The following is a 56588-nucleotide window of genomic DNA, read 5'->3' as shown; positions in this document are numbered from 1 at the left end:
GGCAGCGGGATTTGAGGTGATTGCCTACGATCGACGAGGCTTTGGCCGCTCTGAGCAACCATGGACAGGCTATGACTACGATACCTTTGCCGACGATCTCGCCGATGTGCTTACTGCGACCAATGCAACCCAAGCAACGCTGGTTGGGTTTTCGATGGGCGGCGGCGAAGTGGCCCGCTATTTTCAACGCCACAAGGGTGCACATGTTGCGCAAGCGGCCCTGATTGGCTCGGTTGTACCGTATCTTTTGCGCAGCGATGATAATCCCGACGGCGTTGCAGCAAGCGTGTTTGAAACCATGCAAGCCCAAATCACCAAAGATCGGGCCGCCTTTTATGCTACCTTCTTCAAAGATTTTTATGGAGTCGGTGTGATTAGTCGGCCTGTCAGCCCTGAAGTGATTGCTTGGTCGCAACAATTGGCCATGCAGGCTGGCCTTAAAGCAACTCTCGAGTGTATTACGGCGTTTTCACAAACCGATTTTCGGCCAGATCTGGCGGCAATCAGCGTGCCGACCTTGGTGATTCATGGAACTGGCGATGCGATTGTGCCAATTGAGCCAACCGCCCGCGCGGTTGCCGCAGCCCTACCCAACGCCCAAGTTCATGAGTACGACGATGCGCCGCATGGCCTTTTAGCCAGCCACAAAACCCAAGTCACCAGCGACTTGCTGGCTTTTTTACAAAGCTACAAGTAAACCCAAATTATCGTTATGTTGAGTAGCAAGCAGCGTCAGCAATCGAATAGTTGCTGGCGCTGCTTCGTATTTTAGTGCTATTTAAACCATTACCATGCAACTGGCAAGCTTTGCAAGCCACGCACAACAGCGGTTGAGCGCCAGCGCAATTGCGCAGCGGGCACTGCCAAACGCAAATTTGGCCGCAGATCAAACAGCAATCGCAGCCCAATTTGGGCTTCCATACGGGCTAATGGCGCTCCTAAACAGTAGTGAATGCCCAGCCCAAAGCCAACATGACGATTTTTTTCACGTGTTATGTCTAGTTCATCAGGATGAGAAAATTGCTGCTCATCACGATTGGCCGAGGCCAACGCAACCAATAGCAGATCGCCTTTGGCAATTTTGGTATCGGCAACGATTACATCTTCGGCGGCATAGCGCTCGGTGGCGGTTTCAACCGGAGCCGTAAACCGCACTAACTCCTCAACTGCCGATTTGATCAGCTCTGGCGAACGGCGCAATAAGGCCAATTGCTCAGGATTTTGCAACAAGGCCAACGTGCCCGATGAAAGCAAATTGACGGTTGTTTCATGGCCAGCCAGCATCAACAAAAAGACCATCGCCACCAATTCGTCTTCGCTGAACCGATCGCCATCAGCTTCGGCCTGCACCAAGGCGGTCAGCAAATCAGCTTGCGGTTCGTTGCGGCGTTGGGCAAATAACAGTTTCAGATATTTCATCTGCGCCATAATCGCGGGAATTGCCAACAGCACATTGCCAATCGTTGGCGTGCTCAAAACATATTTTGACCAGCGATGAAATTTCTGGCGATCTTCGCTGGGAATACCCAATAATTCAACGATGACTGTGAGCGGCAATGGCAAGGCAAAATCGGCAATCAAATCGCCTCGGCCACGTTGTTGGGTGCTCATTAATAAGGCTTCGGCAATCTGTTGAATGCGCGGGCGCATTTCCTCGACCCGTTGGGGTGTGAAGGCTTTATGCACTAATGCGCGCAAGCGGCCATGGTCAGGGCTATCTTGATCGAGCATATTCGATTCAAGCGCCTCAAAGAGTTTGGGCATCCAAGGCCGTTTGCGTTGCTGCTCCAACGATTGGGCGTTTTTATAGTTTTTGACAAAGAGCCGATCATTTTTCAGAATCTCAACCACATCAGCGTAGCGGGTCACGATCCAGGTTTGCAGCGAGCCAAGTCTGGCTTTGGCCACTGGCTGATCGCGGCGCAAACGGGCATACACCGTAAATGGATCAGCCTTAAACTGGCGATCAGTTAAGTTGATAATTGCAGGAATTGGTTTTTGTTCTTGCGCTAAATGCTGCATCCAAATTCTCCTTGACACAACCAAAAGCATCTCGGCTTCATAGTAGTTGATTCTGGAGCGTTTGTATACGATTATCGGCCTGCCACCATCACTCGGTACTTCGGCGATATTCTTCCTGAGTTTCGCTAATCAAGCGGCTAATGTTAGGAGCATAGCTTACGCCGAGGCTTTCGCCATTCTTAAAGATTCCGTTTATTTTCAAGGCGGTCGATGTAATAATCTGATTGTCGCGCAATTCCAGATTGTCCGCCGTCAACGGACTGTTTAGGCCTGCACTCAAGACGATCGCTTGCACATCAACCCCAACAATCATAGTTTCACGTTCATAGCGTGTTCGTAGCCACTCCAGATCAATCAGATTGAGTGCTTCTGCATCAAGATAGAGGATGCTCAATGGATAGGTTGGTAGCGGATCGCTCGTTGATTGCACCGTCACGCCTGCCTTCGTAAATGCATCGCCCCGCAATGCAATACTTGCCGCTGAGCCGCGATACACCGCGCGCCGAGGTTCCGCCGCAGCAAACCCGTTAATTACAAACCAGCCAATCCCAACCAGCACAATCAATCCGATTCCAATACCTAGCCAGCGTCGCATGATGTTGCCTCAATTCAAAAATCTCTATTCTATGGCGTGGCTATAATCCTATGTTTAGTTCGAAAAATCAATTTATCAATTTGTACAACAGACTATTCTTCCGATAAACGCAACGCTTTAGCTGCAAGTTGCTGCATAATCGTGCGTAGCTCGGCGGGCTGACGAATGTTCACAGGAAAATCAAATTGGAGTAGAAGATGGGCGGTGGGCCATAAATCAGCGACCTCACGCCGCCAAATAATGCCTGCTGGGGTTGCTTCGAAGCTGCCAGCAGCGGGCGGCAGCACCTGCTGCACGTGGCTCATACTAGCCTCAAGCACAATCTCAATCGGATATTGGCCAGGCATGGTAGCAAATGAAGTGTGCACATATTGGATAGGATCAAAACCCACAGGCTTGGCGAATGTTTGATCTGTTGCTTGTAGCTCGCTGATTCGATCAAGCCGAAAGGTGCGCAAATCGCGGCGCGTATGGCAATAGCCCACCGCATACCAAAACCCCTGATAATACACAACTCCATATGGATCAAACAGTCTGGTTGATTCAGCTCCGTTGAGTGACATATAGCGCATGCTCAGCGACTGACATGTATGCACCGCCAAACTCAAGCGCCCAACCACGTTTGGCTGCAATGCGGTTGGTGAGGCCTTAACATTAAAACTCAACGCTGCTTGCAAGGCGCGCACTTGCTCTAAGAGCGCTTCGGGCATAACCCGCTCAAGCTTGGCCAACGCACCCTCAATTGCCACCAACTCGACTGGAAAATGAAAGGCCTGAAGCACGAGTAAGCCCAGCACCAAGGCGCTTGCCTCTTGATTGGTGATCATCAGCGGCGGCAGTTTAACCCCTCGCCCGAGATAGTAGGCTCCATCTGGGCCACGCTCAGCCTCGATTGGAATCCCCATATCCTGCAACATCACAATATAGCGCCGGATTGAGCGCGAGCTAATTTCAAGCCGACTGGCCAGTTGCGAACCGCTCAACTGGCGATGCGATTGCAATAATTCGAGGATCGTCAATAAACGGGTGGTTGGACTATACATACACGTATCTTTCATTAATTAGGACTGATTCTGACCTAATCATACTCTATACTCATTGGTAGATAGCAGTTGTTGTGCTGTCGCTGCTCATTTCAGCAATCATCAAGCAAGGAGCCATTCGATGTCGATCACCGCAATTACCCATTTGAACTTTCATGGCAATGCTCGCCAAGCGCTCGAATTTTATCAGGCCGTATTTGGCGGTACACTAACAGTGCGAACCTACGGCGATTTTGGTGCACCTCAAACAACGCCACTTGCCAATCAGATTGTGTGGGGCCAAGTTATTGCCGATAGCGGCTTTCAACTCATGGCCTACGATGTGCCAACTCCAGCAGCGCCAACAGCGCAACCGACAACCTACCGCGAACATGGCATGACGATCACCCAAGCACCATTTTTTATTGCCTTGCGCGGCGAGCAGCCCAACGAATTGTTGGAACTGTGGGAGCAACTAGCAGTTGAGGCAACAATCATCGAGCCAATCGCCCAATCGCCATGGGCACAGCTCTTTGGGATGCTGACCGATCGCTTTGGGGTTACATGGAGCTTTGATGTCGCCTAAACAGTAATCATCAAAAGCCCCTAAATTAAAGGCTCCTCGTTATAGACGAGGAGCCTTTGGCATACCGCCTACAACAAACGACCGATATTCAAATCATTGCACTCTGCTAAATTAGATTAATAATAGAATTGGAGAAGGAAAAAGTTTTATGGATAGCCTCACACCTGACCACTATGCGCTGATTGAAACCTTGCAAGCGGCTCCTGATGAAGTGTTACTAGCAATTCTGCAACGAGTTTTTGCCGATCGAACATTAACCGGAACCGATGTTCCGATTGTCCAATCGCATTTTTTCCTAGGAAGCGCGACCCGGCTCTATGAGCAAATGCCCGATGGAACCCTTGCTTGGGAGCCATGGGAAATCCACGCGATTGCCTATCCTGATTTCGCCACCTATAACGAAACATATAACACACAGGTAGATCCAGCATGGGTTGGCCCTGATCATGGGTTTTGTCAATTCGCAATCTGCCGCACCTGTGGCACGCAACTCTACTGTAATCTCAAGCAGGGAATCTGTCCAATTTGCAAAACCAGTGTCTATCTGACTTAACCATGCAGAGTGAGCGCTGAAACCTATGCAAATCTCATTCACCAAATCACTCAATCGTGCTCAGATAAATACCAAGATTACACAACTAAGCAGTATCAGCACAAGAACAAGATTAAATAGAGCAATGCCTCGGAGTAATGCGTAATGGGCTGGAGTTGCCTGGCTGGGGTCGCGAAAAAAAGTCAGTTGAAAAAATAGCTTAGGATAGCGAAGTTGCAGTATTGCTACCACGCTAAAAATCAGAATCAGCACTATATCACGCATGGAAAAATACTCCTATTCAGATCAAGATTGGGTATTTCAGGATTTTTTAATTATTCTATTGACAAAAATATGATCATGCTGGTAGTATGTTTTTGAGAGACTCCAGCCTTACATCCTCCACTTTCTCAAATCAATCGCTTCATGTTGATTAAGGAGAGGTTTGATGTTGTTTCAACTATTTAAATTTTGAGCATTAATTGGCCCAAATAAGCATGCTTCTGCTCATCATTGGCGTTTGCTGCTGATTATCATACTTGTTGCAACGAGCATGATAACTGCGCCATCTTCTGCTATGGCTGCATGTTCAGGAGTTATCGCTCCCCGATTTCGTTATCATTGCGATGTTATCTTGGCGAATAACGCGATTGTCACAGGCTTTTCGTATAAAAAGTACAACGAAATCTACGAAGGAAATGGTTCTTCGGTTGCCATATACTTTAAGGATAGCAACAATAATAATTTATACATAACCTATGGTTCTAGTTATGCCTTCAAGGTAATTTCGCCAGGAACATTGAAAGCTGCCTGCTGGAATACAAGTTCAAATTCTATAACCGCAAAATGTGATTATTTTGATGCCGAAACTCGATAAAAGGATGGGTTTATGCTACGTTCACGCAAACGCGAAAGCTTTCAAATTACTACCATTTTTAGTCTTTCTATCGTTGTGATTGGAATTATAGGTGTCCTTGCGCTAATCCCAACAAATGGTAGTTCTGCAACTTCGGGTAAAGAGCTGCCACAGCCTCATATAGCTATTTTGCAACGCCCTATGACCAATCGCGATAAACTTCCTGAGGGGTTTCAGCAACTCCCTGTCAATGATCGGCTTCAAGATGTGTCGCGGGTACGGCTGGCGATCGCAGATGCTGAGCGCCACTATTATATAGCCCCAGCAATCAACGATGAGCTATGCCTATTATCTACATCTGGGTCGGGGGAGCAACTTATGGCTTCCGGAACATGTGAGAAATCAGCTCGACTGGCCACTTCGGGCATCTATCTTGGTGAAACCGATGCTTCTGGGTTGGTCAAGGTAGCAATGATTGTACCTGACGGGGTTACAGCTATCCGTACCGATCAAGGGAATATATACGATGTCAAGAATAATGTTGCCCTGATTCCAGCGAGTAGTCCAAAGACGCTGCAATTTGTCGGTGGCGCATTCGATGGCGTTATGTTCAAAACCAATTTCGGCGGCGTGCCAATCGAATCAAAATGAGCACTTAACCAAAAACGCACTGCTCACTTAATCACATGAGCAGTGCGTTGCTTGATAGATCTGCTTAGGCTATTGGCAGATTAGAACTCATGGTTGGAATCCGAATCGTAAAGCAACTGCCGATGCCCTCGTGCGACTCGACCTCGATGCTACCACCGTGAGCCGCCACAATTTCCTTCACCACATACAAGCCAATCCCAGAGCCAGAAATCATATGCATGCGTTCTGAGGGCACGCGATAAAAGCGTTTAAACACGTGTGGCAAGGCTGTTTTAGGAATCCCAATTCCTTGATCGTGAATTTGGATGCGAACCTCGTGGGCTTGCATCGTTGCTTCGACGGTAATTGTGCCACCGTCGGGGCTATATTTAACCGCGTTTTGCAATAAGTTAACCAATACCTGCTCTAAGCGCCGTGCATCGCCATACACCATCATTGAGCCAGGCGCTGAGACTTGGACAATGTGATGGCGGGTGGACATTGCCTGCATCGCAATCAGCACATCATCAAGCAACGAACCAAGGTCGACTGGCTGACGCTGAATTTCGAGTTGGCCTTCAGTCAGGCGCGAAATATCAAGCAACTCGCTCAGCAAGGTATTCAGCCGATTGCCTTGTTCGAGAATCATCGTCAGATCGGCTTGCATCTGGGCGAGCGGCGCTGAGCGTGCCATGCGGCGTTGTAACAATTGGGTGCGCCCGAGCAACCCAGCCAACGGATTTTTGAGTTCATGCGAAGCGATCGATAAAAAGGCTTCGCGATCGGCAATTGCGGTTTGGGCATCGCGATAAAGCGCCGCATGCTCGAATGCATTGGTCAGGCGCAAGCAAATCTCCTGCAGAAACTGCGGATCAATTGCATCAGACTCGATCGTCGCTGACTGGTAAATGCCAAAGATGCCATAGCAGTGATGAGCTGATTTCAAGGCAAACAGTTGGCTTACGCCATCAACTGGGAAGAGCGTGGCTGTGCTCACCAATTGGGCAAATTCCAGACTATCGGATGCCAGAATAATGCGCGTTAAACAGCCTTGAACATGAGGATCGCTTGCATAGGCATGCATCATTTGCGTGCCAACTGCTGCACAATCGGGCGCACTGGCCAGCGCCAGTTCAGGCAACCATTGCTCATCACGATCAAGCAGGGCAACGAAACAGATCCAGCCTTGGCCAAGCGTCTGGATAATTCGTTCTAATACGCCAGTAATGCTGGCTGGGTCGGTTTGCAACCGATACAGAAGCATGCCAATTTCGGCCAAACAGGTAGCTTGGGCTTCAGTGCGGGCTTGGATAATTAATGCTTCGCGCAATTGCTGGTTGGTTGCCTGTAACGCTGCTTGCTGGGCCACAATTTGCCGCCGCAACTGCACCCGCTCGATCGTTTTCTGTAACGTAATCACAAATGTCTGATCAAGCGCCGTCGATTTTACAACGTAATCGTAGGCCCCATGCTTCATAGCCTCCACCGCAACCTGTTCGTTACCAACGCCAGTCAGCATAATGCAGGCCACTTCATGGGCATGTGGATAAGCAAGAATCTCCATCAATACTTGCAGGCCATCGGTCGGCGGCAGCGAATAATCAAGAATCAGCACATCCAATGCAGTTGTCTGCCAAATCTGCCGCGCTTGGTCAGCAGTTTCGGCTTCGAGCACCCGATAGGTCGCGGCCTGATCACGCTGAATCAAGCGCCGATAACGATAACGATCAGCCTCCTGATCATCAAGAATCAAAATAGTCCAAGCATGTGAATCGAGCATTCGTTACCGTCCATAAGGATGACACACGACCTCAAACCAATAACGATAGAGGACGTGCATCGTCTGTTGAAAGCCTGCGACATTAAGCGACTTAACCAGGTAGCTATTGGCCCCATCCTGATAACAACGGGTGATCGCATCAGGATTGGCCGAGGTGGTGAGAATAACAACCGGAATTTGACGCAACACTGGTGAGGTTTTGATCTCAGCTAAAACCGTAAACCCATCCATTGCCGGCAAATTCAAATCCAAAAGAATCAGGTCGGGCAGCGTGCCACGCGGCAGCGCCACCGATGTTTCGTGCAAAAAATGGAGTGCCTGATCGCCATCGGCACACCGCACAATCTCCAGCGCAGTATTAAAGCGCGAAAAACTGCGCTCAATCAGAGCACAGTCTTCATCACTATCATCAATAACTAAGAGTTGGCGTTTGCGTAATGCTTGGTACATACTAGGCTCCACGGAGGGTAAAGGTGAAGGTTGTGCCCTTCCCGAGCGTTGATTGCACCGCTAATATACCACCATGGCGCTCAATGATCTTCTTTGCAATAGTCAGGCCAACGCCCGTGCCGCCGCCAAAATGATCGCGCCCGTGGAGACGTTTGAAGAGCCGAAAGATCGTTTCATAATGCGCTTCGGCAATCCCAATTCCATTATCTTGGACTGCAATTCGATACCAAGGCTGCTGCTCTGCGTCCAAGGGCAGCGCTGTGGCCGTAATTTCGACCCATTTTTGGGCTGCCTGCGAATATTTGAGCGCATTGCTCAGCAGATTTTGCATTACCTCGCTGAGATGCAGCGGATCAGCAAACAGCAGCGGTAATGGGCTAGGAATGCGAATTTCAAGCATGTCGGGCTGAATGAATAAGGTTTCAGCCACATCATGGATTAACGTGGCCAAATTAACTGGCTGAAATTGCAATTCAACCCGCCCCAGCCGCGAATGATGCAGCAGCGAATCGAGCAAAGCATCCATGCGTTGAGTCAAGCGCAACATCGTTTGGAGCTTAGCTTGGCCAGCATCATCAACTTTATCGGCATAATCTTCGAGCAGAAAATGAGCATAGGTGTGAATGCCGCGCAACGGTTCTTTTAAATCGTGCGAGGCGCTATAGGCAAAGGCATCAAGCTCGGCGTTGCTTTGCTCCAAAGCACGATTAAGCGTTGTCAAGGCGGTAGCTTGTTGCAAAAGCAGCGTCCGAATCGTATCGCGCATTGTCCGTGCAACAGACAGCTCTGCATCTGTCCACGCAACACTATGCAAGGCCCGCTGCTCTTTCCATTGGGCAAACGATTGGCGTGGGCTAATTCGAATGCCATCATCGGCGATTGTGACGGCTTTGGTTGGTTCGCCAGCCCATGTAATCGTTTGAATCTCTTCTGGGCGAAACCAGAGCAGATATTGATCAGTTGCGCCAACCAAGGGAAATGCCAGCACGCCACTTGCCACCGCAGCTAAGGCCGCAAATGGCGGATGCTTGGTTGCCAACGATGCAGTGTGATAGCCATCATCAATCGTCGCTGGCTGCGCCCGAATCCAGCTAATAATCGCTCGAATATGTTGGGTGCTGGGCGTTTGGCCAAGCACCACTAGCTCATCGTTGGTGTGAATCGCAACGCCACCAGCGGCAATTAAATCGAGCAGCGTATGTTGGCCTTCAACCAAGCCATCCATCCAGCGCTGAGCGGTCGTCATCTGTTGAAGCAAGCTGGTTTGAATGCCCACCAGTTGCTGGGTAGCTGTATGATCGTGATGGTGAACTTTACTGGTCAGCGCCAACGATACCGACTGGCCCAAAACCTCGCAGGCAGAACGCAGGGTACACGAAAGATAGTGTGGCTCGGCATGATGGCAGGCAATCAAACCCCATAACTGGCCTTCATAAACCAATGAAACCGACATCGAGGCCCGCACACCCATATTGGCGAGATATTCGCGATGCACTGGCGAGACGCTGCGCAAAACGCTATAACTCAAATCAAGCGGCTCATGGTCGGGCTTGGCTGCGGCCACAATCGCAACTGGCGTATAACGCGCATCGGGAATTAGCCGCAGCCAATTGCGCAGATACAACGCCCGCGCTTGGGGCGGAATATCCGAGGCCGGATAATGCAAACCGAGAAACGATTCTTGGTTGGAATCAACCGCTTCGGCAATCACTGTCCCATGGCCATCAGCATCAAATTGATAGATCATCACCCGATCAAAACCGGTCAGTTGGCGCACAGCACGCACAGTTTCATCGCAAAATGGCTGAAACTCAGGAATCTGTTGCAAACGGGCGACGATACTGCGCACCATGCGGTAGCCATCGTGTGGCCCCGTACCGCTGGTGAGCGTAGGCTCGAATTCAAGAATCAGCTGCCCCTGATGGCGGTGTAAAATCCCGTCACATACCTTTTGCGTGGCTTGCAACGGAACCGTCCAAAGATAGAGCGGATTTTGATCGAGCTGTTCGTGGGCCACAACCGAGCGTAAATACTCAAGTTGCTCGCTGGTAATCAGCAACTCTAACGATTGATTTAACAGCTGTTCAGGCGTATAGCCAGTAAAATCCAAACTGTTAGCGCTAATTTGCAGAATCTGAAAATCCGGCTCGCTCAGCACCAGCAATAAGCCATGCGCCTGAATCATGCCTGGAATATGAATGGGTTCGGTTGCACACTGGTCGAGATCGCTTACGGTCATGATCTATCCTTTCAGCAGAGAACCTACCCCTAATGCTAGCACTAGTTTGCGCATTAACCCAACGAATCTATGCACACAGGTGCTCGTAATCAAACAGTTAAAGCTCATTAGCCTGTGCTGGGATGAGGTCGGATTCGTCATCCTTAAGTACGACCCCAAGCGCTAACAAACTTGGGCCAGCCACGAGGGCAATTCGACGCTGCCGCCATGATGCGTCACCACGAGCTTCCCAATAACTTTGAGGAAACTGACGCTGATCGTTGAGCGTGCCATGGGCGATGCCAGCTCTGGTTATTGGATCGTAGTCAATTTAAACATCTGGTTAAACAATACGGAAGCTATCGCGCATTGGATGATATTTCGCTCTCGATTGGCGCGGGGATGTTTGGTTTGTTGGGGCCAAATGACGCTGGCAAAACCACATTCATGCGCATTCTGACCACCCAACTTGTGCCAACCTCGGGCGAGGTGGTAATTGAACCAATCGTGACTAATCTACTGGTGCTGAACCATGGGGCTGTGAGCTTTGCAGGAACCACCGCTGAGTTGGCAAGCCCAGCAGTTGGCTTGGTGCACGAAATTGTTGTGCCAATTGAGGCAATTAACGGCTGGCTGGAAAGCGGGCGAATCAGCAGCATAACCCAGCATGGCGCAACCGCAACCTTGCGCGTGCTGGGCGAGCCACCACTGGGCAGTGTCGGAGCCGAGCCAACCATGGAAGAAGGCGCATCAAGCAACGATCAGCCAGCATTAATTCAAGAATAATGCACTTATGTGCTGTCATTGGCATCTGTGCTAGATGTGCCAGGGTTTGACCAACCATCGAGCAAATCGGCCCATGGCGGCGTGCAGCCAGCTCGTTCCCATTCGGCAGCATAGCGCGCCAATTGATCTGGCCGATGCTGCTGCATCCAACGCAGATTCTCGATCATGGCGGGGGTAATTTGGTTGCGGACAGCTCGATACGCCTCCTGAACGGTCATCCCCGCCTGCATGAGGGTTTCAAGCATTGGCATATGCATTCCTTTCTGTGCAACGATTGAAGCGCTTTAGCCAGACCATAGCAAGAAAATCGCGCTGCGTCAATCACCATTTTAAGGTTAATTAATGCATATTTATTATGTAAAATAAAACCAGTTTCTGCTTCATCCCATTTCTGTCTGTCAAAGCAGGCCTAAAACCACAAACAACCCCCGTGGGAGTCGTTTGTGAGCGCACCAGGTTATGGTTTAGGCTGGGATTGCCGACGCAAATTCGGCAGGCTCCCAACTGAGTTGGTCGGCATTGGCAACAACTCGGCCAACCCCAGGAAATGGAAAATGATACGCCATCAGCATGGTATTGGCAGCGGTTGGTTCGGCAATCGTCCGCCGCGTCGCAATTGCCTGATCCGCATCAGCATCATATTTCAGAATTGCATCGACCACATTCAGTTGGAGCGGCACATGGATCGCATCGACAACGTGCAACAGGCGTTCGCCTTGTGATTCAAGCACAACACCACTATGGCCGAGGGTATGGCCGGGCAAATCCACGTAGCTGATGCCTGGCACAAGCTCCTGATTAGCAGCAAGCGGCTCCAAGCGCTGCCCATAAAACTCAACGATTTGACGCAAGAAGTGTGCATTACGCGGATTCATCTTCGCCAGCGATTCCTCGCTCATGGCCGCTTCATGTTCACGCTTGGGCACAATCAAACGGGCATTCGGAAAACACAGGTTATTGTCTGCATCGAATAATCCGCCAAGATGATCGCCGTGATAATGAGAGATGATAATTGTCTCAATTGCCGTAGCAGGAATTGCCAGCTTGGCCAGCAGCTCGCTCATGTGGCCAGGATCATTCGGATCAATTGGGCCTTGACCCGTATCAATCAGTACATACTTGCCAGCATGTTGCACCAATAAAACATTACGGCTAATCGAAAGCGGGCTGGATAGCGCCCGAAATCCGCTAATCAACTCGGCACTATTGCTCAAGAAAATCGAGCTAAGCATTGGTTCGGCGATTGGACTTGTGCCATCACAAAGCACAGTGCAGGTAAAATCGCCAAGCTTAAATTGAACACTTGCAGGAGTCATGCTTCCACCTTTCATGAACACGATTCGTCAATCAACCCGCCTGCAAAACATCGTTGGCTACACGCCAAATCAGCTCGGGCAGCGTGTTGAGTAAATAGGGCATGTAGACCCGTTCCAGCCGCTGATGGTAATCGCGGCCCCAAGGCCCAATATTGATTGTAGGCAGATTGAGCGTGCGCACAAGGTTGTAATCAAATTTCAGGCGTGAACCCCAGAGCGGCGTGTTGGCAGCAACAATCGTTTGATCGGCGTGTTCCATCGCACTGCCATAAAAGCTCATATCCGAAATTCCAGCGAAAAATGGCCGCAGCTTAATCGTGGTGGTGTGTTCGGCGGCCAGCGCTTGGGCATGGCGTTCGCAGGCGGCTCGTAGGCGGCGTTCACGCTCGTTATGCCCAGCAACCAAACTATGTGGATAATGCAGCGAGCCAAAGCAGACCACCGCTGCCGGACCACTCAGCCCAGCGCAGCGCCAGAGATAGGCAACCAGTTGGCGGCTAAAATTTGGGGCATCGAGGGTGCGATCAGCCTGCAACTGAGCAGTGAATTCTGCCAAATTGCTAGCAAATGTGGGGCCGCCATGCTGCTGCGCGCGCACCACAAGGTCGGCATAACTCAGCACCTGCGCTTGCCAACGCACTGGCGCTGCTGAGCCAACCAAGGCTGCATAGCGTTGCGCCTGCGCAAATTGGGTTGCGAGCACTGCGTCGAGGGCTTCACGAGTCACAGCCATAAATTGCTCGAGAACCATGCTCGCTGGGCGGCCATGGGTCAAATAATTAAAATAGCACCATGCAGTGCTTGGGGTTGTCACATCGTAGAATGCTTTGAGGTCGCTCTGTTTGAGGCTAATTGGTGGGGGCGCAAGCTCGCCCTCGGCCTCATCGCAGAGATCGATATTACACTCAATTGCTTGGGTTACTGCTGCCGCCATGCGATTAACATTGATTCCATCGAACGGATAGCCAGCGTGGGTTTCGCGCCCAAGTAAATAAATTAATGGCAGAAACTTGCCCACCGTGCCCAAAAATATCGCTTGGCCTTGCTCTCCAGCAGCTTGATCGCTGGTAGCATCAAGGTTAATTGCTGCTGCCAGCTCAAGGCCCCACTCCTTGGCCAGTTCATGCAAGTGAATCGCCGCTGAGCGCGCGCCATGCGAAGCTTCCTCTTCGTCGGGCGTGGCAATAAACAGCAAATTACCACGCCGCTCTGATTGGGCGGCAAAGTGCAGCAGCACCGCTAAACCAACCGCCAAGCCGCTCTTCATATCCAACGCGCCGCGCCCAGGCAGAAAATCGCCTGAACGCAAATCGTCAAGCGCCAGCTGGTCGCTTGGGCTTGAGCCATTGGCCTCTAAGCTCGCAATCAAGCGCGGCAGCAACGCCTCTGGCTCAGTCGCCCACTCGGCTAAGCTACCATAATTCTCAATACTCACCACATCGTAGTGGCCTGCCAAAACGACGGTGGTTGGGCCAGTCCCACGCACCAGTGCATACAGATTCGAGCGCTCATAGCCATCGTCGACGGTGCGCTCTAGGCGCAGCTGGCTCGGATGAGCGGCAAAATAGGGCTGTTGGCCCAACCATTCTGCCAACTGCTGCGACCACTGGCCTTCACCAGCGGTATTGGTGACACTCGGCCAACCTACGAGCTTAAGCGTAAGCTCGCGGACAATCTCAGACCATGCGTCCATTGCGATCTTCCTTTGCGTCAACGCCCAAACAACAGCGTTTGGGTTCAGGGTTTGCGCCAAGCATAGCGTGTTTTACCAAAGCTGGCTATTGGTTGGTACGAAATGTGCCAGTAACGCTGTAAGAGAATTCGGTTAGAACCACATAGGAGGAAGCGCAATGGCACACCGCCGCGTTGGACGATTGCTTGGCATCGCGAGTATCGCACTGCTGCTGAGTATGCAAGGCCACGTTTTTGCCGAAAATGCCCCCCCACCCCCGAATGGCGAAATTGTGGAGCCGACCAAACTGCCTGTTGACCCAGCCCTAGTGCAGCAACTGCGCTTGCCAGCTGGATTTTGGATTGATGTCTGGGCCAAGGATGTTGGCAATGCCCGCATGCTGGTCATGGCTCCCAATGGCATTCTCTACGTGACCCGCCGTGAACAAGGCGATATTTTGGCGCTTGAAGATAGCGACCAGAATGGCCAAGCAGACCTCATTTGGATGGTCGCAAGCAACTTGCCCCTCGCCCATGGGCTGACGATTCATGAAGGCTGGTTGTATCTTGCCACCGATAAAACCGTGCAACGAGCAACCTTGCGCGATGATGGCTCGCTTGGCGAATGGAACGTGTTAATTGATGATTTGCCTGATGCAGGTCAACATCCCAATCGCACGCTGGCGGTTGGACCCGATGGCAAACTCTACATTACGGTTGGCAGCACCTGCAATGCCTGCGCCGAACCAAATCCAGAAAGTGCGACGATTCTTGTTGCCGAACTCGACGGCAGCAATCGCCAAATTTATGCGAGTGGGCTGCGCAATACGATTGGCTTCGATTGGCATCCTGGCAGCCAACATCTCTGGAGTTTCGACCATGGTTCTGATTGGCGCGGCAATGATCAGCCCCCAGAAGAGCTGAATTTGCTCCAGCAAGGCGGCAATTATGGCTGGCCATGGTGTTTTGCCAACCAACAAATTGATCCCTATATTCCCAATGCCCCAAAAGATCAATCCAAGGCTGAGTTTTGCGCCAAAACCCAAGCACCGATTTTGACCTACACCGCCCATAGTGCCCCAATTGGCATGGCCTTTTATGATCAAACCCAGTTTCCTGCTGAGTACCATGGCGATGCCTTTGTGGCGATGCGTGGTTCGTGGAATCGCAACCCACCCACGGGCTATAAAGTGGTGCGCGTGCGCTTTCAAAATGGCTGGCCAGTGGCGGTTGATGATTTCTTGACTGGCTTTTTGCTGGAGCAAAATGGCCAATATGCCCAATTTGGGCGGGTTGCTGGCATTACGCTTGCACCGTATGGCTCGCTGTTTGTGAGCGATGACATGAATGGGGTTATTTATCGCATTTCGTGGGCTGGCACACCATAAGTTGCTATAGGCTAAATCGTGTACGCTAAATATCGGTATCAAACCACCAAAGGTTGTTGTAGATTGGTTCACATCTTAGGTGGTTTGATACAAAATTTCATCAAATAGAGGGCAAATAGCAGATCTAACGGTTACGCTAAAAGTAGCGTCTGCGGAGCCGATGGCGCAGCCTGAAAAAGTTGGCGGATATGCTCATACAGAATTGGTCTATCGTCTGCTACGAGGCTTAGTTCAATCTGGTACTGCGCTATGCCGATTTCTGCTGCTGCGCTTGGCGCTAGGTCGATAGTGCATTGGTTATCACGAATAACAAAGCTCGTAATCCCGCCATAGGTTGTAGCACCCGCTGCGGTACTGAGACAATAGGTATCCATGCCCAGCGCCAGATCCTGTTCATCAGGCTCGGCAAAGCTACGTTGCAATTCAAGATATTCGGCAGGCTCCTCAGGATCATCAGCAAAAACAATCGCTAAAATATCATCATCAATCCAATCAATGCCAACTGCACGCGCCAAAAAATGAATTTTTTCCATTAATACTATTCCTATCCACGATGATCTGGATCATCCAATAGATGCAGACAATGAGCTACTCGTTCTAGGTGGCCATAATTTTGGCGTTCCGCCAACTGCTTTTAACAATCCATTGTTTGATCGGTCTGATGAGGATACGTTGCTTGTAATGCTTGATATTGATCCCAATACGCATCCATATCGTTGGTAATTGGGAAGGGATGGAGCATATGCATCGCCTGTTGATAGATATGCTGAGCATCTTTCGCCTGTCCAGCATGCTGTAAAAGGTCAATCAGAGCAAGGTTCGCTTCAAGAATAGTGCTGATGTGTTCCGCAGGATCAAGCTGCGCTAAAATCGCTAAGGTTTGGCGATACCAGGCTTGGGCTGAATGGTACGAACCATGGGCACGCAGCATTTGGCCTACTCTAAGCGCGTGAAACATCGTGGTCTCATGAATTTCCCCAAAGAGCTGGCGATTGATCTGATAGGCGCGTTGGGCATAATCGATAGCGGCCAGAGTTTTGCCTTGGCGCACACAACTTTCGGCCAAATTATTTAAACTTGTAGCAAGCTGCTCATGCACCAAGCCCAATGAGCGTTCTTGTGCCAGCATAGCCTGTTGATACCAATACTCTGCAAGCGAATCCCAGTTCAAATCGTCTGCATAAGCAGCAAGTTGGTTGGCACAGATCGCAACCGCCCGATCGCCCCAGCCCTGCATAAGGCTAGCAAGCTGCTGCAAATGGGGAGCCGCCCAACGCATTGCGGCAAAATAAGCTGATCCATCTAAAGCATTAAGCTGGGTCTGCCACCGTTCTACAACGTGCATGGCATGGGCGTGATCGCCCACCTGTGTATGAACGATCTGGCCCACTATTTGATGAATGATGATCGCATTTGTTCCGCTCAGTAGCCCTACGTCCAGCAAGCGCTGCAAGGTCGCAACGGCGGTATCAACTGGCGTTTCAGCAGCAATAAACGTTAGCACAAGCGCACGCGGTAGCGGCACGCCATAAGCACACCATGCAACACAATCGAGCAGGCCCAAGGCCAAACTATCAAGCTGATTAATAGTCAAGCGCACGCTGGCTACGCAATCTAATGGCTGCGACACAACCACGCTTGTTTGCTGCTTGATCAAGCTTAACGCCTGTTGGTAGCGTTGCACGCTCTGTGAAGCAGCAGCTTGGAGATAGCTCGCTACCACATGTAACGTCAATGGGAAATGGCCCAAATCAGCTGCAAGCGTCGTGGCTTCTCCAGCGTTTAATCGCGGGCAGACTTGCTGCAAAAGTTCACGACTTTCGATCGACGTTAGCACGTCAAGCTGAAGCGTGCTCAGGGTTGACCACTGATCGAAGCGCGATGTCACCAAGACCCGACAGCCACCAATCAGCGGTTGCCATTGCTCTAGCAGGCGAGGATCGTCGCAGCTATCAAAGACCAGCAAGCGTGGAATGGGCAACTGCCAAGCCTTGATCACCTGCTCAATCAGTTGGTCTCCATCCAAACCAGTTCCATCAATCGATAATTCCTGCGCATAGCCTGAAAGCTGAAGCTCAATCGAATTATGGTTGGCACAATTGAGCCAAAAGATCCCACCATGAAAAGCGTATCCATAACGAGCGATGAACTCAGTCACAAGGCTGGTTTTACCGATTCCGCTTGGCCCAAGTAGAACGAGCGCAGCTTGAACTGGAACCAGCGCAGCGGCCATGGCTTTTAATTCCACCGCACGACCTATAAAAGTAAGGCTTGGCTCAAACGGAATAAACGCCGTTGGATGAACGACGGCCTGCCGCACAGGAAGTGAATCAAAGGGGTCAATCGGCATGCTATCCAAAGATATCCTATCCTCCGTTATTGCTTGATTGGTTGCGTTGGGCTTTTCTTGCTGAAACCAATGCCTACAATTGTACGCTAATGGTGCTGGGTATAACGATAGGCAAGTTCATACCAATCCCAAATCGTGACTGAGCCTGTATCGGAAAAACGAATCTGATCGTGCTGAATGTACTTTTCGATTGTCGTCACAAATTGGTGGGCCAGCTGTTGATTGGGAGCAGTTTCAAGCTGTATCAGGGTGGTCAACCATTCTGCCATTCCGCCATCATTATCAGGGTCGTTGCGAATCTGGACACTATACTCCCGAACCCGATCATAGTCGCCGAGAAAATACCAGCCAATCGCAGCTTTTGTTTGCTCAGTCGCATTGCGTGGATAGCGCACAAGCCGCGCCGCTGCATACTCGGTTGTTGCTTGAAACCAATGCTGGGCTAGGTGCTTTTCGCCAGCTAAACGATAGAGATTTGCTCTGGTTAATCTATCAAAACTGGTCGGTTCATGGAATACGCGTTCGTGCAAGGCTGCGGCCTCACAAAATAAGGCCGCAGCTGCTGGATCAGCCAACAGGCGCAGACAGCGCGCTACCCGCTCTATTCGGCCATAATTTCGCCGTTCTGCCAGCCGCTTTTGGCTAAGCGCTAGCTCCTGACGAAGTTGGGTTTCAGTTAACAGTGGAAGCATTGTTTTTCCTTCTAGCTCTATTTAAAATCTCGTCAAACATAACAAGCTAGGGTTCTCAGCAGGCTATCAGAGGCGCATCACGTTGCTTTTATGCGCGATACCGCGCTGAGCATGTATGATACACCTATCCTCATTCACCTATGCACCCCATCCTGAGGAATCGCGCCGCTCTTATATGATATGAAAGGAATCTGGTATGCGTCGTCGTTTCTGGACATTGGGTCTGACTATGCTCGCTGTGCTTGTTCCGAGCCTGCCTACCACGGCAGCACCTTCGCCAGCAAGGGTTTTTCAGGAGCGCTGGCAACGCCATGATTCGTTGGTCACTGACGGCTCGGCCCAACGCTCATGGACATGGGGGCCTGTTCCCTTAACCGACGTTCTGCTCGAACCCGATCCCCAAGTAGCCGACCGTGAGCGAGCAGTGCAGTATTTCGATAAAGGCCGCATGGAGATCAATAATCCTGATGCCAACGAACATGATCTCTGGTATGTGACCAGCGGCTTGCTCCCCATCGACCTCATGCATGCAGAAACCAGTTGGGATCACAATGGCTGGCACGATGCCTTTATTGCTGCAATAGGCGATCCAGGTTCGTTTCCAACCTACCGTGATTTACAAGTGCTCTACCAGAATCCAGCGACAGAATCCAGCGCAACGATCAATACGCCAGCCCACGATCTGCTACGGCCCGATCTCTCGATTGGGGTTGTCAATAGCTTCCATGATGACCCAGCAACGCTGTTGCGCCAAGGCTCGAATGGGCATTTTGTGCCGCAAGCAATGCTCGATTTTATGCAGCAAACAGGAAAAACATTGCGCGATGGGCAGGTGACAACAGGCATGATTTATGATCCAGTCTATATCTTTGGACATCCAGTAACACCAGCAGTTTGGGTCGAGACAACAGTTGCTGGTAAGCCCCAAACTGTGCTTTTCCAAGTTTTTGAGCGTCGAGTATTGACCTACAATCCTGCCAACCCGCCAGCCTTTCAAGTTGAGATGGGCAATGTTGGCGCACACTACTACGATTGGCTCACCAATCCGCAAGCAGCCCGTGAATACGATTATGTCATGGATCAATCGCAGTTTACCAGCGCCGATGGCACAACCCGTTATCGCCTTGAGCTAAAGATCACGACAATCACCGCCCCAAATAATCAGCTAATTCAGGATGGCGCAACCTATTGGATTTATCAATCTACTGATGGTGGCAAGACTGAAACGCTTCAATTTACTGGACAACTAGGGCCTGATTGTCGCTCAACGCTGTTTGTATCGCTCTTGCGACCGCGTGCAAGCAACGCCGCGCCGCAACACGTTGGCCTAATGACGGGCTGCGCCTTGAATCCAAGTTCGGCGCGTGGTTTTGGCATTACGGTTGCAACCTCGTATACAGGTGGCAAAACCTGGCAGCGGCGCGGCGGCAATTAAGTCTCCAGCAGTTGAACGAGGGCTGAAGTTTATGTGCCCTCCGACCTAATCGGAGGGCACAATATTAGTGGGTCTAGGCAGGATCGTGGCGTTTGAGCCAGTTCAACATCGCTTGATTGGTTTCGTTGGGCTTTTCTTGCTGAATCCAATGTCCGCAATCGAAACTGAGCACTTCCACGTTGGGCACGAACGTCGGCAGGTTTGGCGAGCGCTGAACCGAATCGTGATTGCCGTAAATCATCAGCGCTGGTTGCTGGATAATTGGGTCGACATCGGCCAAGCGCTGCCAATTGCGGTCAAGATTGCGATACCAATTGAGGCCGCCAGTAAAGCCTGATGCCTCAAACGCGGCGACGAAAACAGCCAATTCTTCATCACGCATAATCGGCTCGCCCTGTGGTGTTTCGGCGTTGGCCAGATTAATCAAGGCCATCCCAGGCTGTGGCTCAGTGGGCGGCACATTTTTGCGATACAAATTGCGCAAAAACTGCATGGTATTGGCAGCGAAGATCGCATCGGCAACGCCTGGATGGCGATTAAAATGCACGAAATACGAATCGCTGCCAAGAATTGCCTCTAAAAATTCGAGCCAAGGCATGGTGCCGCGATCCATGTAGGGCACGCTGAGGTTAATCAGTTTGTTGACCCGCGTTGGATGTAATAACGTTAAGCCCCATACCACCATTGCGCCCCAATCGTGGCCAACAAACGTCGCATCGGCGTAGCCATAATGATCGAGCAGGGCAACCAGATCGCCCGCCAAATGGTCAATATCGTAGGCTGCAACAGCTGCTGGCTGGGTTGAGTTGCCATAGCCGCGCTGGTTTGGGACGATAACGTGATAGCCTGCATCGGCCAAGGCTGCCAGCTGATAGCGCCACGAGAAGGCATGCTCTGGCCAGCCGTGACACAGCACAATTGGTTTGCCACCATTGGCGTTGCCTGCTTCAAAAACTTCAAGACTGATTCCATTGACTGCGATTAATGTGGGCTTGGGGAAATCGCTTGGGTTAAACATCTGGTTTCCTTCGTTGCTTTAATGATCGTGTTTGACCTTCATCAACACGGCGTGCTGCTCATAGCGCGAGTATAATAGCCAAACGATGACAGCTATATGTCACTGTTTTACTGAAGCAAAGAAGGATTCCATGGAAAAAGTCGAGCGTTTGATTGCGATTACCATGATCTTGCTGCAAAAAGAGCGCGTTTCAGCAACCGAATTCGCTCAGCTCTTCCAAGTTTCCAAGCGCACGATCCTGCGCGATATGCAAACCTTGAGCATGGCGAATATCCCGATCTACGCGCTCACTGGGGTCAACGGTGGCTATGGCATTCTGGATACCTACAAAGTTGATAAACGCCTGTTGAGCAGCGCCGATTTACAGCATCTCTTAACTGCGCTTGCTGGCTTGGAACAACTCATTCTCACCGCAGAGATTGCCCAAACAATCAAAAAAATCGAGGCCATGGTCGGCCCATTAGGGCTTAATCGCTCGATGCAGCTGTTATTTTATGCTTGGGAAGGGCGGGCCGAGCTACGTGAAAGCTTAAAAATCTGCCAAACAGCGCTAGTAAAGGAGCGGCTTGTAGCATTTGACTACACCGATAAAGCTGGCGTGCAAACCCAGCGCATAGTCGAGCCATATGCGTTGCATTTCAGCGAATCTAGCTGGTATTTGCAAGGCTTCTGCCTTGATCGGCAGGGCTATCGCAGCTTCAAGCTCGCCAGAATGGGGCAGTTGCGGATGGATAGACGCGGGTTTCAGCAGCGCGCTGATTGGTCAGTCCACGCCAATGCAGCCCACGCTAATCCGCAATTCGTGACCATTAAGGCGTTGGTTGCACCAAGCATCCACGACCAAATTATCGAACGCTATGGCCGAAGCAGCATTGAAGCGGCTACTGCTGAATATGGTCTGGCGACCATGTATGTGCCGCAGAATCCGCAAGGATTTCAGCTTTTGGCCAGCTTTGGTACCCAGATTAAAGTGCTCGAACCACAAAGCTATGTTGCTGAATTTCGCACGTATCTCGCCCAAATGCTGCAAAACTATGCTTGATTAGCGCTTGGCATCAGCATCAAGCATGGGTTTGAGCAAATCGCCATAGCTAACCAGATAGACTTCAAGGGTCGTGAGAGTGGGCATTGCAGTCCAATCGCTGGTTGTTAAGCGCTGATGCAGCTGCTCAAAAATGGCTCCACTCTCCAAGCGATTGAAGGCAGGAAACCCCTCGGCATGGCCAAGGAAAGTGCGTTGTTTGCCAGCCATCTGCGCAAAACCAAGGTGCAGTTGGTAGCGATTAATGCCATACGGCGTAGCAGTATAGGGTAATTGGGAGCGAAGCCAGGCCAAAACGTCATCAGCCAATGCCTTGCGTGCCTGAAAGGCCATTGTGGCGCTAGCATCCCAGCCCCGCGCACCAAATCCTTGATGGTTGTTGAGCGTTGCAGCCATACCCCGAATCATCCGTCGCCGATACCACCATTGTCTGAGTTGGTGGATCATGGCTCCTCCTAAATAAATAATTTTGAGTATGCAAGTATACTAATTTTGAGTATGCGTGAAAGGATCGTTCTCAATGCCAACGTTTTCACAGGTACGACCACCAGCCACTGATCAGCAACTTGCAGCACTAGAATCACGGATCGGCTACCCGTTGCCCGAAGCCTATCGCACGTTTTTGCGCACAACCAATGGTGGCATACCCAATCCTATTGTTTTTAGCATCAAGGGTAAGTGGATTACCGAAGGCCATGTGAACGTCTTTTCATCAGTTGATCCCGCTGATCCGCACCATTATATTCATCGCGATCTGGATATTTTTGGCGATGAGATCCCCGCAACGATGCTGCCGATTGGGAGTGACCCAGGCGGGAATTTAATCTGTCTCTCGCTGGCGGGCGAGACAACAGGCCAGATCTTTTTCTGGGATCATGACACATTTGAGGATGAAGACCCTTTTTCATGGTGTGCGCCCGATTTAGCAACCTTTCTTGCCTACTTGACCCCAGAAAATCTCGATGTCTAAGTTTAAGCTGATGGTTGCAGCGGAACCAGCTGCTGTCAAGCGGCTTACTGGCGACGAGAACTCAGTCCACAAGCGGTTAACCGCAGCGCTGGCTGGTGGTATTGTGATGCTGGCTGGGCATGCGCCCGCTACGTATTGCATATACTGTGAGGAGTTTTTGCAATGGCACTAGAACGACTGGCTGCTGCCCCAACCGACTTTGATTTTGTGCTTGGCGACTGGAATGTTCGCCACCGACGGCTCAAAGATCGGCTGGTTGGCAGCAGCGAATGGATTGATTTTACTGGGCAGATGTCCACCCAAGCAGTGCTTGGCGGCTATGGCAATGTCGAAGACAACCTCTTGAATCTCCCAGAAGGGCCGTATCGCGCGATTGCGATCCGCTCATTCAATCCCCAAACCATGAGTTGGTCGATCTGGTGGCTCGATGGGCGCATGCCCGACCAGCTTGATGTGCCCGTGGTCGGAAATTTTGTCGACGGTGTAGGCACGTTCTACGCTGATGACACGCTGCGTGACATCCCAATTAAAGTGCGCTTCCTCTGGTTCGCGGTCACGCCGGATGCGTTGCGCTGGGAACAAGCCTTCTCCGCCGATAACGGGGATACGTGGGAAACTAACTGGATTATGGAGTTCTCGCGCATTTAGTGCGACCGTCGGGCATCAATAGAGATGTCCGACGGCTATTTAACATTAACCACAGTAGGTTATAGGCACTAAAAGTATATTCCCCATGCGCATCAAGCTAGGTTCATGGTGTCGTTAATGCCCGTAAGCGCTGGGCCGTGGTTGGTGGCTGACGGCGTTAATTCGTCATCGCCCAGCGCTGGATTATGATCGGGGCATGGTCATAGCTGCTGGTCCAGCGCAAAATAGTCCACGTTTTGGCGATCTGGCCGATTGGAGCATTCAAGGAGCTCCAGGGCGGATCGCGATCAATCGTTGTTGTGAGCGTTTGCTGAGTCTGATTCCCAGCCCAGTCGCGGGCCGTATGCGAAAGCTATACGTTGTATTATTGGTGAGACTGGTGACTAGATAGGTGTTGGCCTGGGTTGACGCGACAAGTGTCATCCAGGTTCCCCCATTGAGTTGTTGCTCGACCATATAATCTTTCACCTGGCTTTAACTCCACCATTTGGTGGGTCACTTGCTGCCCATTCCAGCGTTAACTGAGTTAGGTTCGTCCATTAAGGCAGAGGTGTATTAATTGTGAGGGTTCGTGCAAATGGATGATAGAGAGTATAGATTAATTGTTCAGCACTCACAATGGAGCTTTTGATTGTATATTCCTTTGAGCGGGCCATTAGGATTGGTATTGAGTTTTTAAAACGTGTTTGGGTCGTGGTTGTACGCTTGATGGTGATTGGGCATCAACAACCAAAGGGTAAAAAAGCCATGTTACAACGATACATGCAGCAATAGAGAACGTATTTTTTATAGATCGCATTTTCACCCTCTTTATCGAACAATTCTACGAATAGTTAATATAAATTCTCCATAATTCGACGGATTTTCATGGCTTAGGAGTGTATACGCAATATAGTCATTATTTGGTGACCACATAACTTCTAAAACCGCGCCACCCTTACGCTCCATAGACTGTTCATTAAGCCGAATACTGCCATCTTCACCGAGTTTCGCAATGTATGCATTATGGGGAGATTGTCCACTCGTATTAAACTGGTATACAAAATACTGGTTGTCAGGCGACCATGCCAATGGCGCTTGATTGCTGCGTGTGATATTGGTTTTGTAGCGTACGAAACCGTTCGCATCTGCGATAACAATGGTATCGGTCGCATCATTGAATGCAACATAGCGAGAATCCTGAGACCATATAATCCGAGGATATTCCTCAGTAATACTGATGGCAGCAGTAACATTCCCATCCGTCAGCCATTGAAGCTTGATCGGATGTTTCCTGATCGGGTATTGCTTCGTGGGTTTGGTCAGCACTGCATGGTGGCCATTTGGTGAGAGTTGCATGGATGGACGTGAACTTGGATGGGTATCATCAAAGAGCGTCTTGATTCCACCATTAGCGTGAGGGGGTAAGACGATAATGCGCGCATCGGTCGCAAGCACAAGCCCTTGCTCGAGATTCCAGCGTATATTCAGTGACGAATGTGGTGGGAGCGGTAATTCCCCAATCTTTGTTGTCGATTGAGCTACACTATCGTAGAGCCATACCGTGCTGATCGCTGATTGGGGACGGGTGGTATCGTGGATGACATAGGCAAGTATCTGATCATCCTGGGGTGACCATACTGCTGCTTGGATATTTTGTGCAAGAATAGCAACGTCCTGTGATGCCACCGTCATAATTCTGAGGGTTTGATCTTGCGAATATAATAAACGAGTGCCATCCCTTGACCATCCCCAGAGCTGAAGATTTGGTTGGCTGGTTGTGATACTAGTTATTGTCTCAAGGTTCCACGTTCCCCATGATGGTGGATTAAGCGTCAGTTCAAGTGGGATGATTTGTTGGGTATGTGATAGCGTCGGACTTGGCACAATTCCGGTTGGGACACTTGTCACAGTGGCGGTAATGACCGTCGGTATGGCTGTCGCCAGAACCGGCGTGGGATAGGGATTTTGTGCCGACTGAACCGCAGGTGAGGAGGTCGCCGGGACGATATTCGCCTGTCCACATGCAACGAGCAGCAGCACAATACTTCCGAGAATGAACATTCGGCGCATAACCAACTCCTTATACAATCGTTAGGATGAGATCACGTGATGCCTTACTAAAGCAGGCACGCATTCGTTTCCCTCTTCATTGAAGACGCTTAGCATAGCACTATTTCGCCCGCGTGGAGATACGCCGCATTATCATACATTCTCTGGGATACTCTTTGTCACTATCACGCTCAGGTACCGGTACCTCATCATCGGCGACCACCAAAACTTCTATGGAATTATCATACAATCTGGCAATCAAGGAGTCACAATGACAACCATTTGTGAACAGCTTGACCTATTTTTGGCCGATATTGTACACCGTCGACGGCTACGACCGAACACCATCCAATCGGCTGAGCATCGCGCCCGCTTGGATGCCGCTATATCCCAAGCATCCCAGCCCTACCGTCTGATCATAACGCTCCTCCGGGAAACTGGAATGCGTGCCAGCGAAGTGCTCAGTCTCAATATCGATGATGTGTGCTTAGATATTGGGGCTGAGGGCCTGCGGAATGGGCGGATAAGGATGCTGTGCTCGCTCGGATTGCCGAACCGCGCTTGCTTGAACCGATTAAAACCCAGCTCGCAACCTTAGAACAGGCGTTAGAGGAACGCATCCGCACCGTCAACGCGCGGATTGCCAAGGGCGACAACCCACATGTAACCATCAAGGAAGGCAAGAACCGCACGACCTGGACACAAAGCTACCAAGCATGAGCCAAATACGTGCTGTAACCAACGTCCAAAACCAATGCATCGCCGTTTCCCAGCGTGATGGGGTTGGCTGGTTTGATGGCACCTGCCACATACTAAATCGCTTTCCAACATCTTTTTATTATGTAAAATAAGAGGTAGAAATCGTAGCCTAAAAAACTAAACGTAGCTTTTATCCAACGTGAGGAGGTATCTCTTCGGTGCAAGCGAAGGTGCTGCACATCGAATTGTCAAGCATAGCCCTATTGTGTAACAGCGCTGTAACATCACAGGGCTATCCTCTCCTCAAGCAGCAACTCTGGTTATTTAATGGCTGCTGAAAGGGAGAATCCATGTTCAACCTAACCACATCACCCCAGTCTGGCATCCAATGGCGCTATTGGCTTGTGCTCTTGACAAGTTTTGGCTATTTTGGTTTCAGCGATTGGTTGCTAACAAGAATTTTTGGCTATGGGTTGTGGCCACTCTATTTGGTTAGCACAGGGTTGCTCTTTACGCTGCAATGGTGGCTGTTTGTACCTCATCCCGATGGGCTACGCTGGATCGTTGGTAGTATTGGGGTCTTTACGCTGAGCTTGTTGATAACGACTTTTTGGCTAGAACCATTATTTAGATTTGCTATACAGACATATATGCCAAATGCTCCTATGGAGTTAAAATTCAGACTCCAAGCCGGACTTACCTATGGTTTTCGGGGCTTGCTGCTGGGGTTTGTCCAAGCGACCGCGCTACCAGCCTGCTATAAGCCTATCAGATGGATTATGCTCTCGACGCTTGTTTATGGCCTTGCTGGTTTGCGCTTGTTGTATTTTCTATGAGGGTCATCATCACAGATTGTTCGCTGCTGGCGATGGGTGAACAAGCGGCGCGATTAAACCGCGCCGCTTGGGCTAGGCAAGGGAATTAATACAGTTGTTCGCTCTCGTCGACATCCGCATTGACTGCCTCAAGCACGGTTTCGCTAGCGAGCTGCACACCACAATCGGGGCAGGCATCGAAGCTAATCTCACCGTCTTGATGTTCCGCATAATTCAGATCGTACTCAGTTCCACATTCACAGGTTACTGATAATTGCATAATGCCTCCTTAGCCGTATTGTAGCAAATGGCTGAAAAAAGCACGAATTACTCCGGCAGTGCATTCAGAATGTTTGGCAGTCGCCAAAACACAATCCCAGCCAGCACCAACCATGGGCAGAAAATAAATATACCAGCTCCGGTCGGGGCAATACTAGCAATCAGAATACCTTCTAAGGCCACTTGGAGCGAGCCATATTCGCCATAAAAAGCGCTAAAACAACCAATAATCCAGCTGGCACAACAGATAATAGTCACAATCCACCGCACCTTATTTGGCGCAAAACGTGCTGATAGCCAATCGACCAGCCCTAGCCGCGCAATGAGCGCAAGCAGCAACGAAACCATGGCTGCATTGCTGATGCCAAATAAGCAACCAATAAAGCCCCCAAACACAAAGCCAATGATCAGCATTCCAACCAATGAATAGGGCATCGGTCTTAAGCTTACGAGGTACAGCCATGCCATCACAACGCCATAAATTGGGCCAGCTACCAAGCCCGCTAAAACCAACTGCTCGCCAATGCTCCAAAACAGTGCCTTAATCGTTGGCGTAGCGCGTCTTGCCCGAACTGCATTCATCGCGATCTCCTTGTGCTAATGCTGAATGCAGTATGCTGCTACGCTGTTACGCTGGCGTTACAAGCTGAAGGATGGCGAGGAAGCAAGCTTCAATCGCTGAACTTGGGTTGGGGCTAAAAGGATGCTCCACAAAAAATTGTGGAGCATCCTTTATAGTTACCACGAAAGATTAAAGGTCTACTGCGCGCCACCTGGTTGGGCAAAGTTGATCTGCTCAGCGCGGGCCGTGCTATTCGTGCGGCCAGGATAGGAAACCCACTGCATGGCGATATTGAGTTCCTTAACAATATCTGCCGCTTCGATTGTGACACCACTCTCTAATTCGATCGTTCCGGTGGTATGCCCATCACTGATCAGCGTCAGATCGTAACCGCGTTCAAGCGCGCCATAGGCGGTGGCCCGAATGCACCAATTGGTTGCCGCTCCTGCTAGCACAATGTGCGAGACCTCACGCGCCGCTAGTTCTTCGGCTAAATTGGTTTGTTCAAACGATGAATTAAACTGTTTATGGATGCGTGGCTCACCTGCTGCTGGCACCAACTCCGGAACCCATTGCCATTGTGGACTATCGGTGGGCAGTTCTTCATCATTGTGTTGAACCCACAGCACAGGAATCTTTTCAGCGCGGGCACGCTCCACAGCATGGGCGATATTTCCGATGATTCGCGTGGCATCCCACGCCTCATTAACTACCCCGACCTGAACATCGACGACCACGAGTGCTGCGTTGTTGCCTTCCCGAATAGTTGCCATTATGGTGCTCCTTTATTGCAATTGAGCAGAGAAACATTGGTCTAGTATAGCACATATGTTCAATTATTCAGTATTCATTCCTAAGGTTTGATCGTCGCCTTGGCGGGCCAGCGCAATCGTACTGCCAGGCAGAAAGTTGGATTGGAGATAGATGAATGCTTGGCGGCGATCAGCATCGCCCGTTGCTTCATCGAGAATTTCAGCACAATAGACCGCAATATCTTCAATAATTCGTTCATAACGATAGTAGCTGAGTGCTGCTTGATCAACGGGAGCCGAACCATACCCCTGATAAAATAGCGCAGTTTCTGCCGCTGGCGAATGCGCATTGCCAAAAAGCCCAGCCCCAATAAACATTAAATCCCGTTCTTTGGGTGCGAACAGCAAGGTATCCCAATCAACCACAAAGAAGCTGGTACTGTTCACAACCAAGAGATTCCAGCCATGGCAATCGGCGTGACAAAGCACAAATGGCGGTGGCTGCTGCTGAAGGCGCTGGGCGAGAGCCGCCGTTCGCGTGATTATTGCATTCATTTCGGCGGCCTTGGTTTTTAACAGCGCAACCAGTTCGGCAGTAACTGAATCGGCAGTCGATTGGCTTTCCGCCTGTGCAAGAAACCATGCCAGCCGTTCGCGCCAATGGGGCGCGAACTGTTCTTGGGGCAAATCGGCAGTTATCGCGCTTGGAAACTGCATCGTATGCAGTGTTTTGAGTGTAGAGCCAAACGTGCGCCATTGCTCATCGGAGAGCGGACGATCAATGCCATGCAGTCCAGCAATATACGGATAGAGAACCACCATAAACGACTCAAACTGCACCCACATGGCTCCGGTCTGGGTGCGAATGGCCGGAATAACCTGACGCATCCCAACATCATGCAGATAGGTTGGGATATGCACACTGGCTGGAGCGAAGTGTGTCCGTCTCAGCTTCAAAAAATAAGGAGTGTCATCGGTGGTTATTAATCGATAAACCGCCGTATGTGCATCGGCTCCCAGCGGCAAAAAGCTAAGATCACGCACATCCAAGCCATAGGCTGAGTTAAGCAATTGAATAAGCGCAGTGTCAACAAGTTGCGGTTTTTCTAGCATCGATCACACTCCTCCTTAAATCTACTACGAGTTGCTGGTTGCCACATCCTTGCTTGCAACCACACAATAGTTGGATCGATGGGCAGGGTTGGGGTCGGCAACAATGCTCGTGGCGCTGAAGCCTGCGATGTGCAGCATCGTCTGCAACTCGGCCCCAGTGTATGGGCGACATTCAGGCGTGCCAACCGGCAGATCAGGGTTATCGACATTCCACAGCTCTCGCGGCAAAATCGTGAGCACCAAGCGCCCGCCTGGCCGCAGCACCCGCCAAATTTCCGCCAGTGCCGCCGAGGCTTCAGGCCAAAAATAAATCGAGTGGATGCTGAAGGCCTGATCAAAGCGCTCTCCCGCCAATGGAAGATTATTGGCCTCGCCCCCAAGCAACTGCACCCGACCAGCCCGAATCGCGGCAGCATTACGGCGGCGCGCTGCTCGCAACATTGTTGGCGAGAAATCCACTCCGATGATCTGGCCTGTGCTGACGATCGTGCTCAGCGCTTGAATCGCGACCCCGGGGCCAAAGCCAATCTCCAAAATCTGGTCGCTTGGTCGGGCCTGCAAAACATCGATCGTCCAGCGATTCTCTGGCTGGTGGTCGCGGGCCATGTCGCGGCCAATGTAGCGCCCCAGCCAGCCGCTCGGTCGTCGATACTGGGCATCAAGATTAACGAATCGTCCTAGCATGTATTCCTCATTCTATTATGCTCATTTGGCTAGTGTGCGCGCTGATAGTGCATGGCGACTGCGCCACAGCGAAGCGGAGTTGCTGAGATAAACTCGAGCTTTCGGGTGCTTGGCAAACCGCGCTCGTAGAGGGTTGGGCCATGGCCAGCAATCCTCGGCTGGACGAGAAATTTGTACTCATCGATCAGATCCAGCCGATCGAGTTCGGTCGCGAGCTTGCCGCTGCCGAGCAGCACACCATTGGGGGTTGCGTCCTTGAGTTGCTGGATGGCGGTGCGCAGGTCGCCGTTTAGCTGATGGCTGTTATTCCAAGGGAAGTCCGTTCGTGTCGAGGAAACCACATACTTGGGTTTGGCATCGATCTTGAGCGCCCACTCACGCAGCGCCGGCGGAGCCTCGGTATCACCGCGAGCGACCGCTGGCCAAGAACTTTCCATCAGCTCGTAGGTGACGCGGCCCCACAGCATTGCGCCGCTCTCATCCATGAGCTTGGTAAAGAAGGCGTGGGTCTCGTCGTCGGCGATGCCCTCTTGGTGATCGATGCACCCGTCTAAGGTAATGTTGATACTGAAGGTCAAAAGTCCCATCCTATCCTCCATTTACAATAGTATGGGTTATTATAACGAACATTTGTGCGTTTTTCTACTGCGCAGCTCGCACAATTTGCGGTTTATGCCATAATACTGAAGAGTAAGAGCGGATTATTTATCAGGAAGGGGATTCCTATGCCGACTCATGATCTGATTGTGATTGGTACATCACTCGGTGGTGTTGAAGCCCTCCAATTAGTCATTGCCACGCTTGCACCCGATCTTCCAGCCACAATCTGCATCGTTTGGCATATGTCTCCAGAAAGCCCAGGTGTGTTGCCAGCAATGTTAAGCAAAGTCAGCCCACTGCCCGTGCGCTTTGTGCAACACAACGAACCAATTACCCCAGGCATTATCTATGTTGCGCCGCCCGATTATCATACGCTGATTGTTGATCACGTTTTTCAACTTTCTTATGGGCCGAAGGAAAATCGCTTTCGGCCTGCGATTGATCCGTTGTTCCGTTCGGCGGCAGTTGCCTTTGGGCCACGCGCGGTTGGGGTTATTTTGAGTGGTGCGCTTGATGATGGAATTGCTGGCTTGGCGGCGATCAAAGCCCAAGGCGGAATGACGATTGTACAAGATCCGCAAGAAGCTTTTGAGCCAAGCATGCCGCATCATGCAATTAATCAAGTAGCGATCGATTATATTAAGCCAGCGGCAGCCATTGGCTCACTCTTAACCAGCTTGGCCAGGACCCAAACCGCACCTCCATCCGACTATCAGCCCCGCTGGGATTTGGTGACAGAAACCCAAATTGCGCAAGCGAATGTTGATCACAAGTATGATATAAGCCAACTTGGCGAACTATCGCCCTATACCTGTCCTGAATGCCATGGCGTGTTGTTTCAGATTATGCAGGATGGCATTTTGCGCTTTCGCTGTCATACCGGCCATGCCTATTCAGTCAGAACGCTGCTTGATGAAATTTCTAAGGCCGTTGAGGCCTCGTTGTGGAGCACAATTCGGGCAATGGATGAAAAGGTCTTTTTGTTGCAACACATTGCCCAGCATATGGATGAACAAGCTTCGTTGACGATGGCCGAACAGTTGCGCAACCATGCGCGTGCCGTTGAGCAACAATCACAATTGGTGCGCTTAGCCTTGCTGCGCAAACTAGCCTAATCCATAGACTATTTAGCAAAGGATCGACACTGTTGATGGATGCACATGCTTTTTTTGAGCGCGATACTGAACAGGCTGGGGTATTTCCTGTTGTGGGAATTGGGCTAGGTCGCGGCGGCATTGAGCCGCTGATCGCTTTTTTTGCCCAACTTCCCAGCAATAGCGGCATGGCGTTTATTCTGTTTCTCAGCACCAATGGCCCATCAGAAGAACAGCTGCACAATGCAATTTCCGATCAGATTACGCTGCCATTTATTCGTTTGCACGGCGCAATCGCACTTGCCCCAAATCAGCTGTATCTCGTGCCACCAATGCATCAAATTCAGATTCGCAATAATCTGCTCAATAGTATTCCTGCTGAAGCGATTAATGGCATTCCCATGCCGATTGATCATGGCTTGCGGGCGCTGGCTGATCATTTCAATGGGGCCACGGCAGCAGTTATTCTTTCGGGCAGTGGCAGTGATGGGGTAATTGGGATCAAACGGGTCAAAGAGGCTGGCGGCGTAACCCTCGCCCAAGATCCCCAAACCGCCGACTATCCCGAAATGCCACGGGCAGCTATGATGACGGGCTTGATCGATTTTATTGCGGTTGCATCAACCTTGCCAAGCATGCTCAGCTCCTACTGGAACCGCGGACTGCATCTCTCAAGCCAATTATCTGAGGGCGATCCAACCGATAACGAGAAAATTTTGCACGATATTTTCGCCTTGCTCCAGCGCCGCACCGCCCACGATTTTAGCCAATATAAACGCCCAACGATTGAACGGCGCATTCGCCGCCGCATGCAAGTCACGGGAGCGGCTGATTTTCCGTCCTATCTTGAATTAATTCGCCATCGGCCTGACGAAATTCAAGCCTTGTTTCAAGATTTGCTGATTAGTGTCACCAATTTCTTTCGCGATCACGAGGCTTGGCGGGCGGTTGAAGCAATTTTGCCAATGATTTTTGCCCGCAAGCAAGCGACAATTCCAATTCGGGTTTGGGTTTCGGCCTGTGCCACCGGTGAAGAAGCCTATACAATCGCCATTTTGCTGCGCGAATTTGCTGATACGCTGGATCGACGGCTTAAAATTCAGGTTTTTGCCACCGATATTGACGACGATGCAATTACGATTGCACGGCGAGCAATTTATCCAGCGACGATTGCAGGTGATATTCGCGAAGATCGGTTGCAACGCTTTTTTGTGCTCGACCAAGGCGGCTACCGCGTGCGCCAAGAGATTCGTGATTTAGTGTTGTTTGCTCGGCATAATGTTTTGCACGATCCGCCATTCTCACAAGTTGATTTGCTCACATGTCGCAATCTGCTGATTTACCTCAATCATGAAGCGCAGGCGAATGTGATTCAGGCCTTTCATTTTAGTTTGCGGGCTGGAGGCTATCTGATGCTTGGCAGTTCCGAATCGCTTGATGGCTCGCTGAATCTCTTTACCGCGGTTGATAAAAAACAGCGCATCTTTCAGCGCTTGCCAGGCACAACCAACAACTCAATTGCGCTCAATCTGCCAGCCAATCGCCCAAGCCGCTTTATTACCAATTTGCCCAAATGGCCAAGCTCAACCCAACCGATCGATTCGTTTGAAGATTTGCATCAACGTTTGCTAGCAGCCTATACCACACCCAGCGTGATTATTAATGAAGATAGCGAAATTATCCACCTTGGGCGAGGCATGGGCAGTTTCTTGCATTTTGATGAAGGGCGGCTCTCGTCGAATTTGCTCACGGTGATTCATCCCGATTTGCGGCTGGATTTGCGCAGCATTCTCTTCAAGGCCCGCCAACGCTTAGAGCCAATCAGTGTCAACGGAGTGCGCGCCAAAATCAACGAGAGCATCCGCTTAATTGATCTGACCGTCCAGCCTATTCTTGAGCCAGATTGGGCGCTTGGCCACATGTTGGTGCTGTTTCACGATGTTGGCGAGGCTGGGTTGCGAGGTGCAACTGGCGGCAGCAGCACCGATATGTTATTAACTGAGCTTGAGGCCGAGCTTGAACACACGCGCTTTCAATTGCGCACAACCGTTGATCAATACGAGGCTGCTGTGGAAGAATATAAAGCCGCAAACGAAGAACTCCAGGCAATTAACGAAGAACTGCGGGCTGCGTCGGAAGAACTCGTGACCAGCAAGGAAGAGCTGCAATCGGTTAACGAAGAGCTAACGACCTTAAATGTTGAACTTAAACATAAGGTCGAAGAGGTCAGTCAAGCCCACAACGATTTACAAAATTTGATTACGTCAACCCAAATTGGCACGATTTTTCTTGATCGCCAATTGTGTATTAAGCGCTTTACGCCCAGCGTCCAAAGCATCTTCAATCTGATTCCCGCTGATCTTGAGCGGCCATTGGCCCATGTAACCCATGAACTGCGCTATGATGATCTGATGCAGAATGTACAGCAAGTGCTGCAAACCTTAGCTCCAGTTTCGCGCGAAGTTTCCAGCCGTCATGGCCATTGGTACATTATGCGCCTGCTGCCCTATCGCACGCTTGAAGATCGGATTGATGGGGTGGTGATTACCTTCATTGATATTACTGAACGCAAAATCACTGAAGATGCTTTGCGCAAAAGCGAAGAAGAACTCTCCAAGACGCATACGATTCTCGAAGCGCGAGTGCAGGAGCGCACTGCGGCCTTGGTCGAGGCCAATGCCGCCTTGCAAACTGAGATCAATCAACGAATTGAGGCCCAAAAAGCACGCCAAGAGGTATTACGTCAACTTGTGACGGTGCAGGAAGATGAACGCAAGCATTTAGCGCGCGAATTACACGACCATATTGGGCAACAACTGACGGCAATTCGACTTGATATGCAGCGACTCGGAACGCTCAATACCGTGCCAGAAGCGCGTACAATCCTGAATGCGATTCAAGAGCATTTGCACATTCTAGGCTATGAAACCCATAATTTGGCGTTAAGTTTGCGGCCAACGGTGCTTGACGATTTGGGACTGCTGACGGCCCTCCGCAGTTATGGCGAACAATGGCAAGAGCGCACTGAAATTCGGCTAGCAATGCATTTCAATGTTGCGCTATCGATGCGCTTTGCACCAGAGATCGAAACCACGATTTATCGGGTTACGCAAGAGGCCTTAACCAATATTATTAAGCATGCCCAAGCCAGCCAAGTTAGCTTGGTTATTCACCATAGCCCCAAGCATTTGCGCTTAATTATTGAAGATAATGGCACTGGCTTCGAATATGAGCAATTTATCCAAGCCAATCCACAGCAAAGCCTCGGTATCCAAGGCATTCAGGAGCGGGTGCTCTTGCTTGGCGGAACCGTCGATATTGAATCGACACCAGGCTCAGGCACAACTATCTATGTCCAAATTCCCTTGGACGATGGTCAACATTAACAGCATAAATCCATGTGAAACGCCTCATGAACTTATCAATTGATAAGGCGCGGTGGGTTTTGCCGCGCTATACTCCCGTCGAATCAATCTAGAACGGGAGCAACACAATGACCATTGGCTTTATTGGCTTAGGGATTATGGGTAGCAGAATGGCGGCCAATCTTCAGCACGCTGGCAAGCAGTTGATCATTTTCAACCGTACGCCCGCCAAAGCAGAAGCACTGATTGCTAATGGGGCACAACTGGCAACCAATCCAGCTGAGGTAGGTCGTCATTCTGCCACAATTATCACGATGCTGGCGCATCCACAGGCCGTCGAAGCAGCGGCACTTGATCACGCTGGCTTCCTCGACCAACTCCAAGCAGGTGCGCTATGGATCGATTGTAGCACTGGTAATCCAGCGTTTGCGCGGCGGATGGCGGCGGAAGCGGCCAAGCGCGGCGTGGCCTTCATCGATGCGCCAGTCACTGGCTCCAAAGGCCAAGCCGAAGCCGGACAACTTGTGTTTCTGGCTGGCGGGAATGTCGAGGATTTGGCCGCAGCCGATGAACTGTTTTCATGCATGGGGCGGCAGACCATCCATGTCGGCATTCATGGCATGGGCACTGCACTCAAACTGGTATTCAATCTGCTGCTCGCCAACGCAATGGCTTCGTTTGCCGAAGGGCTAGCCTTCGGCGAATCGCTCGGTATCAGTCGTGAGACGTTGCTGGATACGCTGCTTGGCGCTCCGATCGTGGCACCATTTCTCAGCTTCAAGCGGGCAAAGCTGGCCAACAACAGCTATGCTGCTGAGTTCCCGCTACGCTGGATGCACAAAGATCTCGCCATGGTCGCCGCTGCGGAATCCTCAGCAGCGATCCCGCTTGCCACCACCACCGCTGCCCTGTATCAGCAAGCGCTTGAATGTGGCCTAGGCGATCAGGATTTTTCGGCGATTGCTCAGCTATTTCAGGCCGACGAACAACCAACAATGCTCAAACAATGACCGTCTGAGCACGGCGAAGGTCGCCCTTCAGACGTGAAAGCGAAACCTCAGTGATGCCCAAGTAGCCAGCGATGTGATACTGTGGAATCCGTTCGATCAAATCGGGATATTGATTGACAAAGGCCAAATAGCGATCTTTTGCTTGATGCAGCAACAACGTGCGCATCCGTAGTTCCTTGCCCACCAGCAGATACTCGGCCAACTTCCGTCCCAAGCGATCAAACACTGGATGACGATCAAACAACGCACTAAACGCAGAATAGCTGGCCACAAGCAGAACGCTCGGTTCAAGTGCTTGCGCGCCATAGATTACTGGCAGATTAAGGACCGACGAGGCCAACGGGCCAGCAAAGGCTCCTTCAGCAATAAACGCCTTGTTGGCCTCGCCGCCTTGTTCGGTCAAATAATAGAAGCGTAGCAGGCCGCTACACACAAAAACAAGTTCATGGCTATGACTACCAGGCAGGAGCAGGTGGGTTCCGGCAGCCACACTGCGTTGATGAAAGATCGCAGCCAGTTCTGTCCACTGAGTGTTCTCCAAGGCCACCCATTTCTGGATAGCGGCGCGCAGCTGTAGGTGGCTCATAGGTTCCTCACTATCGGCTATCGGGAACAGATTTTGCCCCATTATACCGAAACAAGTACTAGTATCCGCGATCTCACCTGTGGATTCAAGCGCTATGCCATTGGGCCTCGTAGGCTGCAAACAGCTGGGGTGCTGCGCGCCGCAACTCAGCCAAACAAGCAAGTATCTCAGAGGTTATCCGTTATCTCAGAGGTTATCCGTTTACGGATAGCGTGATAGGCTTCGTCGCTGCTTAATCCTGCTTGCAGCAGCGAATCGTAGCCTATCATAGACTGACCCTTTAGTTGAGGTTAAGGAGTTGGACTGGTTTGGGTCGTTGGGGCATCGGATGGCAACTGAATACATGGATCATCGGGAATTGTCGTGCCAAGCGGAATATCGGTCATCGCGCCCAACGTCGTTGTTGCAGGAACATTCGTAGCAGCCTGAATGGTGGCCGTGGTTGCATTGCCGCCTGGGGAAAAGGTTGCATTGCTGGGGCATGGCGTTCCCTCGCCAACTTGCGCAGCAGCGCCAAACAAAGCGCGAGCTGCAAAAAACGACTATGCTGCATAATCCATCCTCCATAGATTGCGTCGATCTCCCCTCACTCCCAATGCTCCTCCCGCTGTGGTTGGGCGGCGCTTGGGAGTGAGGCAACGCTGTTGTTCTATGATAGTTGGAGGCGAAGCCAATGTGATCGGGCAATTGCTTAACGCTTGTGGCTGCTTGGAGCAGGTCGATTGGGCAATTGCCCGAAGCCACCGCGTTCTAGGGCTTGAAGTTGCTCCGGCAAACCCAATTGCAGCCCCTGCTGACAAAGCCGCGTCAGAATATGCGCGGCATAGGTTTTTTGCTGCTGAATCGTCGTACAAATAAGCGCAATTGGCTGATGGTTGGCGCGTTCGGCCCAGTGTGCCAGCAGCTGATAGTGGCTCAGCACATAATGACAGAGCTGATGCAACGCCGCGAGAATACCTAAATCGCGAATTAATCCCAGCTGGTTGCGCTGAAGCGTTTGCTTTAATCCGCACAGCATGCTGTTTACAACCGTGCATGGATGATCAGCTGGATGGCGTTCTAAAGCCTCAAACGCCTCGTGCAGTAGATTGCGATGGCGCAGCGCTTCAGCTCGATAGAGCATCAACGCATCTTGATAGGCAGGCTGGCTAATCTGCGGCAGCAGGCTGGTCACTGCATGAATAATTTGGTTTTCGGCAGCATACAGTTCATCTAAATGGTGATAAAAAAGATCGTGAATGGTTGCATAGGCAGGCATCAATGGCTCCTCACAGCACTATTTGGCATCGATTCGTAACGCCGATGTTAGGTTCCGTGCCAAATCCAGCGTGGGTTATGCGCTGCTGGCAAATGCAGCAGCCGATCGATTTGTTGCAGCAAGCTACGAATATCAAATGGTTTCTCAACATAGGCCCAAGTTTGGTTCGCTACTGCGCTGGGCAATGGTTTGGCACTCATCAATATGATCGCTGGTGGGGGAAACTCGGTCTGCATGCTTAAGTATTGGGCAAACTCCAGCCCATTCCAATCGGGCAGATGAATATCAATCATCACTAAGCGTGGTTGATAATGCTGAATCAATGCCAATGCGTTATGGCCGCGTTGGGTATCGAGCACCGTGTAGCGGGCAGCAGTCAAGAGTGTGGATAAAAAATCGCAGGTTGGCCGATCGTCATCAATAATCAAAATATCAATCAATTGATGCGCATTTGTGCTAACACCATAATCCATAAAAACTCCAATCAGCGCTTGCACGCTCATCATCTTTAGGCTGCCACACACAATGCAGTGGCTTAGGCAGCCGGCACAATTCCATTGTCGTAAATCAGCAAAGCGCTTTGGAACACCACAATATCGCTCAAGCTATAGGGGTTGTAGCCAGTTAACTCTTGAATTTTGTGCAAACGGTAGCTCAGCGTATTGCGATGAATATGCACGTCGCTGGCAATTTCGTTGCTATGACCATTTAAGCGAATAAAACTGCGTAGCGTCAGCAGCAGGTCTGGCTCGGCAAGCAGTGGAGCCAAAATCAAATTGGCAACATAGGCCTGAATCGCCTGATCAGCGCTGCCAAGAAAGGCAAACAGGCCCAATTTTTCAAGCGTCCAGGCATGCGCTGGCAACTGAAAGCGCGAGCCAATCTGAATAATCATTTCGGCTTCTGCATAGGCCTTGGTGACAGTCGTATGATCGCTTTGTTCGCGGGCAATCCCAATCCGAATTTCGGCGTTGAGCAAGGCAGTTAGGCGCTCGAAAATATGGTTGGCAACCGTTTGGATGGGACAACAACATGCTGCTTGATGGCTGCAAGCGTGGGCTGAGCGATAGTGGCTGGCGCGTTGTGATTCGATCAAAATCACCAGTTCGCTTGGGGTGGTCGAAAAGCGCATCCAGCCGTGTGGCTCGCCAAGAATTTGGTCAAGATGCTGGGTCATCATGCGCACGCCATCGTAGGCTTGCTGATTACTGGGTGTAAGTTCTGCTGGCTGGTCGCTTGTACTAAGCCGAATCATCACCAAATAATAGGCTTGGTCGTAGCGAAACTGTTGGGCAGCAGGATACTGCTCAACCGCAAAGGTTGGCCGTTGCAGCAGCGTAGGATAAGCAGGCATTGCCGGTTCAAAGCGATAGCCGGTTTGCAACGAATCATGAAAGTCGCTGCGACAAACGTGATCAATTAAGCGGTAGAGCATGGTTAATGAGGGCAAATCATGGGGGTGGATGGTGCCAATAATCAAGGTACCAAGGCAACCGTTAATCAGCACTGGCAATTGGCAGCTATGTTGTGCATCCTCGTGAGCGTTGGTGCTTGGGGCGGTTGCTAAGATTGTTTTGCTGTCATCAATAATTGTAACAGTGCCATCGAAAATCTGCGCCAAATGACGAACTAACGCAGACACATGCTGAAACGCAAGCGCTGGAGCGGCGATGGGAATCTGATGGGCGAGCATAGCAAGTTCCCTAGAATTCAGCAGCTAGCAGCTATTCGCATGCGAACATTGCGCTAATGCGGAGTTCCAATATGCAGACTCGTGGCGGAATAACCAGTACATGGATTTTTGTACGAGTAGGAAAAAGAGTGTGCAGAAGAGCAGGTCAACGATGATGCTGGCTTGGCTGCTATCATTATGCTCAGTATACGACCGTAGTTCGTAGTTGTCTGTCAGTTAATCCCCGCCTAGCGTGTCAGGATTAACCTGACATGGTTTCGTTGGTTTGCAACCAGCCGATGAGCAACGCATAGCGCACCAAATCGACTCGGCTATTTAATTTAAGTTTTTCCATGCCGCGCATTTTATAGGTTTCAACAGTTTTCACGCTTAAATCCAATTGAGCGGCAATCTCTTTATTGGTATAGCCTTGGGCAATCAGTTGCAGCACTGCGGTTTCGCGATCGCTTAACAAGGTTGTTTCATCAGGATAGTGATTCATCGATGCACTCGTTTCTGTTGAGGTTAAATAGGGTGTAAGGGCTGGGTCAAAATATAAACCACCCATGGCAATCGCCCGAATTGCCTGAATCAAGGTTTCCGAGGCGGCGCGTTTGAGCACATAGCCTGAGGCTCCACGCCGAATCAACTCACGCAGATAGCTGCGATCTTCATAAGCACTCAGCGCCAACACCCGAATTGCTGGGTTATCGTCGAGCACCAACGACGTGACCTGCATACCATTGATTTCGGGCATGGCAATATCGGTCAGCACAATGTTTGGCTTCAGGGTCTGAGCCAAGGGCATGACCTCGCTGCCAGAGGCAGCCTCGCCAACCACCACCATATCGTGCTCATTATCAATCAAGGCGCGTAATCCGGCGCGAACCACTGCATGATCATCAGCTAGCAGAATACGGATCATTCTCGCTATCCTTTACCCTACTTGGGCAGTAGCGCTATGCTCACAACATAGCGGATGTTGCAAGCTAGCAACAGCTATGCCAAGCGCCCAAATAATGCGCCCCGCTGAAAAGCCTTCAGAATCAGCGGGCGCACAAAGGAGTTAAAGGAGTTAGGATAACAGGAGAGCGTTGGAATTAACGGTCGCGGTTGCCGCGATCGCCTTGACCAGCTTGGTTTCCTTGGCCACTTTGAGCCTGATCACTTTGGCCACCTTGATTACCACCGCGATCATCTTGGTTGCCACCTTGGCCATGGTTACCGCCCTGACCGCCTTGGCCACCTTGGTTGCCGCCTTGACCGCCTTGGCCACCACTTTGGCCTTGACCAGGGCCGCCACCTTGGCCACCTTGGTTGCCGCCGCCTTGATTGCCTTGGCTACTTTCTTGGGTTTGGTTTTGATTCGCCATTGAATCCTCCTTATATTCGTGCCTTCCTGCTCTTGGGAAGGCCCATCACACTAACCTTCAACTCGTACATTCACTTTAGCGCAGCCAACCACGCCAAACAATGAGCACTGGAACAATCTTCGAGCCAAACCATGGCCTTGTTTTTGGTCACATGCCCTATGCTTGCCCAACAATCAATGCATAAAAATCCCCCGCACCTACAGGCGCGGGGGATTCAAACTGCGATCGTTGGTTTAGTGTGGATCGAAATCGAGGATGATGGACACTACGGGGCAGGCACTACGCTCGCAGCAAGTTGCAAGGCCAAGGCTTTACTTGGAACCCCCACCAACTGAAAGCTAAACCCATCAGCATTCCAGAGCAGCTTATTGCTCACGATGACCTCTTCCTCCTGATCGTAGAAGGTGACACCTTCTACCCATACCCCAGGAGCGCCATTGATGGTCACGGATTCGGTCTGGGCGGCTCCTACTGGCACATTCGTCAACATTTTCCCTTCATGTACTTGGATGAGTATGATCGTTCTGGACTCGCCGCTCAGCTTATACATGGTCGCGATCGCATACTCCGAATCCACCACATGTTGAATATCGCGATCCTTCAACTCGATATTAGATGGCAGGCTGTCTACTTGATAGACGCTATACCCTGCCTGTGCTTGGATTGGTGCTAACTCCGTCAGCTCAATATCAAACGTAAAGCTGACTTGGGGGACGGATGGCGGCTGCGGCGTTGGTGTCTGCCCGGCGGCGATCATATCGGCATAGGTTGGGGCATTTGTAATTTGCACTAGCCCAAGTTCATGGAGAATGTCGGTCGCCAGTGCCCGCAAGGGTGTCAGGGTCAGGGCGCAAAGCAGGGCAACTCCTCCCATCAACACCCGCAGTCGCCCACTCCAGCGTCGGTCACGCATGCGTGGCGTAGGTTGGGCCATTACGCTGGCGGCGGAAGGCAGCGCACGATCAACCGCCATCAAATTATCCCGCAGGCGAGTCGTAAACTCCAAATCAGGTGTCTCCTGATATTGATACAGAAAGTCATCATGATTATTCTTCATCCTGATTTACTCCTATACTATGGCGCAACCGCACCACAAGTCGATGCAAGCGCGTTCCAACCGTCGATTCATTCAGGCCGAGCACGGTGGCAATCTCACGATTCGTCAATCCAGCTCCATATTTGAGTGCAATCAGCTTATGCTCCTCCACGCTGAGCTGACGCAAATGCGGAATCAAGTTGGCAATGGCTGCTCGCCGTTCCACCATGGCTTCGATGTTGGTGGTATCAGGCAGCAGGATGGCTTCCGTAAGCGGGGCAGTTGGGCGCTGTTGCCGCAGGTGGTGGCCAACCGCTCGATGGGCAATTGTAAAGATCCAAGTTGAGAGCGCTCCTTTCGTCGCCTCATAGCGCGTTCGACAGCGCCAAATTTCCAAAAAGATCGTCGAGGTCAAATCTTCGGCGTGCGTGCGGTCGCCGACTGCGTACAGACACAGGTTATACACGCGCCGCTGAAAGGCCGAATAGACAGCTGGCCAATCAACCGTGTCTGGTGGGCTAGTGGTGGCGGGTGTCGCCAAAGCGTGTATCTTCATACTGTATTATTGCTAGAACTGTCAGATGTATCTCATCAGATGAGGCATCAAATCCATAGGCTATCTAGACAAGCAATTGCGCACAGTTAAACGGCAGCATGAACCGAAACGTGCTACGCATAGGGAATGAACGGTTAAGCGCTTAATCTTGGTTGGCGTTGCGCATCAGCACCATGCCACCAACCAGCATCAAAGCTCCCCAAACCAAAAAACCTGCATCCCACCGATACCACTGCTCAAACGCAACAGTTTCATTTTTGATTGTGCTTAATTTCGATCAGGTGCCTCCACTATAACCAGCCACAGAGCCATAACCCCCAGGCAAGCGCCCAATCGAATCAGCACCAAGCAAGCAGCGTTTTGGGCAAATGCCTAAAGCTCAGCCACCAGTCCAGGAGCGATCAAGCCTCGCAGTTAGGCGTAATGGTTTATTAGATTAGCAACCGTATTCCCTCACCCTCAGCCCCCTACGGGCGAGGGTGAGCAGCCGTTCTTACCAACGCCGTGCGACAGAACCACGTGATTAAAGCCCCTCTCCCATGTGGCGGGCGAGGGGGCTGAGGGTGAGAGGATCAGGCAGTGGTTAACCTGATGAACCATTACATTTAGGCGCTTGCACGGTTTTATGGGCAAGCACGTCAACCAGCTATTAGGCAAATGCCTAATGTTTTTGGCCTACTGCTCAGGTACGCTCTAACCAAGAGTGTTGAAAAAGCAATTTAGGAGGAACCTATGTCACATCAAGCAACTGTCATTGGCTGACCCAAAGATGTCTATGCGCTTGAAACATCATTAATTCCTGCGCCCAACTCATTGGCGTTCAACTATTGACTCAACACTATCTTGAACGAGAGCATGCCCGCAGCCTTGGTGCATAACCATGGCGCGTTGCCAAGGATACGATCGAAAGGAGCACAGATGGAACACTATCAACACGAAGAAGCCTGTCTATTTCAGGCGATCCAAGCCTTGGCAGAAGGCACCGGCTCGCTCGACGAACGCTTGCAATCAGCCTATCAGGCAATTCTTCCAATGAATACCATGCGGGTTATGGAGCTGCTACCTGAGTATCAACAACTCTTGGTGCAATTTGCCGATCGGGTCAGCCGCCAAGTGGTTGAGGCTCCAACCTCAGACGATCATGTGCGCCAAGTCGAGTTCATTACCATCGCGCGGCGCTTATTTTCGCTCTATCACGGTGTGCGCTATGCCCAAAAAAATGCCGCTGCCAACCCCGATCAACAAGCAGTTAATCAGGGTTGAGTGACCAGGGGTCAGTTGTCAGGAAGCAAGGATACGAAACCGCGAAGCACACGAAGACCGCGAAGGTTTGATCCACGAAGCACACGAAGAGCACGAAGGTTAGGGTGAAGGAATCTTAAAAACAATCCAACGCATAAACATTAGGGGGTGCAGGGGGATGAAAACCCCCTGCGTCTCCCGCCGGCGGCGGGACGGAAGGGTGGCGAAACGATGACGAGGGATGAGCGATCAGGGATCAGGAGTCAGAAGAAGGTTGGGGAGTGAGAAAACGCCATCACAATCCAACACCCAAACATTAGGGGGTGCAGGGGGATGAAAACCGCCTGCGTCTCCCGCCGGCGGCGGGACGGAAGGGTGGCGAAACAATTGATCATAGCCATTTGGGAACAGATCTTGCGATTTGCAAGCGCATAGTAATAGATACGGAAGGAGTATGTGATGAAAGCTGCTTGTTGGCATGGAGTCCACGATGTCCGAATTGATACTGTGCCTGATCCAAAGATTGAACACCCCCGCGATATTATTCTCAAAATCACCGCCAGCGCAATTTGTGGCTCCGACTTGCACCTCTATGATGGCTACATTCCATCAATGAAAGAGGGCGATATTCTGGGCCATGAATTTATGGGCGAGATCGTCGAAGTTGGCTCAGAAGTTAAAAACTTGGCGCTTGGCGAGCGGGTCGTTGTGCCATTTACCATCTCCTGCGGCCATTGTTTCTTCTGCGAACGCGATTTATGGTCGGCGTGCGATGAATCGAACCCCAACGCCGATGCGGCCAAAGCAGTCTATGGCGCTTCGCCAGCAGGCTTGTTTGGCTACTCGCACCTGTTTGGCGGCTATGCTGGTGGCCAAGCAGAGTATGTGCGGGTTCCGTATGGCGATGTTGGCCCGCTCAAAGTGCCAACTGGCTGGCGCGATGATCAAGTGCTGTTCTTGAGCGACATTTTCCCAACTGGCTATATGGCGGCGGAAAATTGCAACATCGGTGAGAACGATACAGTTGCAGTGTGGGGTTGTGGACCCGTCGGCCAATTTGCGATTCGCTCAGCCATCTTGCTTGGCGCAAAACAGGTGATTGCGATCGATCGCTTTCCTGAACGGCTCGAACTCGCCCGCAGCGCTGGCGCAATTCCAGTCAATTATGCTGATGCTGATGTTGATGAAGTGCTCAAAACCCTGACCAGTGGTCGCGGCCCTGATGCCTGTATCGATGCCGTTGGCATGGAAGCTCATGGCTATGGCCTCGATGCGCTGTACGATAAAGCCAAGCAATTTGTGCGCTTGCAAAGCGATCGCCCTACGGCATTACGTCAAGCAATTATGGCCTGTCGCAAAGGTGGCACGGTTTCGATTCCTGGCGTATATGGTGGCCTGATCGACAAAATGCCAATTGGGGCCGCCTTTGGCAAAGGTCTGACCTTCAAAATGGGTCAAACCCATGTCCAACGCTACCTCGAACCACTTCTCGACCTGATTACCAGCGGCAAAATCGATCCTTCATTTATCGTCAGCCATCGGATTGGCCTTGATGAAGTGCCCGAGGCCTACGAGCAGTTCCGCACCAAGGAAAACCAAAGCATCAAATATATGATCACGTTCTAAGCCACTGGCTTAGCGCGTTCGTTATATCGAGAAGGAGCGCTTTGTGGTTCAAATCGGCTATCACGCTTCGCATGAACAATTTACTCCGCAAGCCTTATTGCACTATGTGCAGGTTGCTGCGACAGCTGGATTTACGGGCGTTATGGCCTCCGATCATTTGGCCCCATGGAGCGCACGCCAAGCCCAAAGTGGGTTTGTCTGGTCGTGGCTCGGCGCAGCCATGCAAGCAACAGATCTCTCATTTGGCATGGTCAACGCACCGGGCCAGCGCTATCATCCGGTGATTATTGCCCAAGCTGCGGCCACCCTCGCTGCCATGTTTCCCGAGCGTTTGTGGTGTGCCTTTGGCACTGGCCAGCTGATGAACGAGCATGTAACTGGGCAACGCTGGCCAGCCAAAGCCGAACGCAACGCTCGCCTTTTGGAGTGTGTTGAGGTCATTCGGGCACTCTGGGCGGGCGAAACCGTCTCGTATGCAGGCACGGCAATTCAGGTTGATGAAGCCTATTTGTATACCGCCCAGCCACGCCACCACTGCTGCTAGGTGCAGCAATTACGCCCGAAACGGCGGCGTGGGTTGCCAGTTGGGCCGATGGCATTATTACCGTGCATAAGCCGCTTGATCAGCAACGAGCCTTTATCGAGGCCTTTCGCACAAATGGCGGCGAGCATAAACCAATCTTTTTACAAGCTCAAACGTCGTATGCTGCCAGCTATGAAGCCGCTCTCGCAGGGGCGTACGATCAATGGCGCAATGCAGCCTTGCCAAGCAGCATCAGCACCGAATTGCGCATGCCCAGCCAGTTCGATCAATTGGTCGATTTAATTCCGCGCGAAAAACTGCCAGAGCATATTCGCATCTCAGCAGATTTGGGTCAGCACCGCGAATGGTTGCAGCAGGATATTGAGCTTGGCTTCGAACGGATTTATATCCACAACGTTAATCAGGAACAACTCCCGTTCCTGCATGCCTTTGGGGAGCATGTTTTGCCCACCCTTGATCGCAAGGAGTCGTCTGTATGAAGCAAACCGCTGAGCACCAGCGGTTACATTCCGATCAACTCGCTCAGTGGCGGCGCTGGGGTTGTTATCTCGGCGATCGCGCTTGGGGTACGATTCGCGAAAGCGCGCCGACAAGTGCAGATCCATGGGCAACCTTTCCGTGGGAGCAAGCCCACCAACGAGTTTATCGTTGGACCGAAGATGGCATTGCTGGCTGGTGCGACATTCAGCAGCAGATCTGTCATGCGATTGCCTTTTGGAATGAAGAGGACGATCGGCTCAAGGAGCGCTTTTTTGGCCTCAGCAATCAAGAAGGCAACCACGGCGAGGATGTCAAGGAATATTATTGGTATAGCGAGGCACTGCCCAGCGGCGCGTACTATCGCATGCGCTATCTCTATCCGCAGGTCGCTTTTCCTTACGAACGCCTGCGCCAAGAGAATAAACTGCGCAGTCAAAGCGAGCCAGAATTTTGCTTAATTGATGCCTTGCCGCAAACATTTCGCGAGCAACGCTTTTTTGATCTGACGATTGAATATGCCAAGCCAGCGCCCGATATGATGCTCTGCCGCATTAGTGCCGTCAATCGCGGCCCTGAGCCAGCGCCGTTGCACATCGTGCCCAAACTCTGGTTGCCGTTCAATCCCGAAATTGCCCAAGCCCGCATTCGTCAAGACGCAGATCAGGCGATCGTGCTGCAACACCCAAGCTTAGAAGAATATCGCTGGTGGCTTGATGATACAGCAACGCTCTACTTTAACGACTATCAGAGCAATACTCAGGCGTTGTATGACCAAGCCAAACCAGCTTCGGCCAAAGATGCAATTCAGCGCATGATTGTCTATGGCAAGCCCGATTTGCTCAATTCAAAGCGCCATGGAACTCAGGCCAGTGCCCACTACCAGCGCACGCTTGAGCCAGGCGAAACGTGGTCGATTACGCTTGGATTCGGCCCAAGTACAGCAGCCAATCCGCTTGCTCGTGCTGATGAATGTTTTCGTCAACGGCTGGCGGAAGCTGACGAGTTTTATCAAGCAATTAGTTCAGCGAGCAGCATTTGCGGGCTTGAATTGGAACAAATTGGCCTATCGCTTTGAGGTTGAAGAATGGCTGGCAACCGCAACCAGCGATCATGGCGCAATGCCAGATCACCCAGATAAAAATTGGGGCCATCTGCGGGCCAATGATTTGGTGTCGATTCCTGATCGCTGGGAATTTCCAATTTTGGCGACGTGGGATTTGGATGTTCAAATCGTAACCTTGGGCTTGGTCGATCCAGCCTTTGCCAAAGCGCAAGCCTTGTTGCTCTTGAATGAGCGCTATCAGCATCCCAACGGGGCGATTCCAGCGACCGAGGGCGCGTGGGCCAACCCACATCCGCCAATTCATGGCTGGGCAATTTGGCAAATCTATCATCTGTGCGATCAGGATGATGCGTTTCTGGCAGCAGCCTACCCGAGCTTGAAACGCCATTTTAGCTGGTGGCTGCGTGAGCATCGTCAACCAGATGGCCTGTTTAGTGGCTGTTTTATGGGCATGGATAACATCAGCCTGCTTGATCGCCAAAAACTGCCCAAAGGCTATCGGTTAGTTCAAGCCGATGCCACGGGTTGGCTGGCTCAATATAGCCTGATGTTGCTCAAAATGGCGATTGTGCTAGGCAACGATGAGGATGCATGTCACTTTCTCGACGAGTTTCTCGCGATTCGCAAGGCGCTCAACACGCTTTGGGATGCAAAGGATCGCTTTTTCTACGATGCTTTGGTCGATGAAAAAGATCGCTATACCAGCCTGAAAGTGCGCTCATTAGTTGGGCTTGTGCCCTTGTTGGCAACCACGGTTATCGATCTTACCAATCTAAGCGAGGTTCCAAAGGTTGCGGCGCGCTTGAAGAAACTCAATCAACCAGCTGAACAATCGGAGCAATTGCTCCTGACTGCGGTTGGTCAACACTGGAAACCGTTGATCAACGCGCTGTTCGATGAGACTGAATTTCTCAGTCCTTATGGCATTCGCTCAGTTTCGTTGGTTCATGCAGAACATCCAGCACAGCTGACGCTTGAGCAAGAGCAGTATGAACTTAGTTACGAGCCAGGCGAAGCATCTGATCGGATGTTTGGTGGCAATTCCAATTGGCGCGGGCCAATCTGGTTGCCGCTCAATCAACTATTGCTCGAAGCAGTTCACAATTTGCAGAGCGGAGTGCAGCAACAAGCATGGCATTCCAATGAATTTGCAAATCTGACAGAAGCCCGCGATAGCTTAATTCAGCGCTTGGTTGGCATCTTTGTGGTCAACGAGCAAGGCCAACGGCCCTATCTTGGCAACCAAGCTTTATTTCAGCAAACATCAATTTGGCATGAACATCCTTGGTTCCACGAATATTTTCATGCTGAAACGGGCAAAGGCCTTGGAGCCAGCCACCAACACGGCTGGACAGCAAGCATCGCGGCAATTATTCACTGTGCTGGCTTGTGGAAGGTTGAGTTAAACAGCCCAAGCACGGCATAGTTTCTGCACAATTTATTGGCTATGAGAAACAGTGGTTTATTTAGGAGGATTTGATTATGCCACAGCGAACAACCCAAATTATTCATATTGGTGCGCCAATCGAACGGGTTTATAGCGAATTGACCAACTTCGCCCACTACCCAAGTGTCTTCCCAGGCATTACTTCGGTTGATACGAGCACGCCTGATCAGTTGCAATGGGAGCTTAAAGGGCCACTTGGCGCAACGATTAACCTCAGCACCGATATTATCACGCAAGAAAAATATCACCAAGTAACCTGGAATAGCCGCCAGCAAAGTGCAATTACGACTAGCGGCCAAATTGTGCTGGCTCCTTTAGCCGACAACCAAACCCACGTCGCCGTAACCTTCCAATACGATCCACCAGCTGGCGCGCTTGGCGAAGCATTGGCCCATGTGATAGCCAACCCAGCCACCGCGCTCGAACACGTGCTCAAACAGTTCAAACAACATATCGAAGCCACGAGCAGCCGCGAACATGGTGGTTCCTAAGGCATTATCGAATCTAGTTCGTGACTTTTTGTTATGAACCATGCAATGATTCGTTTATCGCTCCATCTATACAATCCATCCAAATGTCATTTAGGGGGTGCAGGGGGATAAAAACCCCCTGCGTCTCCCGCCTTGAGGCGGGACGGAAGGGTGGTGATCAGCGAATACCAAGGACCAAACAGTATTTGGCAATCGATTGAAGAAGGAAATAGCAATGGCCAAGAACCAGCAGCATTCAGCTGAACCAGCATTTGAGCCAGCCACCAGCGTGCTGCTAATCATTGATATGATCAGTGATTTTCGTTTCGAAGATGGCAGCCTGCTTGCCAAACAATGTGCGGCAATTGTCCCCACCATTGTGCAATTGCGCGATCGTTTGGCCGCGGCTGGTGGCAAGGTCGTGTATGTCAACGACACCGCAGGTACATGGACGATGGATCGCACTGAGTTGCTTGCAAAAGCGGCAGCGCCAAACAGCAAAGGCCGCTCCATTGTCGAAGCCTTAGCGCCCTTGGACGACAGTGTGATGTTGCTCAAGCCCAAACATTCGGCTTTTTTTGCAACTCCGCTTGATCTGCTGTTGCAATCGTTGCACGCCAAAACCCTGATTTTGACCGGCATGACGACCCATATGTGCATTTTATTTACTGCGATTGATGCCTATATGCGCGATTTCCAGATCATTATTCCTAAGGATGCGGTTACGGCTCACACCGAGGAGCTGAGCCAAACAACGCTTGATTATTGTCGCACAACCTTGCAAAGTGCCACGCCAACAAGTGCCAGCCTGATCAAGCAGCTTAACAATCGCAAAGATTAAATGTTCCCCTCCATTGTGCTCATCATCGTTGCTTGGGGCTTATGAATTACGTTTAGGAACAGCATCCTTAATTGGATTATGTTCAGAGGATTAGACTCATGTATTTTCATACCCAACAATTAATCAACGAAATTGCCGTCGATCAGCCAGATCCAGCGGCAGCCAATGCCTTGCAAGAAGGTTTGGGTGGCCAGTTTGGCGAGATGCGCACGATGATGCAATATCTCTTCCAGAGCATTAATTTTCGCGGTAAAGCCAAGCCCTACCACGACCTGATTCACGCGGTTGCGGTTGAGGAAATCAGCCACGTTGAATTAATCGGCACCACCATTAGCCGCCTGCTTGATGGCGCGTCGGAGAGCTTGCCCAAAATGGGCGCTGGCAAAGGTGGCACGCCCTTGAAAAATGCACTTTCCGAGGGCAATATTCACCATTTCTTGGTGGGGGCGCAAGGTGCAATGCCAGTTGATGCAGCGGGCAACCCATGGCTCGGCTCGTATGTTTACAACAGCGGCAATTTGACCCTCGATTTGCTATATAACTTAATGCTCGAATCGACTGGGCGCTTGCAAAAGTGTCGCATTTATGAAATGACCGATAATGCCACGGCTCGCTCAACCATTTCCTTTTTGATTGTGCGCGACCATGCTCACGAACTGGTGTTTGCCAAGGCCTTGGAATCGTTGGGGGTTAATTGGGGCAAAATCTTGCCGATTCCCAATTTTGATGCGACCCAATTTCCTGAAGTACGCAAACTGATGGATACCGGCTTGCACCTGCAACAACATCATTGGCGCTTGGATGGCTCAGAAATGGCCAAGATTTTCAGTGGTTCATCGCCAGCCAACGATGGTGCAACCGTCGAAACCACCGACAGCCCACCAGCCGGCTTCCCAATGCAGCCTGCCCCCGAACGCCCAGAGGAGTTTGGCCCAGGCTTGCCGCCAGAACTCAAAGAACTGGTTGATCAAATTGCCGCTATGGGCGAGAACATTTAAGCGCGATTAACCAAAGGCAGCTCGTCGCTCAAGTGACGAGCTGCCTTTTTTGATCGTGGGCTTAACATTCCATTCCTCATGCCGATCACATGGTGCTCTCTTATCCAAAGCCTCAACTGACAATTTTTACATTCAGCGACACCAAGATTAAAACCCTCTCATGGTCGAGTTGCGCCGCGTATCGGCCAGCATCTGCTGTTTTTGGCAAGTTTTGGCATATTAGGCAACCTATTTCCTGCTAGAGTTGTCCAATAACCATCAGCTTCAAGTCCAAAGAACCTTAGCGGAAGCCTCATACCGATGCTAAGGTCGGGGATCGCCAAACTAGCAAGCGCGCCGCAATCTGGGCTGTTGGTAATGCTTAGACCATGGGTGACTTACCTGAAGCATATTCTAGTTGTTGCATACTGTCGATGGCTTGATCGGTAGTGGCGAGGAAAGGATGAATCGTGGGTATTTTTTGGCTCCAAATCCGGCGGATCTTTGGGTTGGCCCTCCTTATGGTAAGCTATGGTGTTGCCACAGCGCAACCGCAAGCAACACCTAGCGCAAGAGGGAATATCAGCAGTACGTTTGCCGCTGGCCACGAGGGTTGGCAGGTTGTGGGCGATGCCCAAGACGGTGCAAGTATTCCCGATTGGCACAGTTCAGGTGGTAATCCAAGCGGGTTTATTATGGTCGAAGATGATGTTGCTGGTGGCACGTGGTATTGGCAGGCTCCTGACCACTTTCTTGGCAACCGTGTGCTGGCTTATCAGACCGACCTGACATTTGATCTCCGCCAATCGGAAACTGACAATCAATTCGATGCTGCCGATGTCATCCTGATCGGAAATGACATCACACTCGAATTTGATACCGCTGTCAATCCAGCAACAACGTGGACATCCTATCGTGTGCCACTTGATGAGCAGGCAGGCTGGATTATCCAAGCAACAGGCATTGCACCGACAGCCAGTGAAATGCAGTCGGTGCTAAGCAACCTCACAACCCTTTGGATTCGGGGGGAATTTCGTGATGGCCCAGACACAGGTGGACTGGATAATGTCACATTCTCTGGCTTCCAAGCAACGACGGTTGTGTTTCTTCCCTTTGTCAGACGCTAAATCCACGTTCCCAGCAAAGCCGAAGATAGTAGAGAGCAGAAAGACATTCACGAGCATTCGACGCGGATCATGCCAATTCCAGTGATGCATGATCCGCGTGAACAGCAGCTTAAACTTGAATGAGCGAGGCTTGGGATAATCGCTGATAACTCGTTTGAGTAGGATCGCCATAAAATAGCCTTCACACTCTTTTTTCAACAGTAAAAATGGGTCATCTCGGATTGCGCTGCGGGACAGCCAAATCAATCATGGGTGGTTAACCCCGTCCGGCCCGCAGCATCTGGGCATACTCATGGGGCATCGTCGTAGCCTCAATCGCCTGCGCGACGTGCTCGATGTCATAGGAAACGCGGATGAACTCTACGTAGAGGTCACGGTCGATGGCCCGCAGCACAACATAGCCGGCGCGGGGGTCACCGTCCTTAGGCTTGCCGACGCTGCCCGCGTTGATGACGTGGCGTCCGCTCGGGAGCATGCGATGATACGGCAGATGGGTATGTCCGCAAACCAGCACGTCAGCGGAGACCTGATCAAGCAACCGTTCCAAGCTGCTATCAGGACGATCTTCGAACAAGTATTCATTAATTTTGCGCGGGCTACCATGAACTAGGACGACGCGGAGATCGCCAAGGGTATACACCAACCGATCGCTGAGGGTACGTAAGAAGGCCTTATGCTCGGCAGTTGTGTGGGCATTCGACCACGCAATCGAGCGTTTACCAAGTGCCTCGGAAATACGGTCTTTGTAGGCACAGCCACAATCATCGCTGTCCTGGCCCACTCCCTGATCGTAGTTCCCCATGATCGTTGGGATCTGAGCCGCCTCAATCAGCGCCACAACCTCGTTTGGCCAGGTGCCATAGCCTACCAGATCACCAAGGCAGGCCCGGTTGGGGAGTGCGCGTGCGTCCATATCGGCCAGAACCGCCTCCAGCGCTGGCAGATTGGCATGAATATCCCCAAAAATAGTTAGGGTGTCCATTGTATAGGCTCCTTGGGGCCGCGCACCACTTTATAGGCGAATGCCCCGATCACCGCGCCGATAACAGGCGCGCCAAGATAGATCCATTGGTCGTGCCAGATGCCAGCGACTAGGGCTGGCCCCAAGGAGCGTGCCGGATTCATTGATGCGCCACTGATCGGGCCGCCCCAGAGGGCATTGAGCGCGACGGTACCGCCAATAGCCAGCGCCGCGAGCTGCCCCTCCGCTCGCGTGTCAGTGGCCACTGCAACGATTACAAACATCAGCAATGCAGAAAGCACGACTTCGGCGACAATGGCTTGACTTGTGCTTCCAGCCGGACGCGTGAGACCAAGTTGTGCTACCGTACCGAGCATCGCCCGTACGGTGAGGCCACCAGTGACCGCCCCCAAACTCTGGCCCAGCACATAGATGGGAACATCACGCCAAGGAAAATGGCGGGTCATTGCGAAGGCAACGGTGACCGCAGGGTTGAAGTGGGCACCAGAGATGTGGCCCGTTGCGATAATCATAACCATGATGACCAGACCAAATACTCCCGCAATGCCGAGATGCGTCAGAGCGTTGGTGGTACTATTGACCATGATCGCGCCACAGCCGGCGGTTACTAGCGCGTAGGTGCCAATCAGTTCGGCTCCAGCGCGTTGCAAAAGGGGCGGTTTCATGCACCCCTCCGTTGTCGGTCGAGCACCGTCAAAAAGAACCGCATGCGGGTCAGCAGCTGGGTATAGGTCTGATCAAAGGCGCGCGCCTGCTCAAGGGGAGCGGCGATCGCCGCAGGATCGGAGAAACTCCAGTGAATCTGGTGCGGATCACCGGGAAAAAGCGGGCAGATTTCGCGCGCGCGGTCGCAGACCGTAATAACATAGTCAAAGTGTTCCCCTGCGTAGGCATCAAGCCGCTTTGAGGTCTGGCTACTGGTATCAATCCCATGGGCGGCGAGGGTAGTGATTGCCTGTGGATGTATCGTGGATTGCTCCGTTCCAGCGCTGAAGGCCAGCACCGTTGGGCCACCAATATGGCGGAGAATGGCTTCGGCCATCTGCGATCGGGCACTGTTGTGAGTACAGAGAAAGAGCACGCGCGTGGGCGCATGAGTTGCATCCGCAGCATGCCTTGGGGCGGGAGCACCATCCCCGAGGCATGGATGGAGGGTTGCGCCAGCAAGCTGGTACATAGCTTCGATATGGGCTAAATCGAGGGTGTAATAGAGATCGCGACCGTCGGCGGTGCTGCGACGCTCATGGACAAGCTGACCATCACGGAGTTGACGCAGGTGATAGGAGATCAGTTTGAGGGGCTGCTGAATCAGCGTGGCCAACTCTCCCACACGGTAGTCGCTGCCCGCCAGAGCTTTGGCAAGATTCCAACGGATATCATGGGCCAGCAGATGGAGGACCGGAGGAGCTGGGTCGGTCAAGGAAGTATCCATACAAAATACTCCAAATAAAATTAGACTAATTTCATTTGGAGTATAGTCTATTTCCATCGATCAGGCAAGCAGGGGTGAAACTACGATTTACTGCATCCAACGCATGGTCATGAACCACTATTTAATAGAGACCTATCAGTGTGGAGGAGCACGGTACAATTATTCATTGATCCGTTCCACGTTGGGAGGTGAGGTATCGCTACTTCTTAACCACGATCACCGCGCATGGCGGTTTATACTGTTGACAGCGGATGCAACGTTCGGTACCATAGAGATGCTCAGTTTTATAGCGTTCCTCGGCGCACCCAATCCGAGTTCTGGAGGAGACTGTCACAGAGGGACAGTCTTTTGTGTTGCCGTCGACCTGTCCTTGTGTGCTGCCAACTCATGAACCTGTGGGTGGTGTCGTGATCGCCGCTTGGAGGGTTTAATGGCATCACCACCGACCAACTCGCGTCCGGCTTCCCATTGGAGTGACACGCCATTGGCGCGTGTGCTTACCCCGATGCAAGAATTTATGCACTACGCCCAAGCAGGTGGCATCGCTTTAATTGCCGTTACGATCATCGCTTTGCTGCTTGCGAATACGGGCATGCACCAGCAATATGAAGCGATCTTAGCGACCTATGCTGGCATCAATCTTGGCTTGTTCGAAGTAAAACTCTCGATCCATCACTGGATTAACGATGGCCTTATGGCGATCTTCTTCTTGTTTATTGGCCTCGAAATCAAACGCGAAGTCTTGGTCGGCGAGCTCGCGCGCCTACGGGGGTGGTATAACGAAAGTGGTGCAAAATTAACGAGAGCCAGGTGGACTATACTTGGAAATGCAACAGACCAAGGAAAGGACCACCATGACTCCCAG

At 51.3% G+C, this 56588-nt stretch carries 59 protein-coding genes (1 of these 59 running past the window's edge); 26 read left to right on the top strand and 33 right to left on the bottom strand.

Annotated features, from left to right (window positions below):
* Window positions 1–697: the 3' portion of an alpha/beta fold hydrolase gene (locus JOD20_RS18475; protein ID WP_204756689.1), read on the top strand. 128 nt of this gene lie to the left of the window's left edge; only the last 697 of its 825 coding nucleotides appear in the window; the start codon falls outside the window, past its left edge; its stop codon occupies window positions 695–697.
* Between the two features lie 89 nt (window positions 698–786).
* Here the strand turns inward: JOD20_RS18475 and JOD20_RS18470 are convergent, their stop codons facing one another.
* From JOD20_RS18470 to JOD20_RS18460, 3 genes are all read right to left on the bottom strand, one after another.
* On the bottom strand, window positions 787–2022 hold the full coding sequence (locus JOD20_RS18470; protein ID WP_204756688.1) for a cytochrome P450 family protein: 1236 nt from the start codon (window positions 2020–2022) through the stop codon (window positions 787–789).
* A gap of 88 nt (window positions 2023–2110) precedes the next feature.
* Window positions 2111–2617, bottom strand: coding sequence for a hypothetical protein (locus tag JOD20_RS18465; RefSeq protein WP_204756687.1), 507 nt, complete (start codon window positions 2615–2617; stop codon window positions 2111–2113).
* Window positions 2618–2709: 92 nt separating this feature from the next.
* A complete protein-coding gene (locus tag JOD20_RS18460; RefSeq protein ID WP_204756686.1) occupies window positions 2710–3660 on the bottom strand; it encodes a helix-turn-helix transcriptional regulator in 951 nt (316 codons plus the stop codon).
* Window positions 3661–3781: 121 nt separating this feature from the next.
* Here JOD20_RS18460 and JOD20_RS18455 point away from each other — a divergent pair, with 121 nt between their 5' ends.
* The 3 genes from JOD20_RS18455 to JOD20_RS18445 all read left to right on the top strand — a co-directional run bounded on the left by JOD20_RS18455 (window position 3782) and on the right by JOD20_RS18445 (window position 6264).
* On the top strand, window positions 3782–4225 hold the full coding sequence (locus tag JOD20_RS18455; protein ID WP_204756685.1) for a VOC family protein: 444 nt from the start codon (window positions 3782–3784) through the stop codon (window positions 4223–4225).
* A 148-nt stretch (window positions 4226–4373) separates the two neighbouring features.
* Window positions 4374–4778 carry a hypothetical protein gene (locus tag JOD20_RS18450; protein ID WP_204756684.1) on the top strand — a complete coding sequence of 135 codons (405 nt, stop codon included), beginning with the start codon at window positions 4374–4376 and terminating at the stop codon, window positions 4776–4778.
* Window positions 4779–5646: 868 nt separating this feature from the next.
* On the top strand, window positions 5647–6264 hold the full coding sequence (locus tag JOD20_RS18445; protein WP_204756683.1) for a hypothetical protein: 618 nt from the start codon (window positions 5647–5649) through the stop codon (window positions 6262–6264).
* A 64-nt stretch (window positions 6265–6328) separates the two neighbouring features.
* Here the strand turns inward: JOD20_RS18445 and JOD20_RS18440 are convergent, their stop codons facing one another.
* The 3 genes from JOD20_RS18440 to JOD20_RS18430 are packed head-to-tail and all read right to left on the bottom strand — an operon-like array spanning window position 6329 to window position 10712.
* On the bottom strand, window positions 6329–8023 hold the full coding sequence (locus JOD20_RS18440; RefSeq protein ID WP_204756682.1) for an ATP-binding response regulator: 1695 nt from the start codon (window positions 8021–8023) through the stop codon (window positions 6329–6331).
* 3 nt (window positions 8024–8026) lie between these two features.
* Window positions 8027–8473, bottom strand: coding sequence for a response regulator (locus tag JOD20_RS18435; RefSeq protein WP_204756681.1), 447 nt, complete (start codon window positions 8471–8473; stop codon window positions 8027–8029).
* A 1-nt stretch (window position 8474) separates the two neighbouring features.
* On the bottom strand, window positions 8475–10712 hold the full coding sequence (locus JOD20_RS18430; protein ID WP_204756680.1) for an ATP-binding protein: 2238 nt from the start codon (window positions 10710–10712) through the stop codon (window positions 8475–8477).
* A 348-nt stretch (window positions 10713–11060) separates the two neighbouring features.
* On the opposite strand from JOD20_RS18430, the gene JOD20_RS18425 reads away from it, so the two are divergent.
* Window positions 11061–11477, top strand: a complete 417-nt coding sequence (locus JOD20_RS18425; protein ID WP_204756679.1) for an ATP-binding cassette domain-containing protein — start codon at window positions 11061–11063, stop codon at window positions 11475–11477.
* 5 nt (window positions 11478–11482) lie between these two features.
* On the opposite strand, the gene JOD20_RS18420 is transcribed toward JOD20_RS18425, so the two are convergent.
* The 3 genes from JOD20_RS18420 to JOD20_RS18410 form a co-directional block, all read right to left on the bottom strand.
* Window positions 11483–11728, bottom strand: a complete 246-nt coding sequence (locus JOD20_RS18420) for a hypothetical protein (RefSeq protein WP_204756678.1) — start codon at window positions 11726–11728, stop codon at window positions 11483–11485.
* 213 nt (window positions 11729–11941) lie between these two features.
* The gene (locus JOD20_RS18415; RefSeq protein WP_204756677.1) at window positions 11942–12793 is read right to left on the bottom strand and encodes an MBL fold metallo-hydrolase; all 852 of its coding nucleotides are present in this window, start codon (window positions 12791–12793) and stop codon (window positions 11942–11944) included.
* A gap of 31 nt (window positions 12794–12824) precedes the next feature.
* Entirely contained in the window at window positions 12825–14486 is a 1662-nt protein-coding gene (locus tag JOD20_RS18410; RefSeq protein WP_204756676.1) for a M20/M25/M40 family metallo-hydrolase, read from the bottom strand.
* Window positions 14487–14643: 157 nt separating this feature from the next.
* On the opposite strand from JOD20_RS18410, the gene JOD20_RS18405 reads away from it, so the two are divergent.
* Window positions 14644–15852, top strand: coding sequence for a PQQ-dependent sugar dehydrogenase (locus JOD20_RS18405; RefSeq protein ID WP_204756675.1), 1209 nt, complete (start codon window positions 14644–14646; stop codon window positions 15850–15852).
* Window positions 15853–15983: 131 nt separating this feature from the next.
* On the opposite strand, the gene JOD20_RS18400 is transcribed toward JOD20_RS18405, so the two are convergent.
* The 3 genes from JOD20_RS18400 to JOD20_RS18390 form a co-directional block, all read right to left on the bottom strand.
* Complete coding sequence (locus tag JOD20_RS18400) at window positions 15984–16385, bottom strand: Imm10 family immunity protein (RefSeq protein ID WP_204756674.1); 402 nt, start codon at window positions 16383–16385, stop codon at window positions 15984–15986.
* 101 nt (window positions 16386–16486) lie between these two features.
* Window positions 16487–18202 (bottom strand): tetratricopeptide repeat protein, encoded by a 1716-nt coding sequence (locus JOD20_RS18395; RefSeq protein WP_204756673.1) that lies wholly within the window; start codon window positions 18200–18202, stop codon window positions 16487–16489.
* A gap of 86 nt (window positions 18203–18288) precedes the next feature.
* Entirely contained in the window at window positions 18289–18894 is a 606-nt protein-coding gene (locus JOD20_RS18390) for a hypothetical protein (RefSeq protein ID WP_204756672.1), read from the bottom strand.
* Between the two features lie 196 nt (window positions 18895–19090).
* Between JOD20_RS18390 and JOD20_RS18385 the strand changes: the two genes are divergently transcribed.
* A complete protein-coding gene (locus tag JOD20_RS18385; protein WP_204756671.1) occupies window positions 19091–20329 on the top strand; it encodes a hypothetical protein in 1239 nt (412 codons plus the stop codon).
* 73 nt (window positions 20330–20402) lie between these two features.
* On the opposite strand, the gene JOD20_RS18380 is transcribed toward JOD20_RS18385, so the two are convergent.
* Window positions 20403–21347 carry an alpha/beta fold hydrolase gene (locus JOD20_RS18380; RefSeq protein ID WP_204756670.1) on the bottom strand — a complete coding sequence of 315 codons (945 nt, stop codon included), beginning with the start codon at window positions 21345–21347 and terminating at the stop codon, window positions 20403–20405.
* A 130-nt stretch (window positions 21348–21477) separates the two neighbouring features.
* Between JOD20_RS18380 and JOD20_RS18375 the strand changes: the two genes are divergently transcribed.
* Window positions 21478–22389 carry a helix-turn-helix transcriptional regulator gene (locus JOD20_RS18375; RefSeq protein ID WP_239583936.1) on the top strand — a complete coding sequence of 304 codons (912 nt, stop codon included), beginning with the start codon at window positions 21478–21480 and terminating at the stop codon, window positions 22387–22389.
* Here the strand turns inward: JOD20_RS18375 and JOD20_RS18370 are convergent, their stop codons facing one another.
* Window positions 22390–22836 carry a hypothetical protein gene (locus JOD20_RS18370; RefSeq protein ID WP_204756668.1) on the bottom strand — a complete coding sequence of 149 codons (447 nt, stop codon included), beginning with the start codon at window positions 22834–22836 and terminating at the stop codon, window positions 22390–22392.
* Between the two features lie 73 nt (window positions 22837–22909).
* Here JOD20_RS18370 and JOD20_RS18365 point away from each other — a divergent pair, with 73 nt between their 5' ends.
* Together JOD20_RS18365 and JOD20_RS18360 are read left to right on the top strand one after the other, a co-directional pair.
* Window positions 22910–23359 (top strand): SMI1/KNR4 family protein, encoded by a 450-nt coding sequence (locus JOD20_RS18365; RefSeq protein ID WP_204756667.1) that lies wholly within the window; start codon window positions 22910–22912, stop codon window positions 23357–23359.
* 162 nt (window positions 23360–23521) lie between these two features.
* Complete coding sequence (locus JOD20_RS18360; RefSeq protein ID WP_204756666.1) at window positions 23522–24007, top strand: hypothetical protein; 486 nt, start codon at window positions 23522–23524, stop codon at window positions 24005–24007.
* An 810-nt stretch (window positions 24008–24817) separates the two neighbouring features.
* On the opposite strand, the gene JOD20_RS18355 is transcribed toward JOD20_RS18360, so the two are convergent.
* Window positions 24818–26059 (bottom strand): WD40 repeat domain-containing protein, encoded by a 1242-nt coding sequence (locus JOD20_RS18355; RefSeq protein WP_204756665.1) that lies wholly within the window; start codon window positions 26057–26059, stop codon window positions 24818–24820.
* Between the two features lie 513 nt (window positions 26060–26572).
* On the opposite strand from JOD20_RS18355, the gene JOD20_RS18350 reads away from it, so the two are divergent.
* Both JOD20_RS18350 and JOD20_RS18345 read left to right on the top strand, forming a co-directional pair.
* A complete protein-coding gene (locus JOD20_RS18350) occupies window positions 26573–26758 on the top strand; it encodes a hypothetical protein (protein ID WP_204756664.1) in 186 nt (61 codons plus the stop codon).
* A gap of 329 nt (window positions 26759–27087) precedes the next feature.
* Window positions 27088–27573 carry a hypothetical protein gene (locus tag JOD20_RS18345; RefSeq protein WP_204756663.1) on the top strand — a complete coding sequence of 162 codons (486 nt, stop codon included), beginning with the start codon at window positions 27088–27090 and terminating at the stop codon, window positions 27571–27573.
* A gap of 85 nt (window positions 27574–27658) precedes the next feature.
* Here the strand turns inward: JOD20_RS18345 and JOD20_RS18340 are convergent, their stop codons facing one another.
* From JOD20_RS18340 to JOD20_RS18315, 6 genes are all read right to left on the bottom strand, one after another.
* Window positions 27659–27832, bottom strand: a complete 174-nt coding sequence (locus tag JOD20_RS18340) for a hypothetical protein (protein WP_204756662.1) — start codon at window positions 27830–27832, stop codon at window positions 27659–27661.
* 47 nt (window positions 27833–27879) lie between these two features.
* Window positions 27880–28413, bottom strand: coding sequence for a hypothetical protein (locus tag JOD20_RS18335; RefSeq protein ID WP_204756661.1), 534 nt, complete (start codon window positions 28411–28413; stop codon window positions 27880–27882).
* A gap of 177 nt (window positions 28414–28590) precedes the next feature.
* Entirely contained in the window at window positions 28591–29166 is a 576-nt protein-coding gene (locus tag JOD20_RS18330; protein ID WP_204756660.1) for a cysteine hydrolase family protein, read from the bottom strand.
* Window positions 29167–29229: 63 nt separating this feature from the next.
* A complete protein-coding gene (locus tag JOD20_RS18325; RefSeq protein WP_204756659.1) occupies window positions 29230–30258 on the bottom strand; it encodes a phosphotransferase enzyme family protein in 1029 nt (342 codons plus the stop codon).
* 24 nt (window positions 30259–30282) lie between these two features.
* Window positions 30283–30942 carry a class I SAM-dependent methyltransferase gene (locus tag JOD20_RS18320; protein ID WP_204756658.1) on the bottom strand — a complete coding sequence of 220 codons (660 nt, stop codon included), beginning with the start codon at window positions 30940–30942 and terminating at the stop codon, window positions 30283–30285.
* Window positions 30943–30971: 29 nt separating this feature from the next.
* Entirely contained in the window at window positions 30972–31529 is a 558-nt protein-coding gene (locus JOD20_RS18315; RefSeq protein WP_204756657.1) for a dihydrofolate reductase family protein, read from the bottom strand.
* A 138-nt stretch (window positions 31530–31667) separates the two neighbouring features.
* Here JOD20_RS18315 and JOD20_RS18310 point away from each other — a divergent pair, with 138 nt between their 5' ends.
* From JOD20_RS18310 to JOD20_RS18300, 3 genes are all read left to right on the top strand, one after another.
* On the top strand, window positions 31668–32657 hold the full coding sequence (locus JOD20_RS18310; RefSeq protein WP_204756656.1) for a chemotaxis protein CheB: 990 nt from the start codon (window positions 31668–31670) through the stop codon (window positions 32655–32657).
* A 35-nt stretch (window positions 32658–32692) separates the two neighbouring features.
* The gene (locus JOD20_RS18305; RefSeq protein ID WP_204756655.1) at window positions 32693–36022 is read left to right on the top strand and encodes a CheR family methyltransferase; all 3330 of its coding nucleotides are present in this window, start codon (window positions 32693–32695) and stop codon (window positions 36020–36022) included.
* Window positions 36023–36129: 107 nt separating this feature from the next.
* Window positions 36130–37011 carry an NAD(P)-dependent oxidoreductase gene (locus JOD20_RS18300; RefSeq protein ID WP_204756654.1) on the top strand — a complete coding sequence of 294 codons (882 nt, stop codon included), beginning with the start codon at window positions 36130–36132 and terminating at the stop codon, window positions 37009–37011.
* On the opposite strand, the gene JOD20_RS18295 is transcribed toward JOD20_RS18300, so the two are convergent.
* The 9 genes from JOD20_RS18295 to JOD20_RS18255 all read right to left on the bottom strand — a co-directional run bounded on the left by JOD20_RS18295 (window position 37001) and on the right by JOD20_RS18255 (window position 43492).
* Window positions 37001–37597 carry a Crp/Fnr family transcriptional regulator gene (locus JOD20_RS18295; RefSeq protein WP_204756653.1) on the bottom strand — a complete coding sequence of 199 codons (597 nt, stop codon included), beginning with the start codon at window positions 37595–37597 and terminating at the stop codon, window positions 37001–37003. The two genes, JOD20_RS18300 and JOD20_RS18295, sit on opposite strands and share 11 nt — an antisense overlap.
* A 290-nt stretch (window positions 37598–37887) precedes the next feature.
* Window positions 37888–38118, bottom strand: coding sequence for a hypothetical protein (locus JOD20_RS18290; protein ID WP_204756652.1), 231 nt, complete (start codon window positions 38116–38118; stop codon window positions 37888–37890).
* 170 nt (window positions 38119–38288) lie between these two features.
* On the bottom strand, window positions 38289–38855 hold the full coding sequence (locus JOD20_RS18285) for a DUF892 family protein (protein ID WP_204756651.1): 567 nt from the start codon (window positions 38853–38855) through the stop codon (window positions 38289–38291).
* A gap of 47 nt (window positions 38856–38902) precedes the next feature.
* Window positions 38903–39328 carry a response regulator gene (locus tag JOD20_RS18280; RefSeq protein ID WP_204756650.1) on the bottom strand — a complete coding sequence of 142 codons (426 nt, stop codon included), beginning with the start codon at window positions 39326–39328 and terminating at the stop codon, window positions 38903–38905.
* Window positions 39329–39390: 62 nt separating this feature from the next.
* Window positions 39391–40548: a PucR family transcriptional regulator gene (locus tag JOD20_RS18275; protein ID WP_204756649.1), complete on the bottom strand. Its 1158-nt coding sequence runs from the start codon at window positions 40546–40548 to the stop codon at window positions 39391–39393.
* Between the two features lie 241 nt (window positions 40549–40789).
* Window positions 40790–41452: a response regulator gene (locus JOD20_RS18270; RefSeq protein ID WP_204756648.1), complete on the bottom strand. Its 663-nt coding sequence runs from the start codon at window positions 41450–41452 to the stop codon at window positions 40790–40792.
* 175 nt (window positions 41453–41627) lie between these two features.
* Complete coding sequence (locus JOD20_RS18265) at window positions 41628–41900, bottom strand: hypothetical protein (RefSeq protein WP_204756647.1); 273 nt, start codon at window positions 41898–41900, stop codon at window positions 41628–41630.
* A gap of 265 nt (window positions 41901–42165) precedes the next feature.
* Window positions 42166–42957, bottom strand: coding sequence for a hypothetical protein (locus JOD20_RS18260; RefSeq protein ID WP_204756646.1), 792 nt, complete (start codon window positions 42955–42957; stop codon window positions 42166–42168).
* Window positions 42947–43492 carry an RNA polymerase sigma factor gene (locus JOD20_RS18255; protein ID WP_204756645.1) on the bottom strand — a complete coding sequence of 182 codons (546 nt, stop codon included), beginning with the start codon at window positions 43490–43492 and terminating at the stop codon, window positions 42947–42949. Before JOD20_RS18255 ends, JOD20_RS18260 begins: the two co-directional genes overlap by 11 nt.
* A gap of 918 nt (window positions 43493–44410) precedes the next feature.
* On the opposite strand from JOD20_RS18255, the gene JOD20_RS18250 reads away from it, so the two are divergent.
* The 10 genes from JOD20_RS18250 to JOD20_RS18210 all read left to right on the top strand — a co-directional run bounded on the left by JOD20_RS18250 (window position 44411) and on the right by JOD20_RS18210 (window position 53309).
* Window positions 44411–44755: a hypothetical protein gene (locus tag JOD20_RS18250; RefSeq protein WP_204756644.1), complete on the top strand. Its 345-nt coding sequence runs from the start codon at window positions 44411–44413 to the stop codon at window positions 44753–44755.
* A gap of 438 nt (window positions 44756–45193) precedes the next feature.
* Window positions 45194–46360, top strand: coding sequence for a zinc-dependent alcohol dehydrogenase (locus JOD20_RS18245; RefSeq protein ID WP_204756643.1), 1167 nt, complete (start codon window positions 45194–45196; stop codon window positions 46358–46360).
* Between the two features lie 43 nt (window positions 46361–46403).
* Window positions 46404–46904 (top strand): LLM class flavin-dependent oxidoreductase, encoded by a 501-nt coding sequence (locus JOD20_RS18240; RefSeq protein ID WP_204756642.1) that lies wholly within the window; start codon window positions 46404–46406, stop codon window positions 46902–46904.
* Window positions 46905–46966: 62 nt separating this feature from the next.
* A complete protein-coding gene (locus JOD20_RS18235; RefSeq protein WP_338034200.1) occupies window positions 46967–47383 on the top strand; it encodes a hypothetical protein in 417 nt (138 codons plus the stop codon).
* Window positions 47380–48459 carry a hypothetical protein gene (locus JOD20_RS26480; RefSeq protein WP_239583935.1) on the top strand — a complete coding sequence of 360 codons (1080 nt, stop codon included), beginning with the start codon at window positions 47380–47382 and terminating at the stop codon, window positions 48457–48459. Before JOD20_RS18235 ends, JOD20_RS26480 begins: the two co-directional genes overlap by 4 nt.
* Window positions 48350–49873 (top strand): MGH1-like glycoside hydrolase domain-containing protein, encoded by a 1524-nt coding sequence (locus tag JOD20_RS18230; RefSeq protein ID WP_338034201.1) that lies wholly within the window; start codon window positions 48350–48352, stop codon window positions 49871–49873. The genes JOD20_RS26480 and JOD20_RS18230 overlap by 110 nt, the downstream gene beginning before the upstream one ends.
* Window positions 49874–49929: 56 nt before the next feature.
* On the top strand, window positions 49930–50385 hold the full coding sequence (locus JOD20_RS18225) for an SRPBCC family protein (RefSeq protein WP_204756640.1): 456 nt from the start codon (window positions 49930–49932) through the stop codon (window positions 50383–50385).
* A gap of 214 nt (window positions 50386–50599) precedes the next feature.
* Entirely contained in the window at window positions 50600–51205 is a 606-nt protein-coding gene (locus JOD20_RS18220) for a cysteine hydrolase family protein (RefSeq protein WP_204756639.1), read from the top strand.
* Window positions 51206–51303: 98 nt separating this feature from the next.
* Window positions 51304–52203 carry a manganese catalase family protein gene (locus JOD20_RS18215; RefSeq protein WP_204756638.1) on the top strand — a complete coding sequence of 300 codons (900 nt, stop codon included), beginning with the start codon at window positions 51304–51306 and terminating at the stop codon, window positions 52201–52203.
* A 449-nt stretch (window positions 52204–52652) separates the two neighbouring features.
* Window positions 52653–53309, top strand: a complete 657-nt coding sequence (locus tag JOD20_RS18210) for a laminin B domain-containing protein (protein ID WP_204756637.1) — start codon at window positions 52653–52655, stop codon at window positions 53307–53309.
* A 256-nt stretch (window positions 53310–53565) separates the two neighbouring features.
* On the opposite strand, the gene JOD20_RS18205 is transcribed toward JOD20_RS18210, so the two are convergent.
* Genes JOD20_RS18205 through JOD20_RS18195 form a run of 3 tightly spaced genes read right to left on the bottom strand, consistent with a single transcriptional unit; the run spans window position 53566 to window position 55723 of the window.
* Window positions 53566–54291, bottom strand: coding sequence for a metallophosphoesterase family protein (locus JOD20_RS18205; RefSeq protein ID WP_204756636.1), 726 nt, complete (start codon window positions 54289–54291; stop codon window positions 53566–53568).
* Entirely contained in the window at window positions 54279–54956 is a 678-nt protein-coding gene (locus JOD20_RS18200; RefSeq protein WP_204756635.1) for an MIP family channel protein, read from the bottom strand. Before JOD20_RS18200 ends, JOD20_RS18205 begins: the two co-directional genes overlap by 13 nt.
* Window positions 54953–55723 carry an arsenate reductase/protein-tyrosine-phosphatase family protein gene (locus JOD20_RS18195; RefSeq protein WP_204756634.1) on the bottom strand — a complete coding sequence of 257 codons (771 nt, stop codon included), beginning with the start codon at window positions 55721–55723 and terminating at the stop codon, window positions 54953–54955. The genes JOD20_RS18200 and JOD20_RS18195 overlap by 4 nt, the downstream gene beginning before the upstream one ends.
* Before the next feature lie 430 nt (window positions 55724–56153).
* Here JOD20_RS18195 and JOD20_RS18190 point away from each other — a divergent pair.
* Window positions 56154–56588: Na+/H+ antiporter NhaA (locus JOD20_RS18190; RefSeq protein ID WP_204756633.1), on the top strand; the 435-nt coding region annotated here is incomplete at its 3' end.

The organism is Herpetosiphon giganteus (assembly GCF_016907925.1).
Lineage (GTDB): Bacteria > Chloroflexota > Chloroflexia > Chloroflexales > Herpetosiphonaceae > Herpetosiphon > Herpetosiphon giganteus.
This window is presented reverse-complemented; position numbering and strand designations above follow the sequence as displayed.

What these genes read in the sequence shown, in the direction of transcription:
- JOD20_RS18470 (WP_204756688.1), bottom strand. Translation starts at nt 2,022, where the DNA reads ATGCAGCATTTAGCGCAAGAACAAAAACCAATTCCTGCAATTATCAAC.
- JOD20_RS18465 (WP_204756687.1), bottom strand. Translation starts at nt 2,617, where the DNA reads ATGCGACGCTGGCTAGGTATTGGAATCGGATTGATTGTGCTGGTTGGG.
- JOD20_RS18460 (WP_204756686.1), bottom strand. Translation starts at nt 3,660, where the DNA reads ATGTATAGTCCAACCACCCGTTTATTGACGATCCTCGAATTATTGCAA.
- JOD20_RS18455 (WP_204756685.1), top strand. Translation starts at nt 3,782, where the DNA reads ATGTCGATCACCGCAATTACCCATTTGAACTTTCATGGCAATGCTCGC.
- JOD20_RS18450 (WP_204756684.1), top strand. Translation starts at nt 4,374, where the DNA reads ATGGATAGCCTCACACCTGACCACTATGCGCTGATTGAAACCTTGCAA.
- JOD20_RS18445 (WP_204756683.1), top strand. Translation starts at nt 5,647, where the DNA reads ATGCTACGTTCACGCAAACGCGAAAGCTTTCAAATTACTACCATTTTT.
- JOD20_RS18440 (WP_204756682.1), bottom strand. Translation starts at nt 8,023, where the DNA reads ATGCTCGATTCACATGCTTGGACTATTTTGATTCTTGATGATCAGGAG.
- JOD20_RS18435 (WP_204756681.1), bottom strand. Translation starts at nt 8,473, where the DNA reads ATGTACCAAGCATTACGCAAACGCCAACTCTTAGTTATTGATGATAGT.
- JOD20_RS18430 (WP_204756680.1), bottom strand. Translation starts at nt 10,712, where the DNA reads ATGACCGTAAGCGATCTCGACCAGTGTGCAACCGAACCCATTCATATT.
- JOD20_RS18420 (WP_204756678.1), bottom strand. Translation starts at nt 11,728, where the DNA reads ATGCCAATGCTTGAAACCCTCATGCAGGCGGGGATGACCGTTCAGGAG.
- JOD20_RS18415 (WP_204756677.1), bottom strand. Translation starts at nt 12,793, where the DNA reads ATGACTCCTGCAAGTGTTCAATTTAAGCTTGGCGATTTTACCTGCACT.
- JOD20_RS18410 (WP_204756676.1), bottom strand. Translation starts at nt 14,486, where the DNA reads ATGGACGCATGGTCTGAGATTGTCCGCGAGCTTACGCTTAAGCTCGTA.
- JOD20_RS18405 (WP_204756675.1), top strand. Translation starts at nt 14,644, where the DNA reads ATGGCACACCGCCGCGTTGGACGATTGCTTGGCATCGCGAGTATCGCA.
- JOD20_RS18400 (WP_204756674.1), bottom strand. Translation starts at nt 16,385, where the DNA reads ATGGAAAAAATTCATTTTTTGGCGCGTGCAGTTGGCATTGATTGGATT.
- JOD20_RS18395 (WP_204756673.1), bottom strand. Translation starts at nt 18,202, where the DNA reads ATGCCGATTGACCCCTTTGATTCACTTCCTGTGCGGCAGGCCGTCGTT.
- JOD20_RS18390 (WP_204756672.1), bottom strand. Translation starts at nt 18,894, where the DNA reads ATGCTTCCACTGTTAACTGAAACCCAACTTCGTCAGGAGCTAGCGCTT.
- JOD20_RS18385 (WP_204756671.1), top strand. Translation starts at nt 19,091, where the DNA reads ATGCGTCGTCGTTTCTGGACATTGGGTCTGACTATGCTCGCTGTGCTT.
- JOD20_RS18380 (WP_204756670.1), bottom strand. Translation starts at nt 21,347, where the DNA reads ATGTTTAACCCAAGCGATTTCCCCAAGCCCACATTAATCGCAGTCAAT.
- JOD20_RS18375 (WP_239583936.1), top strand. Translation starts at nt 21,478, where the DNA reads ATGGAAAAAGTCGAGCGTTTGATTGCGATTACCATGATCTTGCTGCAA.
- JOD20_RS18370 (WP_204756668.1), bottom strand. Translation starts at nt 22,836, where the DNA reads ATGATCCACCAACTCAGACAATGGTGGTATCGGCGACGGATGATTCGG.
- JOD20_RS18365 (WP_204756667.1), top strand. Translation starts at nt 22,910, where the DNA reads ATGCCAACGTTTTCACAGGTACGACCACCAGCCACTGATCAGCAACTT.
- JOD20_RS18360 (WP_204756666.1), top strand. Translation starts at nt 23,522, where the DNA reads ATGGCACTAGAACGACTGGCTGCTGCCCCAACCGACTTTGATTTTGTG.
- JOD20_RS18355 (WP_204756665.1), bottom strand. Translation starts at nt 26,059, where the DNA reads ATGCGCCGAATGTTCATTCTCGGAAGTATTGTGCTGCTGCTCGTTGCA.
- JOD20_RS18345 (WP_204756663.1), top strand. Translation starts at nt 27,088, where the DNA reads ATGTTCAACCTAACCACATCACCCCAGTCTGGCATCCAATGGCGCTAT.
- JOD20_RS18340 (WP_204756662.1), bottom strand. Translation starts at nt 27,832, where the DNA reads ATGCAATTATCAGTAACCTGTGAATGTGGAACTGAGTACGATCTGAAT.
- JOD20_RS18335 (WP_204756661.1), bottom strand. Translation starts at nt 28,413, where the DNA reads ATGAATGCAGTTCGGGCAAGACGCGCTACGCCAACGATTAAGGCACTG.
- JOD20_RS18330 (WP_204756660.1), bottom strand. Translation starts at nt 29,166, where the DNA reads ATGGCAACTATTCGGGAAGGCAACAACGCAGCACTCGTGGTCGTCGAT.
- JOD20_RS18325 (WP_204756659.1), bottom strand. Translation starts at nt 30,258, where the DNA reads ATGCTAGAAAAACCGCAACTTGTTGACACTGCGCTTATTCAATTGCTT.
- JOD20_RS18320 (WP_204756658.1), bottom strand. Translation starts at nt 30,942, where the DNA reads ATGCTAGGACGATTCGTTAATCTTGATGCCCAGTATCGACGACCGAGC.
- JOD20_RS18315 (WP_204756657.1), bottom strand. Translation starts at nt 31,529, where the DNA reads ATGGGACTTTTGACCTTCAGTATCAACATTACCTTAGACGGGTGCATC.
- JOD20_RS18310 (WP_204756656.1), top strand. Translation starts at nt 31,668, where the DNA reads ATGCCGACTCATGATCTGATTGTGATTGGTACATCACTCGGTGGTGTT.
- JOD20_RS18305 (WP_204756655.1), top strand. Translation starts at nt 32,693, where the DNA reads ATGGATGCACATGCTTTTTTTGAGCGCGATACTGAACAGGCTGGGGTA.
- JOD20_RS18300 (WP_204756654.1), top strand. Translation starts at nt 36,130, where the DNA reads ATGACCATTGGCTTTATTGGCTTAGGGATTATGGGTAGCAGAATGGCG.
- JOD20_RS18295 (WP_204756653.1), bottom strand. Translation starts at nt 37,597, where the DNA reads ATGAGCCACCTACAGCTGCGCGCCGCTATCCAGAAATGGGTGGCCTTG.
- JOD20_RS18285 (WP_204756651.1), bottom strand. Translation starts at nt 38,855, where the DNA reads ATGCCTGCCTATGCAACCATTCACGATCTTTTTTATCACCATTTAGAT.
- JOD20_RS18280 (WP_204756650.1), bottom strand. Translation starts at nt 39,328, where the DNA reads ATGGATTATGGTGTTAGCACAAATGCGCATCAATTGATTGATATTTTG.
- JOD20_RS18275 (WP_204756649.1), bottom strand. Translation starts at nt 40,548, where the DNA reads ATGCTCGCCCATCAGATTCCCATCGCCGCTCCAGCGCTTGCGTTTCAG.
- JOD20_RS18270 (WP_204756648.1), bottom strand. Translation starts at nt 41,452, where the DNA reads ATGATCCGTATTCTGCTAGCTGATGATCATGCAGTGGTTCGCGCCGGA.
- JOD20_RS18265 (WP_204756647.1), bottom strand. Translation starts at nt 41,900, where the DNA reads ATGGCGAATCAAAACCAAACCCAAGAAAGTAGCCAAGGCAATCAAGGC.
- JOD20_RS18260 (WP_204756646.1), bottom strand. Translation starts at nt 42,957, where the DNA reads ATGAAGAATAATCATGATGACTTTCTGTATCAATATCAGGAGACACCT.
- JOD20_RS18255 (WP_204756645.1), bottom strand. Translation starts at nt 43,492, where the DNA reads ATGAAGATACACGCTTTGGCGACACCCGCCACCACTAGCCCACCAGAC.
- JOD20_RS18250 (WP_204756644.1), top strand. Translation starts at nt 44,411, where the DNA reads ATGGAACACTATCAACACGAAGAAGCCTGTCTATTTCAGGCGATCCAA.
- JOD20_RS18245 (WP_204756643.1), top strand. Translation starts at nt 45,194, where the DNA reads ATGAAAGCTGCTTGTTGGCATGGAGTCCACGATGTCCGAATTGATACT.
- JOD20_RS26480 (WP_239583935.1), top strand. Translation starts at nt 47,380, where the DNA reads ATGAAGCAAACCGCTGAGCACCAGCGGTTACATTCCGATCAACTCGCT.
- JOD20_RS18230 (WP_338034201.1), top strand. Translation starts at nt 48,350, where the DNA reads ATGAATGTTTTCGTCAACGGCTGGCGGAAGCTGACGAGTTTTATCAAG.
- JOD20_RS18225 (WP_204756640.1), top strand. Translation starts at nt 49,930, where the DNA reads ATGCCACAGCGAACAACCCAAATTATTCATATTGGTGCGCCAATCGAA.
- JOD20_RS18220 (WP_204756639.1), top strand. Translation starts at nt 50,600, where the DNA reads ATGGCCAAGAACCAGCAGCATTCAGCTGAACCAGCATTTGAGCCAGCC.
- JOD20_RS18215 (WP_204756638.1), top strand. Translation starts at nt 51,304, where the DNA reads ATGTATTTTCATACCCAACAATTAATCAACGAAATTGCCGTCGATCAG.
- JOD20_RS18205 (WP_204756636.1), bottom strand. Translation starts at nt 54,291, where the DNA reads ATGGACACCCTAACTATTTTTGGGGATATTCATGCCAATCTGCCAGCG.
- JOD20_RS18200 (WP_204756635.1), bottom strand. Translation starts at nt 54,956, where the DNA reads ATGAAACCGCCCCTTTTGCAACGCGCTGGAGCCGAACTGATTGGCACC.
- JOD20_RS18195 (WP_204756634.1), bottom strand. Translation starts at nt 55,723, where the DNA reads ATGGATACTTCCTTGACCGACCCAGCTCCTCCGGTCCTCCATCTGCTG.